General features: G+C 72.2%; 38 protein-coding genes, 2 pseudogenes and 1 riboswitch. Of the genes and pseudogenes, 18 read left to right on the forward strand and 22 right to left on the reverse strand.

Going from position 1 to position 48,208, the window contains the following annotated elements:
- Window positions 1-1,187: 1,187 nt before the first annotated feature.
- Window positions 1,188-1,556: pseudogene (locus tag AC6H2I_RS27275) on the reverse strand (recombinase family protein); the annotation flags it as partial.
- Window positions 1,557-1,728: 172 nt separating this feature from the next.
- On the opposite strand from AC6H2I_RS27275, the gene AC6H2I_RS27280 reads away from it, so the two are divergent.
- The gene (locus AC6H2I_RS27280) at window positions 1,729-1,932 is read left to right on the forward strand and encodes a hypothetical protein (RefSeq protein WP_497503926.1); all 204 of its coding nucleotides are present in this window, start codon (window positions 1,729-1,731) and stop codon (window positions 1,930-1,932) included.
- A 121-nt stretch (window positions 1,933-2,053) separates the two neighbouring features.
- Here the strand turns inward: AC6H2I_RS27280 and AC6H2I_RS27285 are convergent, their stop codons facing one another.
- Window positions 2,054-2,860, reverse strand: a complete 807-nt coding sequence (locus AC6H2I_RS27285; protein ID WP_497503927.1) for a HEPN domain-containing protein — start codon at window positions 2,858-2,860, stop codon at window positions 2,054-2,056.
- A 576-nt stretch (window positions 2,861-3,436) separates the two neighbouring features.
- On the opposite strand from AC6H2I_RS27285, the pseudogene AC6H2I_RS27290 reads away from it, so the two are divergent.
- Window positions 3,437-4,102: pseudogene (locus AC6H2I_RS27290) on the forward strand (recombinase family protein).
- An 87-nt stretch (window positions 4,103-4,189) separates the two neighbouring features.
- Here AC6H2I_RS27290 and AC6H2I_RS27295 read toward each other — a convergent pair.
- On the reverse strand, window positions 4,190-4,648 hold the full coding sequence (locus tag AC6H2I_RS27295; RefSeq protein WP_497503928.1) for a hypothetical protein: 459 nt from the start codon (window positions 4,646-4,648) through the stop codon (window positions 4,190-4,192).
- A 225-nt stretch (window positions 4,649-4,873) separates the two neighbouring features.
- Between AC6H2I_RS27295 and AC6H2I_RS27300 the strand changes: the two genes are divergently transcribed.
- Entirely contained in the window at window positions 4,874-5,140 is a 267-nt protein-coding gene (locus tag AC6H2I_RS27300; protein ID WP_497503929.1) for a hypothetical protein, read from the forward strand.
- Between the two features lie 240 nt (window positions 5,141-5,380).
- On the opposite strand, the gene AC6H2I_RS27305 is transcribed toward AC6H2I_RS27300, so the two are convergent.
- The 8 genes from AC6H2I_RS27305 to AC6H2I_RS27340 form a co-directional block, all read right to left on the reverse strand.
- The gene (locus AC6H2I_RS27305) at window positions 5,381-6,295 is read right to left on the reverse strand and encodes an ABC transporter permease (RefSeq protein ID WP_497503930.1); all 915 of its coding nucleotides are present in this window, start codon (window positions 6,293-6,295) and stop codon (window positions 5,381-5,383) included.
- Window positions 6,296-6,300: 5 nt separating this feature from the next.
- Window positions 6,301-7,350 carry an ABC transporter permease gene (locus AC6H2I_RS27310; protein WP_497503931.1) on the reverse strand — a complete coding sequence of 350 codons (1,050 nt, stop codon included), beginning with the start codon at window positions 7,348-7,350 and terminating at the stop codon, window positions 6,301-6,303.
- The gene (locus tag AC6H2I_RS27315) at window positions 7,340-8,890 is read right to left on the reverse strand and encodes an ABC transporter ATP-binding protein (RefSeq protein ID WP_497503932.1); all 1,551 of its coding nucleotides are present in this window, start codon (window positions 8,888-8,890) and stop codon (window positions 7,340-7,342) included. The genes AC6H2I_RS27310 and AC6H2I_RS27315 overlap by 11 nt, the downstream gene beginning before the upstream one ends.
- Before the next feature lie 142 nt (window positions 8,891-9,032).
- Complete coding sequence (locus AC6H2I_RS27320; RefSeq protein ID WP_497503933.1) at window positions 9,033-10,049, reverse strand: BMP family protein; 1,017 nt, start codon at window positions 10,047-10,049, stop codon at window positions 9,033-9,035.
- Between the two features lie 157 nt (window positions 10,050-10,206).
- On the reverse strand, window positions 10,207-10,842 hold the full coding sequence (gene upp / locus AC6H2I_RS27325) for a uracil phosphoribosyltransferase (protein ID WP_497503935.1): 636 nt from the start codon (window positions 10,840-10,842) through the stop codon (window positions 10,207-10,209).
- 29 nt (window positions 10,843-10,871) lie between these two features.
- A complete protein-coding gene (locus AC6H2I_RS27330; RefSeq protein WP_497503936.1) occupies window positions 10,872-12,086 on the reverse strand; it encodes a URC4/urg3 family protein in 1,215 nt (404 codons plus the stop codon).
- Complete coding sequence (locus AC6H2I_RS27335) at window positions 12,083-13,342, reverse strand: GTP cyclohydrolase II (RefSeq protein WP_497503937.1); 1,260 nt, start codon at window positions 13,340-13,342, stop codon at window positions 12,083-12,085. The genes AC6H2I_RS27330 and AC6H2I_RS27335 overlap by 4 nt, the downstream gene beginning before the upstream one ends.
- Window positions 13,343-13,513: 171 nt before the next feature.
- Window positions 13,514-14,110 carry a fasciclin domain-containing protein gene (locus tag AC6H2I_RS27340; protein WP_497503938.1) on the reverse strand — a complete coding sequence of 199 codons (597 nt, stop codon included), beginning with the start codon at window positions 14,108-14,110 and terminating at the stop codon, window positions 13,514-13,516.
- 253 nt (window positions 14,111-14,363) lie between these two features.
- On the opposite strand from AC6H2I_RS27340, the gene AC6H2I_RS27345 reads away from it, so the two are divergent.
- A complete protein-coding gene (locus AC6H2I_RS27345; protein WP_497503939.1) occupies window positions 14,364-17,816 on the forward strand; it encodes a beta strand repeat-containing protein in 3,453 nt (1,150 codons plus the stop codon).
- A gap of 16 nt (window positions 17,817-17,832) precedes the next feature.
- Here the strand turns inward: AC6H2I_RS27345 and AC6H2I_RS27350 are convergent, their stop codons facing one another.
- Entirely contained in the window at window positions 17,833-18,948 is a 1,116-nt protein-coding gene (locus tag AC6H2I_RS27350) for an AbrB family transcriptional regulator (protein WP_497503940.1), read from the reverse strand.
- 167 nt (window positions 18,949-19,115) lie between these two features.
- Here AC6H2I_RS27350 and AC6H2I_RS27355 point away from each other — a divergent pair, with 167 nt between their 5' ends.
- Window positions 19,116-19,694, forward strand: a complete 579-nt coding sequence (locus AC6H2I_RS27355) for a TetR/AcrR family transcriptional regulator (RefSeq protein WP_497503941.1) — start codon at window positions 19,116-19,118, stop codon at window positions 19,692-19,694.
- A gap of 112 nt (window positions 19,695-19,806) precedes the next feature.
- On the opposite strand, the gene AC6H2I_RS27360 is transcribed toward AC6H2I_RS27355, so the two are convergent.
- Window positions 19,807-20,919 carry a 2-aminoethylphosphonate--pyruvate transaminase gene (locus AC6H2I_RS27360; protein WP_497503942.1) on the reverse strand — a complete coding sequence of 371 codons (1,113 nt, stop codon included), beginning with the start codon at window positions 20,917-20,919 and terminating at the stop codon, window positions 19,807-19,809.
- Between the two features lie 347 nt (window positions 20,920-21,266).
- On the opposite strand from AC6H2I_RS27360, the gene AC6H2I_RS27365 reads away from it, so the two are divergent.
- The 4 genes from AC6H2I_RS27365 to AC6H2I_RS27380 all read left to right on the forward strand — a co-directional run bounded on the left by AC6H2I_RS27365 (window position 21,267) and on the right by AC6H2I_RS27380 (window position 26,244).
- Window positions 21,267-22,295, forward strand: coding sequence for a putative 2-aminoethylphosphonate ABC transporter substrate-binding protein (locus AC6H2I_RS27365; RefSeq protein ID WP_497503943.1), 1,029 nt, complete (start codon window positions 21,267-21,269; stop codon window positions 22,293-22,295).
- A 10-nt stretch (window positions 22,296-22,305) separates the two neighbouring features.
- A complete protein-coding gene (locus AC6H2I_RS27370) occupies window positions 22,306-23,406 on the forward strand; it encodes a putative 2-aminoethylphosphonate ABC transporter ATP-binding protein (RefSeq protein ID WP_497503944.1) in 1,101 nt (366 codons plus the stop codon).
- A complete protein-coding gene (locus AC6H2I_RS27375) occupies window positions 23,403-25,112 on the forward strand; it encodes a putative 2-aminoethylphosphonate ABC transporter permease subunit (RefSeq protein ID WP_497503945.1) in 1,710 nt (569 codons plus the stop codon). Before AC6H2I_RS27370 ends, AC6H2I_RS27375 begins: the two co-directional genes overlap by 4 nt.
- A gap of 40 nt (window positions 25,113-25,152) precedes the next feature.
- A riboswitch (SAM-I-IV-variant riboswitch) is annotated at window positions 25,153-25,260 on the forward strand.
- A 42-nt stretch (window positions 25,261-25,302) separates the two neighbouring features.
- Window positions 25,303-26,244, forward strand: a complete 942-nt coding sequence (locus AC6H2I_RS27380; protein WP_497503946.1) for a homoserine O-succinyltransferase — start codon at window positions 25,303-25,305, stop codon at window positions 26,242-26,244.
- Window positions 26,245-26,257: 13 nt separating this feature from the next.
- Here AC6H2I_RS27380 and AC6H2I_RS27385 read toward each other — a convergent pair whose 3' ends face one another.
- Entirely contained in the window at window positions 26,258-27,130 is an 873-nt protein-coding gene (locus AC6H2I_RS27385) for a LysR substrate-binding domain-containing protein (RefSeq protein WP_497503947.1), read from the reverse strand.
- Between the two features lie 113 nt (window positions 27,131-27,243).
- On the opposite strand from AC6H2I_RS27385, the gene phnX reads away from it, so the two are divergent.
- Both phnX and pbfA read left to right on the forward strand, forming a co-directional pair.
- The gene (gene phnX / locus AC6H2I_RS27390; protein WP_497503948.1) at window positions 27,244-28,071 is read left to right on the forward strand and encodes a phosphonoacetaldehyde hydrolase; all 828 of its coding nucleotides are present in this window, start codon (window positions 27,244-27,246) and stop codon (window positions 28,069-28,071) included.
- Complete coding sequence (gene pbfA, locus AC6H2I_RS27395; RefSeq protein ID WP_497503949.1) at window positions 28,068-29,438, forward strand: (R)-1-hydroxy-2-aminoethylphosphonate ammonia-lyase; 1,371 nt, start codon at window positions 28,068-28,070, stop codon at window positions 29,436-29,438. The genes phnX and pbfA overlap by 4 nt, the downstream gene beginning before the upstream one ends.
- Before the next feature lie 69 nt (window positions 29,439-29,507).
- Here pbfA and AC6H2I_RS27400 read toward each other — a convergent pair whose 3' ends face one another.
- Complete coding sequence (locus tag AC6H2I_RS27400; protein ID WP_497503950.1) at window positions 29,508-30,803, reverse strand: hypothetical protein; 1,296 nt, start codon at window positions 30,801-30,803, stop codon at window positions 29,508-29,510.
- Between the two features lie 159 nt (window positions 30,804-30,962).
- On the opposite strand from AC6H2I_RS27400, the gene AC6H2I_RS27405 reads away from it, so the two are divergent.
- Genes AC6H2I_RS27405 through AC6H2I_RS27420 form a run of 4 tightly spaced genes read left to right on the forward strand, consistent with a single transcriptional unit; the run spans window position 30,963 to window position 33,767 of the window.
- Window positions 30,963-31,376, forward strand: a complete 414-nt coding sequence (locus AC6H2I_RS27405) for a DUF6152 family protein (RefSeq protein ID WP_497503951.1) — start codon at window positions 30,963-30,965, stop codon at window positions 31,374-31,376.
- Window positions 31,373-31,882, forward strand: coding sequence for a hypothetical protein (locus AC6H2I_RS27410; protein WP_497503952.1), 510 nt, complete (start codon window positions 31,373-31,375; stop codon window positions 31,880-31,882). The genes AC6H2I_RS27405 and AC6H2I_RS27410 overlap by 4 nt, the downstream gene beginning before the upstream one ends.
- A 50-nt stretch (window positions 31,883-31,932) precedes the next feature.
- The gene (locus AC6H2I_RS27415; protein ID WP_497503953.1) at window positions 31,933-32,442 is read left to right on the forward strand and encodes a hypothetical protein; all 510 of its coding nucleotides are present in this window, start codon (window positions 31,933-31,935) and stop codon (window positions 32,440-32,442) included.
- Window positions 32,439-33,767 (forward strand): GAF domain-containing protein, encoded by a 1,329-nt coding sequence (locus AC6H2I_RS27420; RefSeq protein WP_497503954.1) that lies wholly within the window; start codon window positions 32,439-32,441, stop codon window positions 33,765-33,767. Before AC6H2I_RS27415 ends, AC6H2I_RS27420 begins: the two co-directional genes overlap by 4 nt.
- A gap of 98 nt (window positions 33,768-33,865) precedes the next feature.
- On the opposite strand, the gene AC6H2I_RS27425 is transcribed toward AC6H2I_RS27420, so the two are convergent.
- The 7 genes from AC6H2I_RS27425 to AC6H2I_RS27455 all read right to left on the reverse strand — a co-directional run bounded on the left by AC6H2I_RS27425 (window position 33,866) and on the right by AC6H2I_RS27455 (window position 40,929).
- Entirely contained in the window at window positions 33,866-34,636 is a 771-nt protein-coding gene (locus AC6H2I_RS27425) for a 2-keto-4-pentenoate hydratase (protein ID WP_497503956.1), read from the reverse strand.
- 37 nt (window positions 34,637-34,673) lie between these two features.
- Window positions 34,674-35,906, reverse strand: coding sequence for a CaiB/BaiF CoA transferase family protein (locus AC6H2I_RS27430; RefSeq protein ID WP_497503957.1), 1,233 nt, complete (start codon window positions 35,904-35,906; stop codon window positions 34,674-34,676).
- Between the two features lie 18 nt (window positions 35,907-35,924).
- The gene (locus AC6H2I_RS27435; protein ID WP_497503958.1) at window positions 35,925-36,707 is read right to left on the reverse strand and encodes an enoyl-CoA hydratase/isomerase family protein; all 783 of its coding nucleotides are present in this window, start codon (window positions 36,705-36,707) and stop codon (window positions 35,925-35,927) included.
- Window positions 36,708-36,720: 13 nt separating this feature from the next.
- Window positions 36,721-38,001 (reverse strand): TRAP transporter large permease, encoded by a 1,281-nt coding sequence (locus AC6H2I_RS27440; RefSeq protein ID WP_497503959.1) that lies wholly within the window; start codon window positions 37,999-38,001, stop codon window positions 36,721-36,723.
- On the reverse strand, window positions 37,998-38,609 hold the full coding sequence (locus AC6H2I_RS27445) for a TRAP transporter small permease (protein ID WP_497503960.1): 612 nt from the start codon (window positions 38,607-38,609) through the stop codon (window positions 37,998-38,000). The genes AC6H2I_RS27440 and AC6H2I_RS27445 overlap by 4 nt, the downstream gene beginning before the upstream one ends.
- Window positions 38,610-38,696: 87 nt before the next feature.
- Window positions 38,697-39,671, reverse strand: a complete 975-nt coding sequence (locus AC6H2I_RS27450; protein ID WP_497503961.1) for a TRAP transporter substrate-binding protein — start codon at window positions 39,669-39,671, stop codon at window positions 38,697-38,699.
- 52 nt (window positions 39,672-39,723) lie between these two features.
- Entirely contained in the window at window positions 39,724-40,929 is a 1,206-nt protein-coding gene (locus AC6H2I_RS27455) for a pyridoxal-phosphate-dependent aminotransferase family protein (protein WP_497503962.1), read from the reverse strand.
- 212 nt (window positions 40,930-41,141) lie between these two features.
- Here AC6H2I_RS27455 and AC6H2I_RS27460 point away from each other — a divergent pair, with 212 nt between their 5' ends.
- The 3 genes from AC6H2I_RS27460 to AC6H2I_RS27470 form a co-directional block, all read left to right on the forward strand.
- A complete protein-coding gene (locus AC6H2I_RS27460) occupies window positions 41,142-44,114 on the forward strand; it encodes an FAD-binding and (Fe-S)-binding domain-containing protein (protein ID WP_497503963.1) in 2,973 nt (990 codons plus the stop codon).
- Window positions 44,111-44,797, forward strand: coding sequence for a GntR family transcriptional regulator (locus AC6H2I_RS27465; protein ID WP_497503964.1), 687 nt, complete (start codon window positions 44,111-44,113; stop codon window positions 44,795-44,797). The genes AC6H2I_RS27460 and AC6H2I_RS27465 overlap by 4 nt, the downstream gene beginning before the upstream one ends.
- A 303-nt stretch (window positions 44,798-45,100) precedes the next feature.
- Window positions 45,101-48,208: CHAT domain-containing protein (locus AC6H2I_RS27470; RefSeq protein WP_497503965.1), on the forward strand; the 3,108-nt coding region annotated here is incomplete at its 3' end.

Raw genomic sequence — 48,208 nt, forward strand, 5'->3', positions numbered from 1 at the left:
GAAAGAGGTGCTGTCATGCGGGCTGGCCTCCTTCACCAGCCCACATCTTGAATCAGATTTCAGCCTCGGTGGGAATCCCCCTTCGATTCCGGCCGACCGGAAAATGCTCTAATCTCGTGGTCTGGGTGGCCGTGTTCGACCGTTACCGCCGGGTACTCCTGGAGGCGGAGATCACGGGGAGGGGCCGGGGGCGAGTGTAGAAGAAGGACAAGGTCGTCCACGTCGTCGCCGATCACCTGATCGACCTCCCGGACCTTGCCACCGAGCTTGTTCGCATCGACCGGCCGGATGGCGTCGCGGTCGCCGATTCTGTTTTCCCGTCAGCCCGGAGCTTCAGGTAGCGTACGCGAGACACGGTGAGGGGGGATCACCGGATACGCTTATGGTGACATCCGAAGTGGGTCGATTCACTGGATGACCCCGCCCTAGACCGCTTGGCGGCGAGCAAGTCCGTGGCGACGGCCCTGGCCTCGCAGCAGGGACCGCCGGTTCCCAATAGTCCCCAATACCCGCTAATACGAGCTCCCTTCTGACAATATATCCACAATAATACCGCAATACATGGTCAGGTGATCGTGGGCCCTCTTTAGTGCTTTAAGTTCGACTTTTGTGTACGGAAAGAGCTTCCCATGCTTACTACAAGGGTATCGGAAGTGCTCCCCGTTCGGATCCGTCTCATGCAGGTGGTTAATCAACTTGTTGCAATAGAGTGTCCAGTCGTCACTCGTGGAGAAGCCCACTTCATCAATACCTTTCAGCAGATTTTGCCACAGATCGTTCAAAATGTGCCCGTCAGGTGGAGGTGTATTCGAGTAGCGACCCACCTCCATAATCGCTGATTTTATGTTTAACTCAACAGAGTGCCTGCACAAATAGAAGGCTGGTATACGAAGATAATCAGAACGAGGATATAGCCTGATTGCCTCCGATACGAGTCGCTCAAAGCCATTCACGTAGGCGTACGCGTAATACTCTAGTCGCTGCTCATCCCGCGATGGAGAGACTTCCCGAATCAGGAATCTCTGAAAGCGAGTAGCAATTTCCGATGAAAATAGCTCTTCATCCACAATGTCGCTAAAATTTACCATTTTTCTTTCTCCTGAGGTAGGCGGCAAAATTCCACAGATTATCCTTGTGCTGCTAGGCCTTTTAACAAGCTCATGCCCCTCGCGAGTGCCATGCCGCTATCATTCGACATGACCCTCGGATGCAGCGACTGCTCCGGCGTCGAGGATTCTATAGCCGCTCACTCGCCCGATCTCCAGTCGGCGTGCAATCTCGACAGCCCCACCAGCCCAAAGGGCTAGGCTCTCCCGCGTCTTTGCCATCGTGGTCGGCTTCCTGCCCCGGCACCTCCCCTCTGCTTTCGCCCTAGCGACGCCCTCCCGCTGCCGTTCCAGCATCCGCTCCCGCCCGAAGGCAGCGAGTCCGAGGACGACGGTCACCATCAGGCAGCCCATAGCGGTCGAGGTATTGACGGCGAGATTCTGGATGTGGAGATGGGCCTGCCTCCGTTCCGGCACCGCGAAGACCTCGTTGGGGTGCCGCATCGACCGGACGAGCCGGTCCGGCTAGTCACCACCAGGGCATCGGTATCCCGGACATCCGGGAGAACCCCCGTAGTATCAGCGACCGGAATATTTTATTTGACACCGTCATGGGAATGAATTACTTTGTTTACGCTTGATTGCTGGGGAGTTGTCTCCAGAGGGGGGCGTCACAGAGGCGGTGGGTGCGATTCTCTTGCATCTGGCCACCAATGAACTGGTCAGCTTGCTGACCGTGGTTTCAATTGCACTCATCCTGAGTGCCAAGAAAACGGAGGCGTTTATGAGGGATATTGTCGCTCAGATGACGCCAAACTGCGTCCTCGGTGCACTGGTGATCAGCCTGTTTGCCAACGTGATGTACAACGCCGCACCGTCTCTGTGACGCTCTCCACCCGCCAATGGGCCGCCAGAATACAGGCCCATAGTTGGTGCGGTGTCACCAGGAGAACGAGTTGACTAGTGCACCGGGCCGCCGTTTGGCGGCCTTTTCTTTTGGTTCAACACTACCCCGGTCTTCCAGACGGCATGCCCGCCGCAATATGTCGGCAGATTTCAACATTCGCATGATGGGCGACGACAGTCTCTTCCAGGCCAACTTCGATCTCCCCGTAACGCACCCCTGCTGGACACTGAACCTGTTCGATCCATTGCCGCGGAACGCCTGGCAGGCCCAGCCGCTCCGCTTCTCCGGCAAGATCCATGAGTTTGTGCGAATAAGCTGGCTTCTTATTCCTGGAGCGGATGTACGCCTTGAGTGTCTTCTCGGCGGACTGAAGGGAGGCCCACTTCGATAACCCATACTGGGGCTGCTGTTGCATGATGTGCATCACCGCAGCGTCAATGTCAGCCCGGCAATCCACCGGGAGATGCTCAATTACTCTCCAGGACTCGAAGTGCCTATGAACTAAAGAACCCAGCCGATCTAGCTCATCCTGCCCCAATGAATTAAGCAAATCTGGGGTTGCCTCGTGAATCCATTCAAGAACGTTTACGCGGGCCCGCCCGAATATCAGAGGGTATCGCACCTCATAGGGAATTCTACGGATCAAGACGACAAGCTTACCTGTGCTGAAATTCACTAGTAGCCGCTTACCATATCGCCGCTGGAACCATTGGTTAACACAGTCAGCCCGCCGATCACGAATGATTCCGCCGATAATCATCGGCATGCCGTCCACAGCCATGAGCCGAAAGGCCGCTAACGGTCGGGCATGAATCGGTACGTTGCTCTCCTGTAGACGCCGATCAATGTCCTCCATGTACTGTTGGAAGGCGGGGTTATTGGCTTCGAAGTCGGCAGCGGAGATCATTGCGTATCCTGGCCCGTTCTAGATCGTATACTGTGGAATGAGAGGCTACCAGATATCATTTCTTGATTGCCATCGTTAGAGTCGACGGGCAATTGGATGGACTTCAGCCAAGTGAGACGATGCTGGTGGCTCGCTGGCTGCTCACGCCGTCAACGGCGGTCAGAATCGGCATGGACAGAGGAGATGCCCATTACCTCCGTCGTAGCCGCAAATCGGTAATATCAGAGCCCCGATTTCCTTCGTCGGCCGTCCAGTTGGCAAGAGTTAGGCAAGCTCACGGCGAAGCCGAATCTCACGGAGAGCATCTCAGAGCCTGTTTGACAACTCGCTCCGGACACAGCATGTGGATGCTGTCTCTGCGGTAACCTACTATATATTGTGCCAATGAAGGGTTGCCAAACGGGCTCTCAGAATTACCCAGAACAACTTGGAATTGGGAAATTCGGCCGATATTCCACGTTGGGAACACTCGGCAAAGCCCATGCAGCCCTGATTGACAGATCCCGAAACCGTGAGATCGTTGATTTACGAGATCAAGACGTTCGTCTTGGTTTCGAAAACGGGCGGAGGGGCGGCATGAACTGTATCGGCTACCTTCGGGTCTCGACCAGCCGGCAGGGGCGGTCTGGTCTTGGGCTCGACGCACAGCAGGATGCGATCATCCGCTTCGCCATGGGGAACGGCTACGTCGTCTCCGACTTCATCCAATCCGGTGCCGACGACGACCGGCTTGGTCTGAACGCCGCGATCGCAAGGGCATAGCGGGAAAGGTGCCTGGTCGTGGTGGCCAAGCTCGACCGCCTCGGCCGGAGCGTCCACTTCGTAAGCGGTCTGATGGTCCACCGGGTTCCGTTCATCGTCGCCGAACTCGGAGCCGACGTTGATCCTTTCACCCTGCACCTCTGGGCCGCCCTCGCCGAAAAAGAGCGGAGCCTAATCGCACAACGGACTCGCGATTCGCTTCGGGCGAAGCGGGAGCGGGGCGAACGCCTGGGGAACCCGAACATCGCCGAGGTCGCCAGGGCGGGTGCAGCCCGGCGGCAGGCTCAGGCTCATGAGCATGCCGGTCGGGCCCTGCCGATCATCGCCGAGATCCGGCGGGCCGGGGTCGCGACCCTCCAAGGGATCGCCGACGCCCTCAACGCCCGCGGGGTCCGCTCCGCTCGCGGCGGCCGATGGCACCCCAGCACCGTGCGGGATGTCATCCTCCGGGGTGGCCTCCCGACCGCGACGCCAGCGTAATCGGCTCGACGAGATCCGCCCCGTCGGTCCGGACATCGTTGACCCGCGTGGACGCCGACCAGATGTTCATAGCGTCCTAGTTTTTGCTTACGGTGTTTCGTACCTGCCTATGATCCCTTGCAGTTTCGCGGGATCATAGACCGAGAGTTCGTTATCTCCATAAAATACCCCATCTGCAATCGCTTTGCTAAAATACAGCCTAGCCTCTTCATAGAATGGTATTGTTATTCTTCTGACAAATTCTACATAGTTCCGAACATCACCTATTCTGTTGCCGTACGAAAAAGCCGGATCAAGGACTGAGCCGACATCCAGAAAAGACAAAATATACTGGATTTTATACGGACCAAGAAAGTCACTCAGATTCGCATCTTTTCTTCCGTAATTGTTTCCATGTACCAGACACTGATGGGTGTTGTGTGCAATTCTAAACTGCCCGGCAATGTTGTTATGTTCAATCCACTCAACGTACCCGCCTTGCGTACTGTCAACAACTTTATGGCAGGTGTCGCAGACGAAATCAATCAGTGGTCTCAACTTCGGCATGAAAATCTCCACTAATATAATCGAGAAAGAGCTACCGCTTAGGCCACCGTCGCACATATTCTCATGATTGTCGAGCGTTATGACCGCCAACTCCGCCGTGGCTCGCCAAGGAGCGTATCGTAAGGCGAGCACCAGAGTGGTTCAACCCCCAGCGGGGATCGCACGGGTGTCGCACGGAACAACAAGGCGATTGGCCCTCGGCGACCCCTTGGGGTAACGTCGGGTATGGTCAACACTACCGAAACCCGCGTCGCGACCATCGATGACTGGTACACGCCCCGTGAGATCGTCGAGGAGATCGTGGCGGCTCTCGGGGTCCCGCAGTTTGACCTCGACGTGGCGTCGCCCGAGGTCCCGCGGGTCCCCTGCCTCAGGCACTACATGATCTGCGACGACGCCCTGAGCCAGCCGTGGACCGAGGCGGCACCCCAAGTCGCATGCGGCCAACCCCATGACGCCCCTGACCAGGTGTCGAGCCGTCCAGGCCGGTGAGGGCGGACTTGGTCAGGCCAACGTCCTAACCATCCAGGATGAGGCCTGAACCGGTGTCCACGCCATCCGGGACATCAGGCCATGATCCCGTCCGAGACCGCCCCTGGATGTACGCATAGCCGGGGTTGGACATGTGACCCCAAAGAGGCTATCTTTGGTGAACCAAAAATGATCCGAGCCGGTGAACCAAAGGGGTCCCATTGTGGGTCACTAAGTGGTTGAAAACACTAGGGTAGGAAGTTACCGCTCGCCCTTGCGATACGGAATCATCAGCGCCCGCGGGTAGGCGGCGCGGCGGGACATCGCCACCAGGGCCAGGATGCTCAGCAGGTAGGGCAGCATCAGGAACACCTGGTAGGGCAGCACCCCGCCGGCGATCTGCTGCAGGCGGATCTGCAAGGCGTCGAACACCGCGAACAGCACCGCGCCCAGCAGGGCCTTGCCGGGCCGCCACGAGGCGAAGACCACCAGCGCGATGCAGATCCAGCCGCGGCCGTTGACCATGTTGAAGAAGAAGGCGTTGAAGGCCGACAGGGTGAGGAAGGCGCCGCCCAGCGCCATCAGGGCGCTGCCCGCCATCACCGCGGCCACCCGCACGGCGGTGACGTTCAGGCCCTGGGCCTCGGCCGCCGCCGGGTTCTCGCCGACCATGCGCACCGCCAGGCCGGCCGGCGTGCGGTACAGCACCCAGGCCACCACCGCCACCAGCGCCAGGGCCAGCCAGGTCAGCGGCGTCTGGGCCAGCGCCCCCGGCAGGTCCAGGGGCTGGAACGGCTCCACCGTCGGCGGCGTGGTGGCCTGGGGCAGCACCAGGCGGTAGACGAAGTAGGACAGGCTGGTGCCCAGCAGGGTCACGCCGATGCCGGTCACGTGCTGCGACAGCCCCAGCGGCACCGTCAGCACGGCGTGCAGCAGCCCCAGCAGCGCCCCGCACACGGCGGCCACCAGCACCCCGGTCCACAGATCGGCGCCCTGGTAGACCGCCATCCAGCCGGACAGGGCGCCCAGGGTCATGATGCCCTCGATGCCCAGGTTCAGCACCCCGGCGCGCTCGCACACCAGCTCCCCCAGGGTGCCCAGGATGTAGGGGGTGGCGATGCGCAGCACCGCGGTCCAGAAGGCGGCGGACACCAGCACGTCGAGAACCTCGCCCATGCCGGTCACCTCCACCGCACGCGGTAGCGCGCCAACAGGCCCGCCACCAGCATGCACAACAGGCTGGCCGCCACCAGCACGTCGGCGATGTAGTTGGGAACGGCGACCGCCCGGCTCATCGCGTCGGCGCCGACGAACACCGCGGCGATGAACAGCGCCCCGCCGACCACCGCCAGGGGGTGGAGCTGGGCCAGCATGGCCACGACGATGCCGCTGTAGCCGAAGCCCGGCGACAGGTCGAGCGTCAGGTAGCCCTTCAGCCCCGCCACCTCCACCGCCCCGGCCAGCCCGGCCAGCCCGCCGGACACGCAGGCGGTGCGCAGCAGCACCCCGGTCACCGCCATGCCGGCGAAGGCCGCGGCCCCGGGGTTGGCGCCGACGGCGCGGGCCTCGTAGCCCCACACCGTGCGGGTGTCGACGACCCACAGCAGCGCCGCCAGCACCAGGGCCAGCAGCAGGCCGGCGTGCAGGCGGGTGCGGGCCACCAGGTCGGGCAGCTCGGCCGCCGGCAGCACCGGCGCCGACTGGGGCCAGCCCATGCCCATGGGGTCCTTCAGCGCCCCCTCCAGCAGCAGCGAGACGACCAGCAGCACGACGAAGTTCAACAGCAGCGTGGTCACCACCTCGTCGACGCCGAAGCGCACCTTCAGCACCGCCGGGCCCAGCAGGGTCAGGCCGCCGGCCGCCGCGCCGGCCACCAGCACCAGCGGCACCAGCAGCCAGCCCGGCAGGTCGAACAGCCCGCCGCCGACCACCGCCGCCGCCAGGGCGCCCATGTAGAGCTGGCCCTCCGCGCCGATGTTCCACAGCCGGGCGCGGAAGGCGACGGCGACGGCCAGGCCGGTGAAGATCAGCGGGGTCGCCCGGGTCAGCGTCTCGGTCAGCGCGAAGCGCGAGCCGAGCGCGCCCTCCACCAGCAGGGCGTAGGCGTGCAGCACCGGGGCGCCGCTCCACGCCAGCAGCGCGGCGCACAGCGCCAGCGCCGCGACGATGGCCGCCGCCGGCGCCAGCAGGCGGGCCGGCAGGGGAATGTGGGTCCGCGCCTCAAGCCGCATTGAGGATCTCCGGCAACACCTCCCAATGCCCGGCCATCAGCAGGCCGAGCTGCCGCACCGACACCCGGCCATGCGGCAGGGGCGGCGTCAGGCGCCCGTGATAGGCCACCGCCACCACGTCGGCCAGGGCCAGGATCTCGTCCAGGTCCTCGGAGATCAGCAGCACCCCCGCCCCCGCCGCCCGCGCCTCCAGCAGGCGGCCGTGGACGTAGGACACGGCGCCGACGTCGAGGCCGCGGGTCGGCTGGCTGGCCAGGATCAGCGACGGCCCGTGGGCGAGCGTGCGGCCCAGGATCAGCTTCTGCATGTTGCCGCCGGACAGCAGCTGGGTGCGCGCGTCGGGGCCGGGGCAGCGCACGTCGAAGGCGGCGATCGCCTCCGCCGCGTGGCGGCGCGCCGCGTCGCGCCGCAGCACGCCGAAGCGCGAGAAGGCCGGATCCCGGTAGCGCTCGGCGATCAGATTCTCCCACACCGTCATGGCGCCGACCAGGCCGGTGGCGTGGCGGTCCTCGGGGATGCGGGCGACGCCACGGCGGACCATGGCGGCGGGGTCGGCGTCGCGCACCGCCTCGCCCAGCACCACCATGGTTCCGCCGTCCGGGGCGCGGGTCCCGGCCACCAGCCCGGCCAGCGCCGTCTGGCCGTTGCCGGCCACCCCGGCGATGCCCACCACCTGGTGGCGGTGCACCGTGAGGTCGACCCGGTCGAGCAGCGGCCGGCCATGGCCGGACGCCACCGTGACCCCCTCCAGCGCCAGCACCGCCGCGCCCGCCGGCAGCGGCTCCGGGGTCGGCGGCTTCACCGTGCGCCCGACCATCAGCGCGGCCAGCTCGTGGCGGTCGGTGTCGGCGGTGCGCCGGGTGGCGACCAGGCGGCCGCCGCGCAGCACCGCCACCGTGTCGCTGGCGGCGAACACCTCGTTCATCTTGTGGCTGATGAAGACCACCGCCAGCCCGTCGGCGGTGAGCCGGCGCAGGGTGTCGAACAGGCCGGCCGCCTCCTGGGGCGTGAGCACCGCCGTCGGCTCGTCGAGGATCAGCACGCGGGCGTCGCGGTAGAGCGCCTTGAGGATCTCCACCCGCTGGCGCTCGCCCACCGACAGCGCGCCGACCCGGGCGTCGGCGTCCACCGCCAGCCCGAAGCGGCCGGCCAGCGCGTCCAGCCGCCGCCGCCCGCCGGCCTTGTCGGACCAGGGGCGCCACAGCGGCTCGGTCCCGACCAGCACGTTGTCCAGCACGCTGAGGTTGTCGGCCAGGGTGAAGTGCTGGTGCACCATGCCGATGCCGGCGGCCAGCGCGGCGCGCGGGCGGCCCGGCGGCAGCGGCCGGCCGAACGCCTCGACGGTTCCGGAATCGGCCACGTAGTGGCCGAACAGGATGTTCATCAACGTCGTCTTGCCGGCGCCGTTCTCGCCCAGCAGCGCCAGCACCTCGCCCTCGTGCAGGGTCAGGGAGATGGCGTCGTTGGCGAGCAGCGGGCCGAAACGCTTGGTGATGGCGTCCAGGCGCAGGGCGACGGGCGGCGCGGGGGGTCTCATCATCGGCACAGGCGTCGGGCTGGCGGGGGGCGTGCGGATCGTGGACGCGGCGACGGAACGGGCGGGAGGCTGGGCGGTCGTCCGCTCCGTCGGTCTTCGGCCCGTCCAGACCACCTGTCGCACGCCCCCGGCGCCGGCCGCGTCGTCACATGGTCGACTTCGGTTCGCTGTCGTCGACCTCGACGGTGAAGGCGCCCTTGGCGATCGCGTCCTCGCGGGCGCGCACCTTGGCCATCAGCTCGGCCGGCACCTTGGCCTCGAACGTGCCCAGGGGGGCGAGGCTGGAGCCCTTGTGCTTCATCATCGAATAGGGGCCGTAGTCCTCGGCCTTGAAGGCGCCGGCCTTGACCTGGGCGATGGCGCGGTCGATGGACGGCTCCATGTGCCAGATGGCGCTGGCGACCACCGTCTCGGGGTACTGGGGCTGGGTGTCGATGACGTTGCCGATGGCCAGCGCGCCGCGCTCCTTGGCCGCGTCGGACACGCCGAAGCGCTCGGCGTAGAGGATGTCGGCGCCGCGGTCGATCATGGCGAAGGCCGCCTCCTTGGCCTTGGGCGGGTCGAACCACGAGCCGATGAAGCTGACCATGAACGTCACCTCGGGGTTGACCTCCTTGGCGCCGGCCATGAAGGCGTTCATCAGCCGGTTCACCTCGGGGATGGGGTAGCCGCCGACCATGCCGATGATGTTGGAGGTGGACATGCCGCCGGCGATCATGCCGGTGAGGTAGGCCGGCTCCTGGATGTAGTTGTCGAAGACCGCGAAGTTGGGCTCCTGCGCCGGGAAGCTGGACCCCATGAGGAAGGCCGTCTCGGGGTAGTCCTTGGCGACGGCGCGGGCGGCCCGCTCGACGGCGAAGGCCTCGCCGACCACCAGCTTCTGCCCGCCCTCGGCGTACTGGCGCATGACCCGCTCGTAATCGGTGTTGGCCACCGATTCCGCCCAGACATACTCGATCTCGCCGCGCTCCTTGGCGGCCATCAGGGCCTTGTGGATGCGGCTCACCCATTGCTGCTCGATCGGCACGGTGTAGATGCCCGCGACCTTCAGCGCGTCCTGCGCCGCCGCCGGCGCGGCCATGGCCACCACCGCGCACGCCGCCGCGATCCCGCCCAGCACGGCGCGCCGCGTCGTCCCGAACCACCCTGTCCGCATCGTCATCCCCTTTTCCGTTCGTGCGTTCGCGCCCTGCGCGCCGCCGCGGTGATGCAACGGCGGTGCCATCCCTGCGGCCGCGGCCCACGGCCCCGGCGCCGACGGTCCCTGCCGAATTTCGCGGCACGTCTCGCCGCCTGCCCAAAGCGTGAGCTTAGCGCGCTCAGCGCGTGCCGTACAGGCGGTCGCCGACGTCGCCGAGGCCGGGCAGGACGTAGCCCTGCTGGTTCAACTCCCGGTCGACGCAGGCGGCGTAGACCGGCACGTCGGGGTGGGCCTCGTAGAAGGTGCGCAGGCCCTCGGGCGCCGCCACCAGCACCGCCAGCTTGATCGACGCGGCCCCGGCGTCCTTCAGCCGGTGCACCGCCGCGGTCGCCGAATGGCCGGTGGCCAGCAGCGGGTCGACCAGCAGGACCAGCCGGTCCTCGATGTCCGTCGGCACCTTGAAGTAGTACTCGACCGGGGTCAGCGTCTCCTGGTCTCGGTAGAGCCCGATGTGGCCGACCCGGGCCGAGGGCAGCAGGTCGAGCATGCCGTCGAGGAAGCCCTGGCCGGCCCGCATGATCGACACCAGGCACAGCTTCTTGCCGGCCAGGATCGGCGCCTCGACGGTCTGCAGCGGCGTCTCCACCGGCATCCGCTCCACCGGCAGGTCGCGGGTCAGCTCGTAGCCCACCAGCAGGCTGATCTCCCGCATCACCTCGCGGAAGCGCCCGGTCGGCGTCTCGCGGTTGCGCAGCTGGCTCAGCTTGTGCTGGATCAGCGGATGGTCGATCAGGGTCAGGGTGGGGATCGGCATGGGCCTCGGGTCCGGCTGGGGGCTGCGGGTCAGAACACGGTGCCGTCGCTGACGATGCGGATGGGCGGGCCGCCGTCGGCACGGCGCTGCCGGGCGATGGCACGCCCGGCGGACCAGGTGCCGCCTTGCAAGACCTTGGCCAGGGGGAAGGACGCGGTCTCGAGGCCGAGGCGCCCGCGCACCGCGTCGGCCAGCCGGTCGAGCAGCGCCACGGTCAGCGCCCGCCACTCCACCACCGCCTCGTCGCCGACCTCCAGGGCGTCGACCAGGAGGCGCGGCTGCCGCGGCTCCAGCACCCCGGTGTCGACCAGCAGCCCGCCGTTGCGGTACTCCGGCAGGCCGGTCAGGCGGTCCAGCCCGGTGACCGCGACGCCGGCGTCCTCCAGCGGCTCGACCAGCGAGTAGCTCAGCCACTGCGACAGCTTGTGGAAGGGCACCAGCCCGTCGGCCGGCGCGCGGGAGTGGCGCCAGGTGTCGCCGAGGTTGACGCCGTCGCGGGCGATCCGGCCGGGCCAGATCGGCCCCAGCCCGCGCAGCACGGCGTCGAGGATCGCGGTGGCCGGCAGCGGGCGCCCCGCGGCACGCTCCTTCAGCGCGTCGTAGAGGGCGCCGATGCGCCCCGGCCGGCCGAACAGATCGGGGGCCCGGGTCAGCGCGTCGCCCAGGCGGCGCAGCAGCCCCGCCCGCCCCTCCAGCCCGACCAGCGGGTTGTCGGGGCCGGCCTGGAACCCGGCGGCCAGGGTGTCGGCGGTCACCGCCGCGAGTCCGGCGGCCTCGGCGCGCAGCGGCGCGGCGGCGGGCCGGGCCGAGAAGGCGCCGTGGCGGAACAGGTCGAAGCTGGCGATCGCCAGCCCCTCGGAGCGGGCCAGCACCACGCCGGTGCCGGGCTCGCGGTAGCGCCAGCGCCCCCCCGCCCCGGCGTCCAGCAGGACGCTGGTGACGGCGAGATCGAAGCGGATGCGGGCCACCTCGTCCCGGTCGACGCCCTCCAGCGACGCCGCCAGCGCCGCCCAGCGGTCGGCGCCGTCGACCACGAAATGGCGCCAGCGGCTGTGATAGGGCACGGCAAGGTCGGGATAGGCGGCACGGGTCGCCGCCACGACGGCGTCCGCGGCGGCGTCGAGGCGCTCCGGGTGCACCGCGAAATGGTCCAGCCCGCCCCGTTCGCCGAGCGCCAGCAGGGCGTGGGCGCGCTCGCGCACGGCCTCGGCGGACAGCAGCCACGCGACCGTCACGTCGCTCACTCGCTGAGCCCCCGCCCCTTGGTGGACGCCAACTGTTCCGCGGTGGGAACGATCGGCGTGAAGTAGCCGGCGGCCTTCTTGGCGTCCATTTCCACCTTCGCGTCGTCGGGGATCAGCGCGTCGGGGATGGGGATCTGCTGGACGATCTCGATGCCGGCGCGGCGGATGGCGTCCGACTTCATGTTGGACATGGAGACCATGCGGTCGATGCGCCGCACCCCCAGCCAATGGAAGATGTCGGGCATCAGCTCCTGGAAGCGCATGTCCTGGACCCCGGCCACGCACTCCGTGCGCTCGAAATAGGCCTCGGCGCGGTCGCCGCCCTCCTGGCGCTTGCGGGCGTTGTAGACCAGGAACTTGGTCACCTCGCCCAGGGCCCGCCCCTCCTTGCGGTTGTAGACGACGAGACCGACCCCGCCCTCCTGGGCGCCGCGGATGCACTCCTCGATGCCGTGGGTCAGGTAGGGGCGGCAGGTGCAGATGTCGGAGCCGAAGACGTCGGAGCCGTTGCACTCGTCGTGCACCCGGCAGGTGACGGTGCACGCCGGGTCGCCCAGGGCGGCGACCTCGCCCAGGATGTACACGGTCTGGCCGCCGATGGGGGGCAGGAAGACCTTGAGGTCGCCGCGCGTCACCAGCTCGGGGAACATGCCGCCGGTGTTCTCGAACAGGCCGCGGCGCAGGGCGCTCTCGGTGATGCCGAAGCGCTTGGCGATGCCGGGCAGGAACCACACGGGCTCCACCGCGATCTTGGTGACCCGGGCGTCGCCCGTCGCCAGCAGGATGCGGCCGTCGGCGACGAGACGGCCGGCGCCCATCGCCTCCACCAGCTCCGGCACCTTGATCCGGGCCTTGGTCACGGCGATGGTCGGGCGCACGTCGACGCCGCGCTCCAGATGGTCGGCGAAGGCCTCGCTGACGACGTGGCCGAACGGGTCGATGGAGACGATGGTCTCCGGATCGGCCCATTGCGGGTGCGGCCCGATCGGCTCGGCCGGGGCGGTGTTGGTGAGATCGGGGACGTGGTGGGCGCTGAGCTGGCCCGCCGCCACCGCCAGCGCCCGGTAGACGGCGTAGCTGCCGGCGTGGGCGCCGATGGCGTTGCGGTGGCCGGGGTCCGAGAGCGACGCCACCACCGGACCGCGCTGCGCGGCGCTGGCCGCTCCCCAGTGCACCGGGGTGTGGCGCACCCGCGATCCCCCGGGGTGGGAGGTCAGCACGATGTGCCGCGGCGGATGGTTGCGACGTTGGTCCATGAAGACGCCCTCGCTCGTCCGGAAACGTCACCCATGGTGACACATCCGCGGCCGGAGGGAAGGTGGAAAAGCGGCGGCCGGCGTCGTTGCCACTGCGCAACGGCAGACCGGGCACCGGCGGCGCGCGCGCGACGCGCCGCCGGTGCCCCGGCCCGGCCCGGGCGGGTGCCGTCAGCCCGGCATCAGGACGGTGTCGACGACGTGGATCACCCCGTTGGACTGGTAGACGTCGTAGGTCGAGATGTTGGCCACCGCCCCGGCGCCGTCGCGCACGGCGATGTTGTTCGGACCGTTCATCGACGCGGTCAGCGTCGCGCCGTTGACCGTCTTCAGCCGCGCCTCGCCGTTGCCCTTGGCGATCAGCGTGCGCAGCGCCATGGCGTCGATGCGGCCGGGCACCACGTGGTAGGTCAGCACGCTGGTCAGGGTGCCCTTGTTCTCCGGCTTCACCAGGCTCTCCACCGTGCCGGCCGGCAGGGCGGCGAAGGCGGCGTCGGTCGGGGCGAAGACGGTGAACGGGCCGGCCCCGCGCAGCGTGTCGACCAGCCCAGCCGCCGTCACCGCGGCCACCAGGGTCTCGTGGTCGGCGGAGTTCACGGCGTTGTCGACGATGGTCTTGCCAGGCAGCATCGGCTGGCCGCCGACGATCACCGGGGCCGTGGAGGCCGTGGTCGCCCCCATGGAGGTGGCGGATGCGGCGACGGGAGCAACGGCGGCGACGGCGGCCAGCGCGGCCGCGGACACCAGGGCGATGGTGCGGGTCGTCATGTCTCGTTTCCTCATGTGCGGTTGGTCCGGTTTGGGTGCGCATCCACAGCCCGGTACGGCGCCACCGCCCGCCTCGGATGACATCCCCCCGCAGTTTTTTTCGACACCGCGGACCGCCAACGCCCTTCCTCCCAGGTTCATGGGATTCCGTACACGAACGGTCACGCTTACGGTCGCGTCCCGACACCGCCCGGCCCGCCCGCCCCGCCCGGCCCGGCCCGCCGACGGTGACGGCGCTTCACGGAAGGACCCCATGGCCGATCCCACCTTCGCCCTCGTCGCCACCAACCCCTTCGGCCTCAGCGCCGGCGACACCTATCCGGCGCTCCGCCTGGTGGACATCGACGCGGACGGCGACCTGGACGCGTTCATCGGCGGCAACGCCGGCAACACCGCCGTCCACACCAACGTCGGCACCAGCGCGTCGCCAACGTTCTCGCTGCTGGGGACCAACCCCTACGGGCTGGCCAATGCCGGGCCCAACACGCGGCCGGCCTTCGCCGACGTCGACGGGGACGGTGACCTCGACCTCTTCCTGACGACCTCGACGGGCACGATCTACTACTACCGCAACGACGGCAGCTCCGCCTCGGCGTCCTTCGCGCTGGCGGGGACCAACGCCTTCGGCCTCGGCCCCGGAGCCGCCGTCACCACCCCGGCGCTGGGCGATCTCGACGGCGACGGCGACCTCGACGCCATCGTCGGCATCGGCAACGGCAACTTCGTCGTCTACACCAACACCGGCTCGACCACCGCGCCGACCTTCGTCTCGGCGGGCACCAACGCCTTCGGCCTCGGCGACGTGGGCGCCTGGGCGACCCTCGCCCTCACCGACCTCGACGGCGACGGCGACCTCGACGTGCTGGCCGGCGCCAACACGGGCTCCACCTATCTTTTCCGCAACGGCGGGTCGACCACCGCGCCGACCTTCGTCCTGGAGGCCACCAACCCGTTCGGGCTGACCGCCTTCGGCTCAAGCCTCGTGCCGGAGGTGCAGGACATCGACGGCGACGGCGACCTGGACGCGCTGATCGCCACCGGCACCGATCTCTACCTCTTCCTCCAGGGCGCGCCGCCGGCGGCGCCGGGCACGCCGGACCTGGCCGCGGCCTCGGACAGCGGCGCGTCCAGCACGGACAACCTCACCAACGCGACCACCCCGACACTCAACGGGACGGCGGAGGCCGGGGCCACGGTGGTCGTGTCCGACGGCGCCGTCGCGATGGGCACGGCCACGGCCGACGCCACCACCGGCGCGTGGACCCTGACGCTGGGGTCGCTCAGCGACCGCACGATGTCCCTGACGGCGCGCGCCATCAACGCGTTCGGCACCTCCGACGCCTCGGCGGCGCTGAGCGTCACCATCGACACCACGGCCCCCTCCCCGCCCCAGGCGGTGGCGCTGGACACGGCGTCCGACAGCGGCACCCAGTGGGACGGCATCACCAACGTCGCCACGCCGGCCATCACCGGGGCGAGCGCCGAGACGGCGACGGTGGTGCTCTACGACGGGGCGACGGCGGTCGGCACGACCTCCGTGGCGGGCATGGCGTTCTGGACCATCACCGCCGCCAGCCTCGCCGACGCCGCCCATTCGCTGACGGCCGTCCTCATCGACGCGGCCGGCAACACCTCCACACCGTCCTCGACGGTGTCGGTGACCATCGACACCGCCGCTGGCGCGCCCACCGGCCTGGCCATCGCCGCCGCCTCCGACAGCGGCACCACCGGCGACGGGATCACCAGCGCCACCGCGCCCACCATCACCGGAACCGTCGCCGAGGCCGGCACCGTCATCCTCTACGACGGCGCCACCGCCCTGGGCACGGCGACCGCCGCGGCGGCCGGGGCCTGGACCATCACCCCCGCCAGCCTCGCCGACGCCACCCACACCCTGACCGCCCGCCTCACCGACGCCGCCGCCAACACCTCGGCGGCGTCCGCCGCGCTCAGCGTCACCATCGACACCACCGCCGCCGCCCCCACCGGCCTCGCCCTGGACGCCGCGTCGGACAGCGGCACCGTGGGCGACCGCCTCACCAGCGACGCCACCCCCACCATCACCGGAACCGTCGCCGAGGGCGGCACCATCGTCCTCTACGACGGCGCCACCGCCGTCGGCACCACCACGGCGGCCGGCCCGGGGGCGTGGACCATCACCGCGCCCAGCCTCGCCGACGCCACCCATTCGCTGACGGCGGTCCTCACCGACGCGGCCGGCAACACCTCCACCGCCACCGCGGCGCTCGCCGTCACCATCGACACCACCGTCCCCGCCCCGCCCGCCAGCGGCGGCGACAGCGGCGGCACCAGCATCGTCACCCCCATCTCCCAGACGCCGGTGACGGTCACCTCCACCCAGACCACCACCACGACGGTGGACGGGGTGGCGGTGCAGGAGGTGCGGCTGACCACCAGCGCCGGGGCGGTGATCGAGGTCATCGACGTGCCCGTGGTCACCGCCGACCGCACCGACGCGGACGTCGCCACGGCGGAGGCCGACATCCCGCTGGCCCAGGACCCGGCGACCGGCCAGACGACGCTGCTGGCCAGCGTGCCGGTCGGCGTCGGGCTGCGGGCGGAGGGGGTGACCACGGCCCAGGCGCCGGCCGCCGCGTCGGCCGGCCTGGTCCAGGCGATCCAGGCCCGCACCGCCGGCAGCACCACGGACCAGGCCGCCATGAGCGACGCCGGCCAGGCGTTCGTCGCCGCGCTGCCCGATGACAGCCAGATCTCGGTGCGGACCATCGTGCCGACGGTGACCGCGGGCTCCGCGGCGCCGGCCGCGCCCCTGGTCATCACCGGCAGCACGCCCACGGGAGCGACGGCGCGCGAGGCGCTGGTGATCGACGCCTCGGGCCTGCCGTCGGGAACCGTGATCCAGCTCGACAACGTCGCCTTCGCCGCGGTGGTCGGGGCGGTGCAGGTGACCGGCGGCGCGGGCTCCCAGACGGTGGTCGGCGACAGCGGCGCCCAGTACATCGTCCTGGGCGCCGACGACGACACCCTGCGCGGCGGCGACGGCAACGACTATGTCGGCTCGCGCGACGGCGACGACGTGCTGTTCGGCGACGGCGGCGCCGACACGGTGGAGGGCGGGGCCGGCAACGACGCGCTCTACGGCAACCGGCAGGACGACGTGCTCTACGGCAACGCCGGCCAGGACACCCTGTTCGGCGGCCAGGACGCCGACACCCTCTACGGCAATTTGGACGGCGACGCCGTCTACGGCCAGCGCGGCGCCGACGGGGTCTACGGCAACAAGGGGGCGGACACCCTGTTCGGCGGCCAGGCCGACGACAGCCTGTTCGGCGGGCAGGACGACGACCTGCTCTACGGGGGCCTCGGCGACGACGTGCTCGAGGGCGACATGGGCAGCGACACCCTGTGGGGCGGCGCCGGCGCCGACCGCTTCGTCATCCGCAGCCCCGGGGAGGGCGCCGACCAGATCGCCGATTTCGAGAGCGGGACCGACACCATCGCCGTGGTCGGCCCCAATTTCGGGGCGATCCCCGCCGGCACCCTGTCGGCCGCCCACTTCGCCCTGGGGGCACCGGGCGACGCCGACGACTGGTTCGTCTTCGACACCACCACCGGCGTGCTGTCCTTCGACGCCGACGGCTCGGGCGCCGGCGCCGCGGTGGCCATCGCCACCCTGGACACCCGCACCCTCGCCCACAGCGACATCACCGTGCTGGCAGGGTAGCGGTGCGGGGTGGCCGTCAGTCGCCGGCGGCGGGGCACGGCTCGGCGCCGGCACGCCGCGCGACGAAGCGGGCGACCGCCGGGCCGATGAACAGGACGACCAGGAAGCGGGTGGTCTGCAACGCCACCACGAAGGGCAGGTCGACGTCGCTGCCGGCGGCGATGATCGCCACGGAGTCGGCGCCGCCGGGGCTGGTGGCGAGGTAGGCGGTCAGCGGGTCGACGTCGCCCAGCACCACCAGCAACGCCGCCAGCCCCCCGCACAGGACGATCAGCGTCAGGATGGACGCGGCGATGCGCGGCAGGGCGCGCGCCGCGTGGGCGATGATCGGGCGGGTAAAGCGCAGGCCGATGCTCCAGCCCAGCACGGCGTAGCTCACCGCCAGCAGCCAGGGCGGCAGGGTGATGGTCAGGACGCCCACGCCCTGCAGCAGGGTGGCCGCGGCCAGCGGCAGCAGCAGCGGTCCGGCCGGCACCCGCAGCACCAGCGCGAGGCCGAGCGCCGCCGCGGCGAGCGCCAGGGTCGCCGCCAGGGACACCCCGTCGACGGCGGGAAACCAGTGCGCCCAGGTCACCACCGCGGGGGCCGCGCCGGGACCGGCGGTGACGCTGGCCACCGCCGAGGCGCACAGCGCCACCAGCGCCACGCGCAGGTACTGCATCAGCGCGACCAGCCGGGTGTCGGCCCCGAATTCGCCGGACATCACCGTCATCACCGAGGCCGCGCCGGGGAAGGAGCCCCACACCGCGGTGGTGCCCGGCAGCACGCGGGCCCGCGCCAGCATCCAGCCCAGCCCGTTGCTGGCGAGGATCACCGAGGTGACGGCCACCAGGAACAGCGGCCAGTCGGCCAGGATCTCGCCGAGGATGGAGGGCTGCAGGCTGCTGGCGATCATGCAGCCGATCACCGCCTGGGCCGCGACGAAGCCGCCCTGGGGCACCCGGACCGTGCCGCCCGCGGCGGCCACCGCCACGCCGGCGCCCATGGCGCCGAGCAGCACGGCGGCCGGCAGCCCCGCCAGCTCCAGCCCCAGGGCGACGGCGGCCGACAGCAGCAGCAGAACCGCCCACTGGGCCAGGGCGGGGCACCGCCCCAGGTCGGCGAGGCGGGCAAGACGCGCGGGTGCGGGCATGGGGGTCCGTTCAGGCGGCAAGGGCGATGTCGCTGTCATGCACCACGCGGGCGGCGCGGGGAACGCCCACGGTGAGGGATGACAGGGCGGCCCCGCCGCGATATGTGAGGGCAGCCTCGCACATTGGATAGTTGAGGATGGCCTCGCAAAAGTCAAGGACCGACGCCGTGGCGCCCAAGCGCCAGCGCGGCCGCGAGCGCGTCCAGGGCCTGCTGGACGCGGCCGCCGCGGTGTTCGCGGAGAAGGGCTACGACGCCGCGACCATGACCGAGGTCGCCGCCCGCGCCGGCGCGGCGATCGGCTCGCTCTACCGCTTCTTCCCGGTCAAGCAGGCGCTGGCCGACGCCCTGCTCGCCCGCTACGCCGAGCGCATGACGGCGGGGCTGGACGCGGTCGCGGCGCGGGTGCGCGCGCAGGGAGCGGACGCGCTGGCCGGCGGGATCGTCGACCTGATGCTGGCCCTGCGCACCGACCGGGCGGCCGCCATCGCGCTGGTCGACGCCAGCCCCGAGTCCACCGACCGGCGGGCCGGGCTGCGCGCCGACGTGCGCCGGCGCCTCGCCGCCATCCTGCTGGACGCCGGCGCCGCCGCCGGCCCGGACGCCGCGGCGGCCAAGGCGGCGGTGATCCTGCACCTGATGAAGGCGCTGCCCGCCCTGGCCGAGGAGGAGGAGGCGACCGGCGCAAGCGGCCTGGTGGAGGCGGCGCGCCGGACCATCGCCCTGGTCGCGGGGGGATGGAGCTAAGCAGGGTGTCCGACCTCGGCCCACCCATGGGCGGGCTCGGAAGCCCTGCAAAACCATGGGGGTCCGCAGGTTTCGCCGGGTCGGACCGGTGGCCCGATCCGGCGAAACCGGCCTAGTGGGCGATCCCCATCTCGCCCAGCGCCTCGGCCACGGCGGCCACGCAGCCGCGCATCACGGTGGCGTCGACCGCGCCGATGCAGCCCAGGCGGAAGCTCTCCACCGCGGTCATCTTGCCGGGGTAGATGACGAAGCCGCGCCGCTTCATGGCCTCGTAGAGGGCGGCGAAGCGGTAGCGCGGGTCGTCGGGCGCCAGCACGGTGACGATGATCGGGGCCTGCAGCGACGGCTCCAGCAGGGTGGCGAGCCCGATCCCGCGCAGCCCCGCCACCAGCGCGTCGCGGTTGGCGGCGTAGCGGGCCAGCCGGCCGGGTTGCCCACCCGCGGCGTCGAACTCGTCGAGCGCCTGGCGGAAGGCCGCCAGGACATGGGTGGCCGGGGTGTAGCGGAACTGGCCGGTGCGCTCCATGTACGCCCACTGCGCCGCCAGGTCGAGGCTGAGGGGGACGCCGGCGCGCCCCTCAGCCGCCGCCAGCGCCTCGGTGCGGGCGATGACGAAGCCGAGGCCGGGAACCCCCTCCAGGCACTTGTTGGTGGAGAAGACGATGGCCTCCCAGGGGTGCCGCCGGGGGTCGAGCGGCAGCGCGCCGAAGGCGCTCATGGCGTCGACCAGCAGGCGGACACCGCGGGCGGCGGCGACCGCGGCGATGCCCTCCGCCTCGTTGAGCACGCCCGTCGAGGTCTCCACCTGGACCACCGCGGCATGGGTGATCGCCGGGTCGGCGGCCAGGGCGCGGTCCACGGCGGCAGCGGTCAGCGGCCGGCCCTCCCCGGCCTCGACCACCGCGTGGGGGATGCCGCCACGCCGGCAGATCTCCAGCATGCGCTCGCCATAGGCGCCGTTGACGCCGACCAGCACCCGGGAGTCCCGCCCCGCCAGGGTGAGCAGCGCCGCCTCCACCGCGAAGGTGCCGCTGCCCTGCAGGGGAACGCAGGCGTAGCGGTCGGCCGGCGCGCCGGCGATGGCGAGCAGCCGGGCCCGCACCTCGGCGGTGAGGGCGCGGAAGTCGCCGTCCCACGAGCCCCAGTCCTCCAGCATCGCCCGCTTCACCGTGGCGGTGGTGGTGAGCGGGCCGGGGGTGAGCAGCCAATGGCGGGGGCCGGTCATGATCGGTGGTCCTGTCGGGTCCTGCGGTCGCTGTCGGGCCAGACTGCCGCAGCCCGATCCATCAGTCAAAGCGCGTTCCACAATCCTCGCATAGATCAAACCTATGGATGCCGGCGCCGGATCTTTTCCTTTTCGGCCAGCGGGTTGCGCGACGCCCGGCGGGCCGGGCCGGGGCGTGGGCCGGCCCGGCCCGGCCCACGGCGGGGGGCTGGTGGCCCAAGACGTCACGAAAACATCCGTCGCGGGTCATCAAACGGTCGTTGCCCACGGCGATGATGCGCCCGGCACCGCGACCTTCGCCGTCGCCACGCAGGAACCGCCACAGGGATCGGGGGAACGAGATGGGGATGAAGACGCTGCTGGCCGCCACCGCGGCCGTGGCCGCGCTGGGCGCCGCGCTGGCCGCTCCGGCCGAGGCCAAGACCGAGCTGACCGTCTACACCGCGGTCGAGCCGGAGGAACTGGACGGTTTCGAGAAGGCCTTCGAGGCGGCCAACCCCGGGATCGACATCCGCTGGGTCCGCGACAGCACCGGCATCGTCACCGCCAAGCTGCTGGCCGAGAAGGACAACCCCCGGGCCGACGTGATCTGGGGCCTGGCCGCCACCAGCCTGCTGGTGATGGACAAGGAGGGCATGCTCGAGCCCTACGCGCCCAAGGGCGTCGAGGCCCTGGACAGGAAGTACGTCGACACCCGCAGCGCCACCCCGCACTGGGTCGGCCAGCGCGCCTGGATCGCCTCGGTGTGCGTCAACACGGTCGAGGCCGCGGCCAAGAACCTGCCCATGCCGGCCACCTGGGAGGACCTGGCGAAGCCGGTCTACAAGGGCGCCATCGTCATGCCCAACCCCAACTCCTCGGGCACCGGCTTCCTCGACGTCTCCTCATGGATGCAGATGTGGGGTGCGGAGAAGGCGTGGGGCTACATGGACCGGCTGCACGAGAACGTCGCGGTCTACACCCACTCCGGCTCCAAGCCCTGCAAGATGGCCGCGAAGGGCGAGTTCCCCATCGGCATCTCCTTCGCCTATGTCGGCGCCCAGCTCATGGAGAAGGGCGCGCCGGTCGCGGTGATCGCGCCGTCGGAGGGCGTGGGCTGGGACCTGGAGTCCTTCGCCCTGGTCAAGGGCTCGAAGAACCTGGAGGCGGCCAAGGCCCTGGCCGACTGGTCGGTCACCCGCCAGGCCAACGCGATGTACAACGAGGCCTACGCCGTCGTCGCCATGCCCGGGGTGGCCAAGCCGGTCAAGCACTTCCCCGAGGGCATCGCGGACAAGATGATCGACAACGACTTCGCCTGGGCGGCGGAGCACCGCGCCGGGATCCTCAAGACCTGGCAGGAGCGCTACGGCGCCAAGTCCGAGCCGAAGAGCTGAGGCGCCGGCCATGACCCTCTCCCCGCCGCCGCCGGCGCTGCGCGTCGAGGGCGTCACCAAGGCCTACGGGCCGTTCCGGGCGCTCGACGACGTGTCGCTGTCGGTGGCGGAGGGGGAGTTCGTCTGTTTCCTCGGGCCGTCGGGCTGCGGCAAGACCACGCTGCTGCGCGTCGTCGCCGGGCTGGAGCGCCAGACCGCGGGCCGGGTGTTCCAGCGTGGCGCCGACGTGTCCGACCGGCCGCCGGCGGGCCGCGACTTCGGCATCGTGTTCCAGTCCTACGCCCTGTTCCCCAATCTGACGGTGGCGCGCAACATCGCCTATGGGCTGGAGCATGGGGCGGGCGTGGCGCGCCGGCCGCGCCCCGAGATCGCACGGCGGGTCGCCGCGCTGCTGGACCTGGTCGGCCTTGCCGACCAGGCGGCCAAGTATCCGGCGCAGCTCTCCGGCGGGCAGCAGCAGCGCGTCGCCCTGGCCCGCGCGCTCGCCTCGGCGCCGGGGCTGCTGCTGCTGGACGAGCCGCTGTCGGCGCTGGACGCCAAGGTACGCCTGCGCCTGCGCGGCGAACTGCAGGCGCTGCAACGGCGCCTCGGCGTCACCACCATCATGGTCACCCACGACCAGGAGGAGGCGCTGTCGGTCGCCGACCGCATCGTCGTCATGAACCACGGGCGGATCGAGCAGGTGGGGACGCCGGCGGAGATCTACGGCCGTCCCGCCACCCCCTTCGTCGCCGGCTTCGTCGGCATCGTGAACTTCCTCGACGGCCACCGCGGCGCCGACGGGCGCCTGCGCTTCGGCCCGCCCAACGGCCACGGCGGCGAGCCGGTGATCTTGTGCCTGCGCCCGGAGGACGTGGCGTGCGAGCCCGCCGGCGACGCCGCCGCGGTCGGCGACGGCGTCTTCGCCGGCACGGTGGCGGGGGCGGAGTTCCTCGGGCCGGTCTACCGCACCCGCGTCGCCGTTCCGGGGCTGGCGGCCGAGCCCATCGTCGCCGACCTGCCGGCGGCCCGCGCCCTTGGCCTCGGGCTCGAGCCGGGGCGGGTGGTGCGGGTGCGCCTGTCCACCGACCGCGTGCGTGCCTTCCCCGCCGGCGCCGGGAGCGCCGCGTGAGCGTCCGCGCCGACACCGCCCCGCCGTCCGCCGCCGTGGCCGCGGCCGGCGGCTGGGACGGCGAGCGGTGGGCGCTGCGCGCCGCGCTGCTGGGGGTCGGCGGCTTCCTGGCGGTGTTCGTCCTGCTGCCGCTGGCCTCCCTGCTGGCGCGCAGCGTGCTGGACCGCGACGGGGCCTTCGTCGGCCTTGCCAACTTCGTGGCGTACGCGACCTCGCCCAGCCTGTCGGTGTCGCTGCTGAACTCCCTCCTCGTCGCCGGCCTGACCACGGCGCTGGTGGTGCCGCTGGCCTTCGTCTACGCCTACACGCTCACCCGCTCGCGCCTGCGCGCCCGCGGCCTGCTGCGCCAGGTGGCGATGCTGCCTCTGCTCGCCCCCTCGCTGCTGCCGGCCATCGCCCTGGTCTATCTCTTCGGCAACCAGGGCCTGCTGCGCGCGCTGCTGATGGGGCACAGCGTCTACGGCCCGATCGGCGTGGTGCTGGGGATGTGCTTCTACGTCTTCCCCCACGTGCTGCTGATCCTGGTGACCGCGCTCTCCACCGCCGACGGCCGCCTCTACGAGGCGGCGGCGGCGCTCGGGGCCGGGCGCTGGACGGTGTTCCGCACGGTGACGCTGCCCGGCGCGCGCTACGGGCTGGTCAGCGCGTCGGTGGTGGCCTTCACCCTGGCCATCACCGATTTCGGCGTGCCGAAGGTGATCGGCGGCTCCTTCGACGTGCTCGCCACCGACGTCTACAAGCAGGTGGTGGGGCAGCAGAACTTCGCCATGGGGGCGGTGGTCGGCATGGTGCTGCTGGTCCCGGCGGTGGTGGCCTTCGCCATCGACCTGGTGGTGCAGCGCCGCCAGAGCGCGGCGGTCGGCGCCCGCTCGGTGCCCCACGCGCCGCGCCGCAGCCGGGCCCGCGACGCCGTCCTGGCCGCGGTCTGCCTGCCGGTGGCGGCCGCCATCGTCGGCGTGCTCGGCACCGCGGCGTGGGCGTCCTCGATCACCTTCTGGCCCTACGACCTGACGCCGACCTGGGCCCACTACGACTTCGCCGCCAACTCCCCCGACGGCTGGCGCCCCTACCTCAACAGCCTGGAGATGGCCGGCTGGACGGCGCTGGCCGGCAGCGTCGTGGTGTTCACCGGCGCCTACCTCCTGGAGAAGGGGCGCGGCCACACCGCCCTGCGCCACACCATCCGCGGCCTGGCGATGGTGCCGCTGGCGGTGCCGGGGCTGGTGCTGGGCCTCGCCTACATCTTCTTCTTCAACGCGCCGGGCAACCCGCTGGAGGTGCTCTACGGCACCATGGCGATCCTGGTGCTGGCGACGGTGGCCCATTTCTACACCGTGGCCCACCTCACCGCGGTCACCGCCCTGAAGCAGGTCGACGCGGAGTTCGAGGCCGCCGCGGCGTCGCTCAAGGTGCCGTTCTGGACCACCTATCTCCGGGTGACCGCGCCGGTGTGCCTGCCCGCCATCCTCGACATCGCCGTCTACCTCTTCGTCAACGCCATGACCACGGTGAGCGCGGTCGTCTTCCTCTACGCCCCCGACACCAAGCTGGCCTCCATCGCCGTCCTCAACATGGACGACGTCGGCGACACCGCGCCGGCCGCCGCCCTGGCCATGCTGATCTTCGCCACCGCCTTCGCAGTGCGCGTCCTCTTCCTCGCCGCCGCCCGCACCCTGGTCGCCCGCACCCAGGCCTGGCGGCGGTGAAGCCGGGCATTGCCATCGCCGAGGCTCTGCTGTAAAACCAGCGGCGCATCAAGAGTTGGGGCGACGCCCAACGCCAACCTGCCGATCCGGGCAAGGTGGCGCTTCCGCAAGGAAGGATGTGGCCGCTCCGGCAACCAATCGGAACCAGGCCACGGCGTCCACCCCGGCACCAGGGGAGATGGACGCGACCATGCCGATCAAGATTCCGGACGACCTGCCGGCCCGCCGCACGCTCGAGACCGAGGGCGTGGAGGTGATGGGGGAGGCCGACGCCGTCCGCCAGGACATCCGGCCGCTGCGCATCGGGCTGCTGAACCTGATGCCCAACAAGATCAGCACCGAAACCCAGCTCGCCCGTCTGGTCGGCGCGACGCCGCTGCAGGTCGAGCTGACCCTGGTGCGGATCACCAACCACGTGGCCCGCAACACGCCGTCGGCCCACCTGGAATCCTTCTACCGCCCCTGGTCCGACGTCAGCGCCGAGCGCTTCGACGGCTTCCTGATCACCGGAGCCCCGGTGGAGCGGCTGCCCTTCGAGGCGGTCACCTACTGGGACGAGCTGTGCCGCATCCTCGACTGGACGCAGACCCACGTCCACCATTGCCTGACCATCTGCTGGGCGGCCCAGGCGGCGGTCCACCACTTCCACGGCATGCCCAAGCACGACCTGCCGCGCAAGGCGTTCGGCGTCTTCCCCCACCGCACCCTGGTGCCGGCCTCGCCCTACCTGCGGGGCTTCGCCGACCGCTTCCCGGTCCCGGTGTCGCGCTGGACCGAGGTGCGGCGCGCCGACATCCCGCCGGAGTCCGGCCTGGTGGCGCTGGCGGAAAGCGAGGAAAGCGGCCTGTGCCTGCTCGACGATCCGCGGCACCGCTGCCTGCACATGTTCAACCACCTCGAATACGACACCGCGTCCTTGGGGGCGGAGTACACGCGCGACGTGACCGCCGGGCTCGACGTCGACCCGCCCGCCGGCTACTACCCGGGCGACGACCCGGCGCGGCCGCCGGAGAACTCCTGGCGGGGCGGCGCCCATCTGCTGTTCGGCAACTGGATCAACGCGATCTATCAGACCACGCCGTTCGACGTGGACGCCATCGGCACCGGCGCCGGCAGCCCCGGTCCGAGCTGACGGCCGGCCCCCCTCATCCCCCGTATTCCCGCGCCACGTCCATGAAGGCGCGCACGGTGCGCAGGCGGCGGCGCTCGCGCAGGCACACCGCGTACTCGGTCATGGTCAGCGTGGCGCCGGTGATCGGCAGCTTCACCAGCCGGGTGTCCCGGCCCATCTCGCTCTCGGCCACCACCCCGGCGCCGAAGCCGGCGGCCACCGCCTCGCGCGCCGCCTCGCGGGTGTTCACCTCGATCACCACGTCGGGCTCGAGGCCGCGTTCCGCCAGCGCGCGCTCCATCACCCGCCGGGTGACCGAGCCGCTGGCCCGCCACACCACGGGCTGGCCGGCGAACGCCTCGATGGCCACCGAGCCACGCTCCGCCCAGGGGTGGTCGCGCGGCACGAAGGCGACGACCCGCGGGCTGGACAGCGGCACCGCCACCAGCCGCGGGTCGCCGTAGACGTCGGCCAGCACCGCCACGTCGGTGCGGTAGTCGTAAAGGGTTTGCAACACCTCCGCGGAACTGCCCAGCGCCACCTCGTAGCGCAGCTCGGGGTGGCGGCGGCGCAGCCGGCTGAGCAGCGGCATCACCGCGAACGGGCTGTCGGCGCCCAGCCGCAGCCGCCCGCCGTCGAGGCGCATGCGGGTGTCCAGCAGCTCCTCCGCCTCCTCCTGCAGGGCGAACAGGCGGGAGGTGACCGACAGCAGTTGGCGGCCGAGGTCGGTCAGCACCACCTTGCGGCCCTGGCGGTCGAACAGGCGCACCCCGGACGCCTCCTCCAGCGCCCGCACCTGACCGGAAATGGTCGGCTGGGTGACGTTCAGCGCCTTGGCGGCGCGGGTGAAGCTGCGCTCGGTCGCGACCATGTGGAAGGCGCGGAGCTGGGCGGTGTTCATGGTCATCGTCGATAGGCCATGGTCTATGTAAGGCACCGATTTCCCGATTTGATTTATGGTAACGCGGATGCTTCGCTGGCGCCAACGCCAAGCTCCGCCGCCCCAGGGAGACGCCACCGATGACCCCCTTCGCCTATCGCCGCCGCTACGTGGGGCCGGTCCGCCTCGTCGTCTTCGACTGGGCCGGCACCTGCATCGATCATGGCTGCCGCGCCCCGGCGGCGGTGTTCCAGGCGGCCTTCGCCGAGCTGGGCGTGGCCATCGACGAGGCCGAGGCGCGCGCGCCGATGGGGCTGCCGAAGTGGGACCACATCCGCGCCATCGGCACCGCCATCGACGGCCGGTGGCGCGCCGCGACCGGCGCGCCGTTCAGCGACGCCGACGCCGACGCGGTGTACCAGCGCTTCCTGCCGCGCCAGATCGCCGTGGTCGGCGACTACGCCGACGTCATCGCCGGCGTGCCCGAGGTGGTGGCGGGGCTGCGCGCGCGGGGCGTGCGCATCGGCTCGACCACCGGCTACACCCGGGCGATCATGGAGGCCTGCGTGGCCAAGGCGGCCAGCCAGGGCTACGCCCCCGACGCGATGGTCTGCGCCGGCGACCTGCCCACCGGCCGGCCCGGCCCCCACATGGTGTTCCGCCTGATGGGCGAGCTGGACGTCCATCCCCCGGCCGCGGTGGTCAAGGTCGGCGACACCCCGGTCGACGTGGAGGAGGGGCTGAACGCCGGCGCCTGGACCGTGGCGGTGGCGGCCACCGGCAACGAGGTGGGGCTGACCGCCGAGGCCCTGGCCGCCCTGCCCGCCGAGGAGCGCCGGGCCCGGCTGGAGCGCGCGGCGGGCCGCCTGGCGGCGGCCGGCGCCCACTACGTGGTCCCGTCGGCGGCCGGGCTGGCCCCGGTGATCGCCGACATCGAGGCGCGGCTGGCCCGCGGCGAGACGCCATGAGCGATCCCCGTCCGTCGCCGCGCCAGGAGCGGCAGGAGGGCGACACCAACCGTTCGCCGCGCCGCGCCGCCTGGGCCGAGGCCCACGTCGGCCCGGCGGCCGCGGCGCTGGTGGCGCGCGACGCCCGCGTGTTCCTCAAGCAGTCCCTGTCGACCCCCTGCCTGTCGGCGGTGCGCAAGGCCGAGGGGATCTGGATCGAGGACGCCGACGGCCGCCGCTTCATGGATTTCCATGGCAACAACGTCCATCACATCGGCTACGGCCATCCCCGCCTCAAGGCGGCGCTGGCCCGCCAGATGGAGGAGCTGCCGTTCTGCCCCCGCCGCTTCACCAACGACGCCGCGGTGGCCGTGGCGGAGGCTCTGACGGCGGCGGCGCCGGCCGGGCTGGACCGGGTGCTGTTCGCCACCGGCGGCTCCGACGCGCTGGAGATCGCGCTGAAGCTGGCCCGGGTCGCCACCGGCCGGTTCAAGACGGTGAGCTTCTGGGACGCCTTCCACGGCGCCGGATTCGGCGCCGCCAGCGTCGGCGGCGAGGCCCATTTCCGCAGCCACGGCCTGGGGCCGCTGCTGGCCGGGGCGGAGCACGTGGCGCCCTTCGCCTGCTACCGCTGCCCCTACGGCCACGGCGGTCCCGACACCTGCGGCCTCGCCTGCGCCACCATGCTGCGCTACGTGCTGGAGCGCGAGGGCGACGTCGCCGCGGTGGTGGCGGAGCCGGTGCGCAGCGTCCCCTACCTGCCGCCGCCCGGCTTCTGGCCGGCGGTGCGCCAGGCCTGCGACGCGGCCGGCGCCCTGCTGATCTTCGACGAGATCCCCAACGGCCTGGGCCGCACCGGCCACCTCTTCACCGCCGAGCGGGTCGGCGTGACCCCCGACCTGCTGGTGCTGGGCAAGGCGCTGGGCGGCGGCATGCTGCCGGTGGCGGCGGTGCTCGCCCGCGCCGGCCTCGACGTGGCCGGCCACCTCTCGCTCGGCCACTACACCCACGAGAAGAACCCGCTGATGGCGCGCGCCGCCCTGACCACCCTGGAGATCATCCGCGACGAGGGGCTGGTGGAGAACGCCGCTGCGGTGGGCACCCACGCCGTGGACCGCCTGCACGCCCTCGCCGACCGTCATCCGATCATCGGCGACGTGCGCGGCGCCGGCCTGCTCCTGGGGGTCGAGCTGGTGCAGGACCGCGCCAGCCGCGCCCGCGCCGACGACGCCGCGGAACGGGTGCTCTATGCGGCGCTCGCCCGCGGTCTGTCGTTCAAGACGACCATGGGCTCGGTGCTGACCCTGACGCCGCCGCTGGTCACCACGGTGGCCGAGATGGACCAGGCCCTCGACATCCTCGACGCGGCGCTGGCCGAGGCGGCGTAGCGACCGGCGATCCCGGCGCCCCTCCCCCGCCACCGCGGGGGAGGGGGACTTCGCACCGGCGACGCCGGATCACTGCGGTTGGGGCTGGGGCTGCTGGGACTGGGGCTGGGACTGGGGCTGGGACTGGGACTGGGCCGGAGCGCCGGAGGGCGCGGCGGCCGGCGGCTGACCGGAGGCGCCCGCCGCCGGGCCGGACGGGCTGCCGGTGGCCTCCGACGTGCCCGCACCCTGCGTCCCGGCCCCTTCCACCGGGGCGTCCTGGGCGGTCTCCTGCTGCACCCGCTCCAGATCGGCGATGGCCTGGCGCAGCGTCTCCTCCTTGCGGGTGATCTGCTCCAGGTTGGACTGGGCCTGCTGGTAGGTCTGGCGCAGCGCCGACAGGGTGCCGGACTGGTCCTCGATTTCCGCCTTCATGGTGGCCAGGGCGTCGGACGCCTTCTGCTGGGCCTGCTGCGTCTCCGCCAGGCGCTGCTGGGCCGAGGTCAGCTCCTCGTTGCGGGCGGCCACGGCCTGGCGCAGTTCGGCCAGGGACCGGCGCTGCTGCTCCACCTCCGCGGTCAGACCCTCCAGGGTCTCGCTGGTCTCCTGCTCGCGCGACTGCGCCGCGCTCAGGCGCTGCTGGGTGGTCGACAGCTCCTCGCTGCGCGCCGCGAGGTCGCTGCGCAACCCGGTCATGCTCTCCTGCAGGCCGGCCTGCTCCTGGCGCAGCCCTTCGACCTGGGATTGCAGGCTGGAGACCTCCTGGTTGCGGGTCTCCAGGGTCTCGGTGGCGTCGGTGATCTGCGCCGTCAGCGTCTCCTGGGCGGTGCGCAGCTCCTCCAGGCGCGTCGCCGCCTGCTCCACCTCGGCGGTGCGCTGCTGCACCCGGCGGTCGAGGCCGCCGGCCTCCTCCTGCAGCGCGGCAAGCTGGCGCTCGGCCTGGGGAAGCTGGCCGTGGATCTCGTCGCGGCGCTGGCGCAGCCCGTCCAGCTCCTCCTGGGTGCTGGCGGTCTCGGTGCGCAGGCGCTCCAGGTCGCCGGTCAGGGCGTCGCGTTCGCCGACCTGGCCTTGCAGGGTGGTCATCTCCCCCGACACCCGGTCGCGCTCGGCGGCCGCGGCGGCCACCTCGTCCTGAAGGCGCGGGATCTGCTCCTGGCGCAGCGACGTGACGGTGGCCTGCGCCTCGTCGCGGGCGCTGGTCACCGTCGCCAGCCGCTCCTGCAGGGCGGCCACCTCGTCGCGCGCCGACCCGGCCGCCGACCAGCCCCACACCGCGGCGATGATGGCGATGGCGGACACGGCGCCCAGGCCGTAGACGGTCCAGGGATTGGCCCAGGACGGGCGGGCGGGGTCGGCGGTGGCGGTGGTGTGCGAATGGTCGCTCATGGCGCGGAGGTCCTCCCGGGTGGCAGCCAACGTCTCTTGAGGAGAAGAACGGCGCAGGTCACGCCACGGTTCCCGCGGGCGCCGGCTTTCCCGCGGCGCCGACGGCCCCATCTTCAAGGGGCGGCAGACGTCACGCCGCCACGTCGAGCGGAGGGAAGCATGACGACGACGCCAGCCGGTCGCGGCCGGACAGCCCTGGCCGCCACCATCGTCGCGGGCGCGATCCTGGCGGCGGGAGCCCCCCTGGCCCGCACCGCCCTGGCCCACCATGGCTGGTCCTGGGCCGAGGCCGACCAGATCGAGCTGACCGGCACGATCCGCGAGGTCTACATCGGGCCGCCCCACCCGGTGCTGACGGTGGAGGCCGCCGACGGCGCCACCTGGACGGTGGAGCTGGGCAACCCGCGGCAGACCGCCCGCTCCGGCTTCGACGACAAGGCCGCGGCGGTGGGCGACCGGGTGGTGGCGCTGGGCAACCGCTCCAGCGACCCGCAGGAACGGCGGCTGAAGGCGGTGCGCCTCACCGTGGGCGAACGCACCTACGACATCTATCCCGACCGCATCCGCGAGTGAGCGCGGCCGAGGGGATGGCGGACGGGCTGCTGGGCGCGGTTCTCCGGTCGCTGGGAGAGTCCGCCCCGGCAGCCGCGCTGCGCGCCGACGCGACCGCCTACCTGCTGGTCAACGCCGCCCACATCCTCGGCCTGGGGCTGCTGATCGGGGCGATCGCGACGCTGGACCTGCGGCTGCTGGGCGCCTTCCGCGCCGTGCCCCTGGGCGCGTTTGCGCCGCCGCTGGCGCGGGTGGCGGCGTTCGGGCTGGGCCTGGCGGTGCTGACCGGGGTGGGGCTGGTCAGCGTGCGCCCCGCCGCCTACGCCGCCAACCCCGCGTTCCTGGCCAAGCTCGCGGCGGTTGCCGCGGCCGCGGCCAACGCGCTGGCGCTGCGCCGCTCGGCGGCATGGCGCGCCGCGCTGGCTGGCGCCCCGGTGGCGGGCGTCGTGCGCCTCTCGGCCGCGCTGTCGCTGGCGCTGTGGACGGCGGCCATCCTGTGCGGCCGGTGGATCGGATTCAGCCTCTAGGCCAGCCATCGGCGCCCTGGCGGGCGCCACCGCACCTTGTTAGACTGACCATGGTGTCGCAAGCGGCGGTGGCGGGCGTGCAGGAGCCGGGGTGGGGCGGCGGGATCGCCGCGTTTCTCGAGCAGGGCGTCAGCGTGGTCGCGTCGTCCGGCGACGTGGCGAACCGGCCAGTGGTGAGCCGCGCCCTCGCCTGCCGGCTCGACCCGGGCGCCCGGCGGGTCACCGTGCTGCTGGCGGCGGCCCCCTCGGCGGCGCTGCTCGACGCGGTCGCCGAGACCGGGCGGATCGCCGTGGCGGCGACGCTGCCCAGCACCCACCGTTCGGTCCAGCTCAAGGGCGGCGACGCCCGGGTGGTCCCGCCGCCCGCCGGCGCCCATGCCCTGGTCGCTGCCCACGTCGCGGCGTTCGCCCTGGACCTGGAGACCGTCGGCTTCGAGGTCGAGTTCACCGCCGCCCTGATGGCGTGCGACCCCGACGACGTCGTCGCCGTCGTCTTCACCGCGCAAACGGTGTTCGACCAGACGCCCGGGCCTCGCGCCGGCCAGGCGCTCGCCCCATGACCCCGTCCCTCGACGCCATCCGCTCCTGCCTGGAGGGCGTGGTCCCGGCGACGATCGCCACCTGCGGCGCCGACGGCACCCCCAACGTCTCCATGCTGTCCCAGGTGCACTACGTGGACGAGGGCCATGTCGCCCTGTCCTACCAGTTCTTCAACAAGACCCGGCGCAACATCCTGGAGAACCCTCTGGCGAGCTTGCAGGTCATCGACCCCGCCACCGCGGCGCAGTACCGGATGGCGCTGCTCTACCAGCGCACCGAGACGGCCGGGCCGCTGTTCGAGAGCATGAAGGCCAAGCTGGCCGGCATCGCCTCCCACGTCGGCATGGACGGGGTCTACCGCCTGATGGGGGCCGACCTCTACCGGGTGCTGTCGATCGAGGCGGTGCCCGGTGCGGTGCGCACGCTGCCGGGGCGCCGGCGGAGCCTGCTGCCGGCCCTGCGCCGCGCCTGCACGGCGCTGGCCGGCGCCGCCGACCTGGGGGAGCTGCTGGACCGCGTCCTCACCGCGCTTAAGGACGGATTCGCGGTGGAGCACGCGCTGGTGCTGCTGCTGGACGAGGCGGGGCAGCGGCTCTACACCATGGCCGCCCTGGGCTACGCGGATTCCGGTGTCGGTTCGGAGGTGGCGCTGGGCCAGGGGGTGATCGGGGTGGCGGCGCGCGAGCGCACGCCGATCCGCATCACCCACATGACCAGCGACTGGAACTACGGCCGCGCCGCACGGGACGGCGCCGCCGGTGCCGGGCTCGCCTGCGCCACCGAGATCCCCTTCCCCGGCCTGGCCCGGCCGGCCAGCCAGCTCGCCGTGCCGATCCTCGCCGGGCCGCGGCTGCTCGGCGTGCTGTTCGTGGAGAGCGCGCAGGACCTGCGCTTCCGCTACGACGACGAGGACGCGCTGGCCACCCTGGCGCTCCAGCTCGCCGCGGCGATGCAGGCGCTGCGCCACGGCGCCGCCGCCCCGGAGCCGGCGCCCGAACCGGTGGCCACGCGCCCCGTCGGCCCGCCCGCCCTGATCCGCCACTACGCCGCCGACGACAGCGTGTTCGTCGACCACGAGTACCTCATCAAGGGGGTGGCGGGCGCCATCTTCTGGAAGCTGGCGCGCGACCACGTCGCCCACGGCCGCACCGAGTTCACCAACCGGGAGCTGCGCCTCGACCCGGAGATCCGCCTGCCCGATGCGGCGGAGAACCTGGAGGCGCGGCTCATCCTGCTGCAGCGCCGCCTCGCCGAGCGCTGCGACGCCGTGCGCATCGAGAAGACCGGGCGGGGCCGCTTCCGCCTCGCCGTCGCCCGCCCACTGACCCTCGACGCCCCGCTCTGACCGGCGGCCCGGCCGCCCGGCGTGCGGTGAGGCACGTCCGCGCAATCCGGCGATCCGGCTCCCCCGCGGCATGCCGCGGGGGAGCCGGGCACCCCGGGTCAGCCGGCGGTGAAGCGCAGCTCGACCCGGCCGAGGCCGGGCATCTCCGCCGCCACCGCCGCGGTCGGGCCGACCAGGGTGAGGCCGGACATGGTGCCGGTGGTCACCACCGCGCCTTCGGGCATGCCGGTGCCGCGCGCCGACAGCGCGTTGACCAGCCAGACCAGCAGGGCGAAGGGGTCGCCGGCCGGGTTGCCGCCGGTGCCGGCGTGGCGCTCCTCGCCGTCCACGGTCAGGCGAACCGGCTGGGTCAGCGGGTCGATGCCGCGCCAGTCGGCCAGCGGCGCCCCCACCACCAGATGGCCGTTGGACTGGAAATCGGCGAGCTGGGCCAGCGGCGAGGCCGCCGTGCGCTCGACGTAGCGGGTGTCGACCACCTCCAGCGCCGGCATCAGGGCGGCGACGGCGTCGAGCACCTCGGCGCGGGTGTAGGCGGCGGCGCGCGGCGGCAGGGCGCGGCCGAAGCGCACGGCGATCTCCGCCTCGATGCCGCGCATGGCGAAGGCGGCGCCGTCCAGCTCCGCCGGCCCCTCGCTGATGGCCGAGGCCAGGAGGGCGGCGCAGTTGGGCTCGGCATCGGGGGCGCGGGCGCCCACCTTCCAGCCGCCGCAGACGTCCCCCAGCTTGGCCAGCACGGCGTCCTGGATGGCGTAGGCGTCGGCCGCGGAGCGCGGCTGCAGGTCGGCGGGAAGGTCGGCGGGGCGCGGGCCGCCGCGCCGCGCGGCGACCAGCAGGTCGGCGGCGAGGTCGATGCAGGAGGCGGTGTCCATGGGGTGCGTCCAGTCCTTATGGTTGGTTCCCTCCCTCTTAGCCGATCGCCCCCTCCTCGGCCAAGCGGTCGAGAGTCGCGGCGTCGAAACCCAGGTCCGCGAGGACGGCGCGGGTGTGCTCGCCCAGGGTCGGCGCGGCGTGGCGCACCGCGCCGGGGGTGCGCGAGAACTTCACCGGCAGGCCCAGCGTGCGCACGGCGCCGGCCGTCGGGTGCTCCACCTCCACCACCATGGCGCGGGCACGGGTGTGCGGGTGCTCGTGCATCTCGGCGATGCTCAGCACCGGGCCGGCCGGCACGCCCGCGGCCTCCAGCCGGGCCAGCCAGTCGGCGGTGCCGCGCTGGCGGAACACAGCACCCAGCAGCGGCTCCAGCGCCGCCAGGTGCTCCATGCGCCGGGCGTTGTCGGAAAAGCGCGGGTCCCCGGCCAGCTCCGGCGCCTCCAGGGCCGCCACCAGGCGCAGCCAGGTGGGCTGGGTCGCGGCCCCCACGGTGATCCAGCCGTCGGCGGTGGGAAAGGCCTGGTAGGGCGCGTTCAGGGGATGGGCGGAGCCGAGCGGCCCCGGACTCGCCCCGGTGGCGAAGCGGATGGCCGACTGCCAGTAGGTGTGGACGATGCCGGCCTCGAACAGCGAGGTGTCGACGGTCTGGCCCAGGCCGGTGCGCTGGCGCTCCACCAGGGCCGCCAGCACGCCCATGGCGGCGAGGATGCCGGCGGTGATGTCGGTGACCGGCGCCCCGACCTTCACCGGCGGCCGGCCCGGCCCCTCGCCGGTGACGCTCATCAGGCCGCTCATGCCCTGGGCCACCAGGTCGAAGCCACCCTGGTCGGCCAGCGGCCCGGTGCGCCCGAAACCCGAGATGGCGCAGACCACCAGGCGCGGGTTGAGCGCCTCCAGCACGTCCGGGCCGAAACCCAGGCGCTCCAGGGTGCCGCGGCGGTGGTTCTCGACCAGCACGTCGGCGTCGCGCAGCAGCCGGCGCAGCGCCTCGCGCCCGCCCTCGGTCTTGAGGTTGAGGGCGATGCCGCGCTTGTTGCGGTTCATCATCATGTAGGCGGCGGATTCGCCGGCGACGGTGGGCGGCACCATGCGGCGGCTGTCGTCGCCGCCCGGCAGCTTCTCCACCTTCAGCACGTCCGCGCCCATGTCGGCCAGCATCATGCCGCACACCGGCCCGGCCATGATGTGGGCGAGCTCCACCACCTTCACCCCGGCCAAGGGCCCGCCGGGCCCCGCGGCCAGCGGCCCGGCGGGCGTCGTTCCCGTCATGGATCCTCCTGGGGTTTCTCACCGTCCGACGAAGCGCGGCTTCTCCTTGGCCAGGAAGGCCCGGGTGCCGATGCGGAAATCCTCGGTGGCGTAGCAGGCGTAGCCGTCCTCGACCTCCCGCGCGCTCAGGGGCTCCGGGCGCTCCAGGCGGGCCAGGAAGGCCTTGTGCCAGCGCGCCACCAGCGGCGCCCCCTCGGCGATGCGCCGGGCGGTGGCGTAGGCCTCCGCCTCGACCTCGGCGTCGGCGACGACCCGGGTGACCAGCCCCTTCTCCTTGGCCTCGGCGGCCCCGAAGATGCGGCCCTCCAGCAGGATCTCCAGGGCCGCGGCCCGGCCGGCCAGGCGCAGCAGCCCCTCCAGTTCCGGATAGGCCATGACCAGGCCGAGGGACTTGATGGGGGCGCCGAAGCGGCTGGAGTCGCCGCAGACCCGCAGGTCGCACTGGGCGGCGATCTCCAGCCCGCCGCCGACGCAGACGCCCTGGATCAGCGCCACCACGGGATGGCGGCAGTCGCGGATCGCCGCCAGGGTGGCGTGCATGACCGCCCCGTAGGCGCGGGCCTGGTCGACGTCGGCGCGCTCCGTGGCGAACTCGGCGATGTCGTTGCCGGGGCTGAAGGCCTTCTCCCCGGCGCCCCGCAGGACGACGCAGCGCACCCCGTCGTCGGCGTCGAGTTCCGCCACCGCCGCGCCCAGCCGCCGCCACAGCGGCTTGGTCAGGGCGTTGAGGCGGTGCGGCCGGTTCAGGGTCAGGGTGACGATCCCGTCGGCACCGCGGCCGACCAGCAGCTCGTCGTCCATCGCGCGGACCTCCTCAGTAGACAAGGTTGACCAGGGCCAGCGAGATCTCCGGCACATAGGTGCAGATCGCCAGCACGAACAGCAGGGCGCCGATGAAGGGCAGGTTGACCTTGGTGGTCTCCCAGATGTCGGAGCGGGCGATGGAGCACGCCGCGATCAGCACGCTGGCCACCGGCGGCGTCTGCTGGCCGATGGCCAGGTTGAGCGTCACCACCAGGCCGAAATGCACGGGGTCGATGCCGACCTCGGTCACCAGCGGCATGACGATGGGCACCACCAGGATGATGGCCGCGGCCGAGTGCAGGAACATGCCCAGCAGCAGGAAGGCCACGTTCATCAGCGCCAGCACCGCGTACTTGTTGGTGGTCATGTCGGCGATCGAGCGGGCCAGCGCCTGGGGCAGCTGCGCCTCGGTGAGGAAGGTGCCGATCAGCGCCGAGGCGGCCACCAGCAGCATCACCACCGCCGTCTGCACGCCGCCGTCCAGGCAGGCGCGGTAGAGCGCCCGCAGGTCCAGCTCGCGGTAGATGACGATGGACACGAACAGGGCCGCGGCCACCGCCAGGCCGGCCCCCTCGGTCGCCGTGACGAAGCCGCCGAAGATGCCGCCCAGGATGATCACCGGCAGCAGGAAGGCCCAGGCGGCGTCCTTGAAGGTCTGCCACACCCGGCTCGCCTGGAACCGCTCCTCCACCGGGAAGCCGTAGCGCACCGCCTGGACGTAGGCCGCCAGGGCCAGGCCGACGGCCCCCAGCAGGCCCGGCAGGATGCCGGCCACGAACATCTTGACCACCGACGTCTCGGCCATCACGGCGTAGAGGATCATCGGGATCGACGGCGGGATGATGATGGCGAGGCTGGCCGCCGAGGAGCAGACGGCCGCCGCGAACTCCTTGGAGTAGCCGCGCGCCCGCATGGCCGGGATCAGGATGGTGCCGAGCGCCGCCACCCCGGCCACCGCCGAGCCGGAGATCTCCGCGAAGAACATGGAGGCGGCGATGGCCACCATGGACAGGCCGCCGCGCACGAAGCCGAACAGGGCCGAGGCGAAGGCGACGAGCCGGCGCGAGATCGACGACGCGTTCATCACCGCGCCGGCCAGGATGAACAGGGGGATCGCCAGGAGGGGGAAGTTGGTGGCGCCGTCGAACATGACCAGCGCCACGTTGGGCAGCATGTCCGCGCCCTGCACCAGGACGATCGCCATCATGGCGACCATGCCCAGCGCCACGGCGATGGGAACGTTGAGCAGGACCAGGGCGAACAGGCCGCCCAGCATGTAGCCGATGGTCATGTCCGCTGCCCTCCCTGCAGCATGCCGGCGCGCGGCGCGGCGGCCGACGGCGGCGCGGCGGCGGCGGGGCGGGCCGCCGGGCGGCCGGCGCCGTCGCCCAGCGCCTCCTCGATCTCGTGATCGGCGAAGCCGGCGCCGCGGGCGTCGCGCAGCACCCTGGGCAGGCGCAGCGCCTCGGCCAGCATGAACAGCACGGCGCCGACCGGGATCACCGACTGGGACAGCTGCAGCGGCACCCAGGGCAGGCTGACCAGGGTGTCGCCCTCCAGCACCACCAGCACCTGCCATCCGGTCCAGGCGAGCACGGTGAAGAACACGAAGACGCAGGCCTCGGCGAACAGCGTGGCGGCCAGACGCAGCCCGGGCGGGAAGGCGTTGACGACACCGGGAAAGCCGATGTGGGCGCCCTTCAGGGCGGCCAGCGCGGCGCCGTAGTAGGTCAGCCAGGCCAGCCCGACCGACGCGACCTCGTCGTACCAGACCAGCGCGCTGCCGGCGTAGCGGAAGACGAATCCGGCGATGATCAGCAGGGTGAGGGCGGCGACGAGCAGGACGACGATCATTTCCAGCAGCCGCTCGAAGCCGGCACGCAGGGACTCCAGGGTCACGGGCGCGATCCTCTCAGGCGATGGGGCAGGCAGGGGGGCGGGGGGTGGGCGGGGGGGTGCCGCGCCGGCCCCCCGCGCCCGGCCGGGTCACGACTTCTTGGCGAGGCCCAGGGCCTTGTCGATCAGCGCCTTGCCGTCCGGCACCTCGGTCGAGAAGTCCTTGTAGACGCCGGTGCTGGCGTCGATGAAGGCCTGCTTGTCGACCTCGTTCACCGCCATGCCCGCCTCCTTCAGCTTGCCCAGCAGCTCCTCGTCCAGGCCGGCGGCGATCTCGTAGACCGTGGGCTGGACGGCGCGCGCGGCCTCGGCCAGCGCCGTCTGGACCGCGGGATCGAGACGGCTCCAGCTCCGCCCGGCGGTGAGGTAGGCCGGGGTGTAGACGTGGCCGGACAGCGACAGGTACTTCTGCACCTCCTGGAAGCGCGAGGGATAGATCTGCGCGAACGGGTTCTCCTGGCCGTCCATGACGCCGGTCTGCAGCGCCACGAACACCTCCGAGAGCGCCAGCGGGCTGGGGTTGGCCCCGTAGGCCTGGAACATCTTCACCCGCCACACCCCCTTGGGGGTGCGCAGCTTGATGCCCTGGAGGTCGGCCGGCTTGACGATGGCGCGCCGGTTGTTGGTGATGTGGCGGAAGCCGTTCTCCCAGACCCCGAGGATGCGGTAGCCGTCCTTTTCCGCCAGGGGCGCCAGGATCGGCATGACGATCTCGTCGCGGATGCGCGCCATGTGCTCGCGATCCTGGACGAGGTAGGGCATCTCGAACAGCCCGAAGGCCGGCACCTCCGACGACATCACGGTCGACGGCAGCGCCAGGTCGATGGTGCCCAGCTTCAGCTTCTTCAGCATCTCGGAATCGCCGCCGAGCTGGCTGGAGCCGTAGACCACCACCTTGGCGGTGTCGCCCAGCTTCTCGTTGGCGACCTTGGCGAAGGCCTGGGCGGAGCGGTCGAACAGCGAGCCCGGCTCGCCGACGTGGCCGAGCTTGATCTCGGTCTGGGCGGCGGCGCTCCCCGCCGCCAACGTGCCGGCGATCAACGCCGTGGCCAACAGTTTCAGCATGGTCCTTTCCTCCCTTTATGGTTCGTTGTCTTCGGCGGCGCGGCCGCCCCCCCTACTCCGCCGCCGCGGACGCCGCCGCGGGCTGGCGGTTGCTGCCGTGCTCGAGATAGGCCATGGCCGCCTGCACGCCGCCGGCCCGGTGCGGGATGCCCGACGCCGCCAGCGCCATCTCGACGCCGGCCAGCGTGCCGGCCAGCGTCAGGTCGTTGAAGTCGCCGAGGTGGCCGATGCGGAACACCCGGCCGGCCAGCCGGCCCAGCCCCGTCCCCAGGGACAGGTCGAAGCGCTCCAGCGCGATCCGGCGGAAGACGTCGGCGTCGTGGCCCTCGGGCACCACCACGGCGGTCAGCGAGCTGGAATACTCCTCCGCATCCGCCGCCAGCACCTCCAGCCCCCAGCCGGCCACGGCGCGCCGGGTCGCCTCGGCGTGGCGGTCGTGGCGGGCGAAGACGTTGGCCAGCCCCTCCTCCATCAGCATGGCCACCGCCTCGTGCAGGCCATAGAGCAGGTTGGTGGCGGGGGTGTAGGGGAAGAAGCCGCCGGCGTTGGCCTTCAGCATGTCCTCCCAGTCCCAGTAGGAGCGCGGCAGGCGGTTGCTCCGGCTGGCCGCCAGCGCCTTCTCCGACACCGCGTTGAAGCCCAGCCCCGGCGGCAGCATCAGCCCCTTCTGGGAGCCGGCGACGGTGACGTCCACCCCCCACGCGTCGTGGCGGTAGTCGATGGACCCCAGCGAGGAGATGGTGTCCACCAGCAGCAGCGCGGGGTGGCCGGCGGCGTCGATGGCGCGGCGCACCAGCGGCACCCGGCTGGCCACCCCGGTGGAGGTCTCGTTGTGGACCACCATCACCGCCTTGATGGCGTGGCCGCGGTCCTCGGCCAGCCGCCCCTCCACCACCGCGGGGTCGACGCCGTGGCGCCAGTCGCCGGGCACGAACTCGCACTCGATGCCGAACTTGCCCGCCAGGTTGCGCCACAAGGTGGCGAAATGGCCGGTCTCGAACATCAGCACCCGGTCCCCGGGGGAGAGCGTGTTGACGATGCACGCCTCCCACGCCCCGGTGCCCGAGGAGGGGTAGATCACCACCGGCCCCTTGGTGGCGAACACCGGGCGGATCTCCTCCAGCAGGGCGGCGCCCAGGCGCTGGAACTCCGGCCCGCGGTGGTCGATGGTCGGCCGGTCCATGGCCCGCAGCACGCGGTCGGGCACGTTGGTCGGGCCGGGGATCTGCAGGAAATGCCGTCCGCTGCGATGGGCCATCGCGGTGGGTCCTCCCCGAATGTTTGTTTGTGTTGCTGATCTTTATTTTGCATGCAAAACGCAAAACGGCAACCGCGAAATGGCCCCCCGCCCCACGGAGATCGGCCTATGCCATTGGTCTGAGCCGCCGCCCCGGGTCCGGCCGTTGCATCTTGCATGCAAACTGCTACGCTGATCATCCGCCCACCCAACCGTCATTCCGGAGAGGACCGATGCCGCTCGACGCCCGCCCCGCCCGCCGCTTCGCCGCCGCCGCCGGCCGGATCGGCGACAGCGCGCTCGCCGGCCGGCTGCGCGGCGCGGTGCACGGCGAGGTGCTGTTCGACGCCTTCGCGCGCGGCCGCTACAGCACCGATGCCTCGATCTACCAGGTCGAGCCGGTGGGGATTCTGGTGCCCCGCGACGACGCCGACGTGGCCGCCGCCCTGGCGATCTGCGCCGAGGAGGACGTGCCGGTGCTGCCGCGCGGCGGCGGCACCTCCCAATGCGGCCAGACGGTGGGCACGGCGCTGGTGGTCGACACCTCGCGCCACATGAACCGGGTGCTGTCGGTGGACGCCACGGCGCGCACCGCGGTGGTGCAGCCGGGCATCGTGCTGGACACCCTGAACCGTCACCTCAAGCCGTTCGGCCTGTGGTACCCGGTCGACGTCTCCACCTCGGCCCAGGCGACCATCGGCGGCATGGCCGGCAACAACTCCTGCGGCACCCGGTCGCTGCGCTACGGCAACATGGTGGACAACGTCCGCGCCATCGACGCCCGGCTGGCCGACGGCACGGCGCTGCGCCTGGTCGGCGGGCACGCCCCGGCCGAGGCCGCGGCACCCGGCCGCCACGCCGCGCTGGAGGCGGCGATGGCCGCCCTGCACGCCCGCGAGGCCGGGGAGATCGCCGCGCGATTCCCCGCGGTGCAGCGCCGGGTCGGCGGCTACAACCTGGACCGGCTGGGCGGGCCGCGGCCCGACCTCGCCCGGCTGCTGGTGGGGTCGGAGGGCACGCTGGCCTTCTTCGAGCGCATCGAGCTGGCGCTCGCCCCCCTGCCCCGCCACAAGGTGCTGGGGGTGTGCCACTTTCCGACCTTCCGCAAGGCCATGGAATCGGCCGCCCCCATCGTCGCCCTGAAGCCCGCGGCGGTGGAGCTGGTGGACGCCACGATGATCCGCCTGGGGCGCGACATCCCGCTGTTCCGCGCCACCATGGACCTTGCGGTGACGGGCGAGCCGGAGGCGCTGCTGCTGGTGGAGTTCGCCGGCGACGACCGCGACGCGGAGATCGCCAACCTCGCCGCGCTGGTCGAGCTGATGGCCGACCTCGGCCTGCCGGGCGGGGTCGTCGAGGCCGTCGACCCCGCCTTCCAGGCGGCCATCTGGGAGGTCCGCAAGGCCGGCCTCAACATCATGATGTCCATGCGCACCGAGGGCAAGCCGGTCTCCTTCATCGAGGACTGCGCGGTGCCGCTGGCGCATCTGGCCGACTACACCGAGCGCCTCAGCGCGGTGTTCGCCAGGCACGGCACCCGGGGCACCTGGTACGCCCACGCCTCGGAGGGCTGCCTGCACGTGCGCCCGGTGCTGAACCTGAAGCAGGAGCTGGGGGCGCGCACCATGCGGGCGATCGCCGAGGAGGCCTTCGCCATGGTGCGCGAGTACAAGGGCTCCCACTCCGGCGAGCACGGCGACGGGCTGGTCCGCTCGGAGTTCCACGAGGCCATGTACGGCCCGCGCCTGACCGCCGCCTTCGGCGCCGTCAAGGCGGCCTTCGACCCCACCGGCCTGTTCAACCCCGGCAAGATCGTCGACCCGCCGCGCATGGACGACCGCAGCCTGTTCCGCTTCAAGCCCGGCTACGCCGGGCTGCCGGTCGAGACGGCGCTGGACTGGTCGGCCTGGCCCGGCGGGTTCCTGGGGGCGGCGGAGATGTGCAACAACAACGGCGCCTGCCGCAAGGCCGAGCCCGGGGTGATGTGCCCGTCCTTCCGCGCCACCGGCGAGGAGGTGCACGTCACCCGCGGCCGCGCCAACGCGCTGCGCCTGGCGCTGAGCGGCCAGCTCGGCGCCGACGCCCTGACCTCCGAGGCCATGCGCGCCACCATGGACCTGTGCCTGGGCTGCAAGGGGTGCCGGCGCGAGTGCCCGACCGGCGTCGACATGGCCCGCATGAAGGTCGAGGTGCTGCACCAGATCCGGCGCCGCCACGGCCTCTCCCTGCGCGACCGGCTGGTCGCCCACCTGCCGCGCTACGCGCCGCTGGCGTCGCGGCTGGGCCGCCTGCTCGCCCTGCGCGACCGGGTGCCGGGGGCGGCGGCGCTGGCGGAACGGCTGACCGGCCTGACGGCGCGGCGCGCCCTGCCGCGCTGGCACCCCGCGCCGCTGCGCGACGACGAGGCGGCGCCGGCGGGCGGCACGGGACCCCGCGGCGGCGAGGTCGTCCTGCTGGCCGACTGCTTCAACCGCTGGTTCGAGGCCGACAACACCCGCGCCGCGCTCACGGTGCTGGCGGCCGCCGGCTGCACCGTCCACATCGCGACACCGGCCGACGGCGGGCGGCCGCTGTGCTGCGGGCGCACCTACCTGGCGTCCGGCATGGTCGACGCGGCGCGGGCCGAGCAGCGCCGGCTGCTGGCCGCCGTGCTGCCCCACGTGCGGCGCGGCGTGCCGGTGGTCGGGCTGGAGCCGTCCTGCCTCTTGACCCTGCGCGACGAGCTGGCGGCGGTGCTGCCCGGCCCCGACGCCGACGCGGTGGCGGCCCAGGCCCTGCTGCTGGAGGAGTTCCTCGACCGCGAGCGCGCGGCCGGGCGCCTGGCGCTGCCCCTGAAGCGCCTTCCGTACCGCCGTGCGCTGCTGCATGGTCACTGCCACCAGAAGGCGTTCGGCGCCATGGGCGCGGTGGAGCGGGTGCTGGGGCTGGTTCCGGGATTGACGGTGGAGACGGTCAAGGCCACCTGCTGCGGCATGGCCGGGGCCTTCGGCTACCAGGCGGAGCATTACGAGGTGTCGATGGCGGTGGGCGAGCTGGACGTGCTGCCGGCGGTGCGCAAGGCCGGGCCGGACGACGTGGTGGTGGCCGACGGCACCAGCTGCCGCCACCAGATCGCCCATGGCGCGGGGCGCGAGGCGGTGCACGTCGCGGTGCTGCTGGCCCGGGCCCTGGACGGGGCCGGGACCGGGGGGGAGGACGCACGGTGACCCGCATCGTCCGGCCCAGCCTGCACGTGGAGGCGGTGGCCCGCCTGCGCGACCTCATCGTCGAGGGAACCCTGCGCCCCGGCGAGCGCCTGAACGAGCGGGAGCTGTGCGAGCAGTTCGGGATCTCCCGCACGCCGTTGCGCGAAGCCCTCAAGGTGATGGCCAACGAGGGGCTGGTGGTGCTGCTGCCCAACCGCGGCGCCCGCGTCACCCGCCTGACCCGGCGCGACATCCAGGACATGTTCCACGTCATGGGCGCCCTGGAGGCGCTGTCGGGGGAGCTGGCCTGCCAGCGCGTGTCGGAGGCGGCGGTGGCCGAGATCCAGGCCCTGCACTACGAGATGCTGGCGGCCCACGCGCGGCGCGACCGGCGCGAGTACTTCCGCCTGAACCAGGCGATCCACGCCGCCATCCTGGCGGCCGCCGACAACCCCGTGCTGTCGACCATGTACGCCACCCTGTCGACCCGCATCCGGCGGGTGCGCTACATGGCCAACATGGGGCACGAGCGCTGGGACCAGGCGGTGCGCGAGCACGAGCAGATCCTCGACGCCCTGACCCGCCGCGACGCGCCCCGCCTGGCCGCCGAGCTGCGCGCCCATCTGGAGCACAAATGCGCGGTGGTCCTGGCCTCGCCGGGCATCGACGCCGAGGTCGAGGAGGCGGCGACGGCGGCGGAGTGACCCGGGGGCAGAGTGACCCGGGGGCAGAGTGACCCGGGGGCAGAGTGACTGGGGGACGGAGTGACCCCGGGGGACCACCGACGCGGCGCACCGACACGGCTGCGGAACGGCGCCGTCCGCCACCGGCCGGACGGTGGTGCCGACCCGCGCCGCCGACGGCCGATCCCGATCGGCCGCGAGGCGCTGGCGCGGCGGGCGCGCGGCGCCCACGGCACGTGACAGAGGAACCGTGCCGCCCTATGCTTTTCTCCGGTTGTCCGCGCCCCCGGCGCCGGCACGGGACGGGAGAGGAGGCTGGCGCCCATGCCCCGCATGCGCATCGACCGGATCGGCGACGCCCTCCGGTGCCAGGACCTGGACGACCCGCACGCCACCGTCGACAAGCCCCTGGGCGCCGGCGGCACGGCGCGGCTGGCCGCCTGGGCCCGGGCCTACGACGCCGCGGTCCGTGCGAACGCCGACGACGGCCGGCTGGCGGCCATCGGCGCGGAGATCGCCGCCCTGCTGAACCACGGCGACGGCTGGCTCGATCGCCGCCTCGACGCGGGCGCCGGCCCGGTGTCGCTCGACGTGGCGGCACCGCTGCGGCCGGACGCCGGCGCCCAGGCCCTGCTCGACCTGCCGTGGGAGGTGCTGGCGCCGGGCGGCGCGCTGCTGGCGGCCGACGCGGTGCGCCCCTTCCTGGTCGCCCGCCGGCTGGGATCCCCGGCAACGCCCGAGCCGCCGGCCCACGGCGACATCGCGGTGCTGTTCATGGCGGCCGAGGTGGATGGACAGCGGCCGCTCGATCACGAGTGGGAGGAGGTCGCCTTCCTGGAGGCGACCCGCGACCTCAACGCCCATCTCGCGGTGGAGGAAAGCGGCAGCCTCACCGGGCTGGAGCTGCGGCTGCGCCAGGGCGGGCGCCGCGACGTCGTGCACCTGACGGGGCACGGGGACATCGGGGCGGATGGCCCGGTCCTGCTGCTGGAGACGCCGGAGGGTGGCGAGGACCGGGTCGGCGCCGGAAAACTCTGCGAGGCGTTCGGGGATTCGGCGCGTCAGCCACGGCTGGTGTTCCTGTCCGCCTGCCGCACCGCCGAGCCGGGCCGGTCCGGCGCCGCCCCCTTTACCCAGGACCTGGTGCGGGCGGGGGTGGCCAACGCCCTGGGCTGGGACGGGTCGGTGCAGGACGCCGACGCCACCCGCTTCGCCGCCGTGTTCTACCGGGAACTGGCCGGTGGGCAGAGCGTCGTCCACGCCGCCGCCCGGGCCCGCCGGACGCTGCTGACCGAACGCCCGGCCGCCGACACGGCCGCCGGCCGCCACTGGCATCTGGCGCGGGTGTGGCTGGGACCCCAGGGCGGTGGGGCGCTGTGTGACCCGGACCGGCCGACCCGGCCGTTTCCGCCGCGCGCCGACAAGGCCTATCTCGACAAGCGAGGGGAACGGGTGCCGGTGGCGACGCCGGACCAGTTCGTCGGCCGCCGCCGCTCCATCCAGGCCGCACTGCGCGCCTGGACCCGGGGAACGGCCGGCGTGTTGGTGCAGGGCATGGGCAACCTCGGCAAGTCCAGCCTTGCCGAACGCATCGCCAACCGCCACGAGCACCACGCGGTGGTGGTGGTCTTCGAGACCTACGACGCCCACAGCGTGTTCCGTGCCCTGGTGGACGCCCTGCCCGGGGACCGGCAGCGCGAGGCGGTCGCCACCCACGCGGCGGTGGTGATGGCATCGCCCGACGCCCTGAAGCCGGTGCTGCAGGACTGGCTGAGGGGGCCGTTCTCGGGCACCGGCGGCACCCGGCCGATCCTGCTGATCGTCGACGACCTGGAGCGCATCCTGGCGGACCCGAAACGGGGGGAGGACGCCACCCCCTTCGCCACGCCGGAGCACGCCGCGGCGATGGCCGCGGTGATCGCGGCCTTCCGCGACGCCGGCCGCGCCACCCGCTCCCGTCTGCTGATCACCAGCCGCTACGGCTTCGTGCTGACCGACGCCCGCGGCGACGATCTGGCGGCGCGGCTGACCGCGATCCCGTTGCCGCCGATGGACGAGGCCCAACGGACCAAGCAGATGCGCACCGCCGAACGGCTCGCCGGCCAGGGCGGCGCCCCCCGGCGCGGCGCCGAGGGCCAGGACGCCGCGGTGGCGGCGCTGAAGGCGCGAATCGCCAAGGCGGCCGGCGGCAATCCCGGCCTTCAGGAGATCCTGACCCGGCCGCTGCTGTCCCCCGCGGACGCCGCGGCGGGACTGGACGCGGCGACGCGGGCGGTCGCCGCGGTGGAGGGCTGGCTCGCCAGCGGCCGGGAGGCGGCGGACGGCAGCGCCGCCGCGGAGTTCTTCGAACGGGTGTCGCTTGAGGCCTTCCGCGACACCTTGACCCCAAGCGAGACAGCCCAGCTGTCCGCCGCCACCCTGTTCCGCCTGCCGGTGCCGGTCGCGGCGCTGGTCGCGGTGGGGCGGGCCGCCGGCGTCGCCGCGCCGGAGCGCGCCGTCGACCGCCTCCAGGGGCTGGGGCTGCTGGACCGCTACGGCGCCGGCCGCGACGGGCTGGAGGCCGCCGTCAACCCGCTGGCCCGGCCGCTGGCGCCGCCGCTCGCCGCGGTGGACGAGAGGACGCTGGGCACGGCGGCGGTCCCGCCGCTGCGCGCGGCCTGGCTGTCCGACGGCAAGGCCCCGCCGGTGCACCCGCGCAGCGCCGAGCTGGCGCGGCTGGCCGTGCTGGCCGGCGGGCCGGCGGATCTCGTCGCCGCGGCCGCGCTGGCCGGCGGCACCCACCTGTTCCACGAGGCGCTGGCGGCGAGCGAGGCGTGGTCCCTGCTGTCGGACGCGCTGGGCCTTCTGGACGGCGCCGCCACGCCGCCGGGCCTGCCGCTGCTGCGGCTCGCCGCCCAATGCGCCGGGCGCCTCGGCCACGGCGCGGCGCAGGACGCGTTGCTGCGGCGCGCCGTGGCGGTGACCGACGGCGATCCCGGCGTCCGGGCGATGGCGGCGGCAGACTGGGCGGACCGCCTCGCCCAAAGGGGCGCGACCCACGACGCGGAACGGCTGCTCCTGAAAGCCGCCATGCAGTTCGAAGCCCTGGGAATGGCGCGCGAACGCGCCGTCACCATGGGCAAGATCGCCGACATCCTCTCACAACGGGGACAGACCGAAGAGGCCCTGCGCATCCGACGCGACGAGCAACTCCCCGTCTACGAACGCCTGGGCGACGTGCGTTCGCGCGCCGTCACCATGGGCCAGATCGCCGACATCCTCTCACAAAGGGGACAGACCGAAGAGGCCCTGCGCATCCGACGCGACGAGGAACTCCCCGTCTACGAACGCCTGGGCGACGTGCGTTCGCGCGCCGTCACCATGGGCAAGATCGCCGACATCCTCTCACAAAGGGGACAGACCGAAGAGGCCCTGCGCATCCGACGCGACGAG

It is taken from the genome of Azospirillum sp. NS33 (genome assembly GCF_059703765.1).

What these genes read in the sequence shown, in the direction of transcription:
- AC6H2I_RS27285 (WP_497503927.1), bottom strand. Translation starts at nt 2,860, where the DNA reads ATGATCTCCGCTGCCGACTTCGAAGCCAATAACCCCGCCTTCCAACAG.
- AC6H2I_RS27295 (WP_497503928.1), bottom strand. Translation starts at nt 4,648, where the DNA reads ATGCCGAAGTTGAGACCACTGATTGATTTCGTCTGCGACACCTGCCAT.
- AC6H2I_RS27300 (WP_497503929.1), top strand. Translation starts at nt 4,874, where the DNA reads ATGGTCAACACTACCGAAACCCGCGTCGCGACCATCGATGACTGGTAC.
- AC6H2I_RS27305 (WP_497503930.1), bottom strand. Translation starts at nt 6,295, where the DNA reads ATGGGCGAGGTTCTCGACGTGCTGGTGTCCGCCGCCTTCTGGACCGCG.
- AC6H2I_RS27310 (WP_497503931.1), bottom strand. Translation starts at nt 7,350, where the DNA reads ATGCGGCTTGAGGCGCGGACCCACATTCCCCTGCCGGCCCGCCTGCTG.
- AC6H2I_RS27315 (WP_497503932.1), bottom strand. Translation starts at nt 8,890, where the DNA reads ATGATGAGACCCCCCGCGCCGCCCGTCGCCCTGCGCCTGGACGCCATC.
- AC6H2I_RS27320 (WP_497503933.1), bottom strand. Translation starts at nt 10,049, where the DNA reads ATGACGATGCGGACAGGGTGGTTCGGGACGACGCGGCGCGCCGTGCTG.
- upp (WP_497503935.1), bottom strand. Translation starts at nt 10,842, where the DNA reads ATGCCGATCCCCACCCTGACCCTGATCGACCATCCGCTGATCCAGCAC.
- AC6H2I_RS27335 (WP_497503937.1), bottom strand. Translation starts at nt 13,342, where the DNA reads ATGGACCAACGTCGCAACCATCCGCCGCGGCACATCGTGCTGACCTCC.
- AC6H2I_RS27340 (WP_497503938.1), bottom strand. Translation starts at nt 14,110, where the DNA reads ATGACGACCCGCACCATCGCCCTGGTGTCCGCGGCCGCGCTGGCCGCC.
- AC6H2I_RS27345 (WP_497503939.1), top strand. Translation starts at nt 14,364, where the DNA reads ATGGCCGATCCCACCTTCGCCCTCGTCGCCACCAACCCCTTCGGCCTC.
- AC6H2I_RS27350 (WP_497503940.1), bottom strand. Translation starts at nt 18,948, where the DNA reads ATGCCCGCACCCGCGCGTCTTGCCCGCCTCGCCGACCTGGGGCGGTGC.
- AC6H2I_RS27360 (WP_497503942.1), bottom strand. Translation starts at nt 20,919, where the DNA reads ATGACCGGCCCCCGCCATTGGCTGCTCACCCCCGGCCCGCTCACCACC.
- AC6H2I_RS27365 (WP_497503943.1), top strand. Translation starts at nt 21,267, where the DNA reads ATGAAGACGCTGCTGGCCGCCACCGCGGCCGTGGCCGCGCTGGGCGCC.
- AC6H2I_RS27370 (WP_497503944.1), top strand. Translation starts at nt 22,306, where the DNA reads ATGACCCTCTCCCCGCCGCCGCCGGCGCTGCGCGTCGAGGGCGTCACC.
- AC6H2I_RS27380 (WP_497503946.1), top strand. Translation starts at nt 25,303, where the DNA reads ATGCCGATCAAGATTCCGGACGACCTGCCGGCCCGCCGCACGCTCGAG.
- AC6H2I_RS27385 (WP_497503947.1), bottom strand. Translation starts at nt 27,130, where the DNA reads ATGACCATGAACACCGCCCAGCTCCGCGCCTTCCACATGGTCGCGACC.
- phnX (WP_497503948.1), top strand. Translation starts at nt 27,244, where the DNA reads ATGACCCCCTTCGCCTATCGCCGCCGCTACGTGGGGCCGGTCCGCCTC.
- pbfA (WP_497503949.1), top strand. Translation starts at nt 28,068, where the DNA reads ATGAGCGATCCCCGTCCGTCGCCGCGCCAGGAGCGGCAGGAGGGCGAC.
- AC6H2I_RS27400 (WP_497503950.1), bottom strand. Translation starts at nt 30,803, where the DNA reads ATGAGCGACCATTCGCACACCACCGCCACCGCCGACCCCGCCCGCCCG.
- AC6H2I_RS27405 (WP_497503951.1), top strand. Translation starts at nt 30,963, where the DNA reads ATGACGACGACGCCAGCCGGTCGCGGCCGGACAGCCCTGGCCGCCACC.
- AC6H2I_RS27415 (WP_497503953.1), top strand. Translation starts at nt 31,933, where the DNA reads ATGGTGTCGCAAGCGGCGGTGGCGGGCGTGCAGGAGCCGGGGTGGGGC.
- AC6H2I_RS27420 (WP_497503954.1), top strand. Translation starts at nt 32,439, where the DNA reads ATGACCCCGTCCCTCGACGCCATCCGCTCCTGCCTGGAGGGCGTGGTC.
- AC6H2I_RS27425 (WP_497503956.1), bottom strand. Translation starts at nt 34,636, where the DNA reads ATGGACACCGCCTCCTGCATCGACCTCGCCGCCGACCTGCTGGTCGCC.
- AC6H2I_RS27430 (WP_497503957.1), bottom strand. Translation starts at nt 35,906, where the DNA reads ATGACGGGAACGACGCCCGCCGGGCCGCTGGCCGCGGGGCCCGGCGGG.
- AC6H2I_RS27435 (WP_497503958.1), bottom strand. Translation starts at nt 36,707, where the DNA reads ATGGACGACGAGCTGCTGGTCGGCCGCGGTGCCGACGGGATCGTCACC.
- AC6H2I_RS27440 (WP_497503959.1), bottom strand. Translation starts at nt 38,001, where the DNA reads ATGACCATCGGCTACATGCTGGGCGGCCTGTTCGCCCTGGTCCTGCTC.
- AC6H2I_RS27450 (WP_497503961.1), bottom strand. Translation starts at nt 39,671, where the DNA reads ATGCTGAAACTGTTGGCCACGGCGTTGATCGCCGGCACGTTGGCGGCG.
- AC6H2I_RS27455 (WP_497503962.1), bottom strand. Translation starts at nt 40,929, where the DNA reads ATGGCCCATCGCAGCGGACGGCATTTCCTGCAGATCCCCGGCCCGACC.
- AC6H2I_RS27460 (WP_497503963.1), top strand. Translation starts at nt 41,142, where the DNA reads ATGCCGCTCGACGCCCGCCCCGCCCGCCGCTTCGCCGCCGCCGCCGGC.